Source organism: Cohnella phaseoli (assembly GCF_003386235.1).
Classification (GTDB): domain Bacteria; phylum Bacillota; class Bacilli; order Paenibacillales; family Paenibacillaceae; genus Cohnella; species Cohnella phaseoli.
Genome location: NZ_QRDZ01000027.1, coordinates 57,672 through 115,342 on the forward strand (window position 1 = coordinate 57,672; position 57,671 = coordinate 115,342).

A 57,671-nucleotide genomic window follows, 5' to 3' on the forward strand; every position below is an offset into this window, starting at 1 on the left:
CGAAATCGTATGGGATCGCCGTTCTTTAAAGGATTTCGGCGACTATCCGGTCGATGAGCTCGCCCGGCAATACGACATCATTATGATCGACCATCCGCATGTCGGCATCAGCTCCGGCCAGAACGTGCTCGTGCCTCTCGATGAAAGAATACCGGCAGCTTATTTGCAGGATCAAGAGATCAATTCTGCAGGACCCAGCCATCAAAGCTACAAGTGGGAGGGGCGGCAATGGGCGCTTGCCGTCGACGCCGCCGCCCAGGTCGCAGCCTACCGACCCGACTTGCTAAGCGAAAGGGAAGTTCCGCGCACCTGGCAGCAGGTACGCGAGTTGGGTCGTTCCCGGCCCGGAGCGGTCGGCTGGCCGCTCTGCCCTACCGACGCGATGTGCAGCTTTTTGAGCCTGTGCGCAGGTAGCGACCCCGCCTTTTTCGACGAAAGAGTCGGGATCGACCCGGCCGTCGGAGAAGCGGCAGTCGCCCTGATTTTCGAGCTGCTGCCGCATCTGCATCCGACCTCGCTCGACTTCAACCCGATCGGGATGTATGATCGGATGGCCGCCGGCAACGATATCGCTTACGTTCCGTGCGCATTCGGCTACACGAACTATGCCCGGAGGGGCTTTGCGCCGAAGCGGCTCCGCTTCGCCGACATTCCGGCGACCTCCCTGGAGCCGCGGGGCAGTCTGCTCGGCGGCGTCGGCATGGCCATATCGGCGTATTCGCCGCACATTCAGCTGGCGGTCGAGTTTGCGATGTTCGTCGCAAGCGGGGACGCGCAGCGAACGCTTTACGTCGAGAACGGCGGCCAGCCCGGACATGCCGGAGCCTGGCGCGACGCGGCGGCGAACGCGACGTGCGGCGGCTTTTTCGCGGATACGACGCGCACGATGGAGTTCAGCTACGTACGGCCGCGCAATCCGGCTTTTCCAAGCTTCCAGGAGCAAGCCGGGGCGCTTCTGCACGAGGCGCTTCGAAAGCGCTCGGGAGGCGAAGCCATCGCCGCCTCCGGCGTCGTGCGGGCGATGAACCTCTTATATCGGGAATGCCTGGCCGCTCAAAACGCCTTCCGTTAAAACTAGCTAAAGTTTCGTTATCGATGTTAAATCCCCGTTATATCTTGTCGGGGGCCGCGCCTTTATCATGAAATTGTAAACCACATCTCTTCTAGGGGGTTCACCTATGAAAAAGAAGTACATCGGAGCGGGCGCCGCACTAATTGTAACCGCTAGCATAATGGCGGGGTGCGGCGGCAACTCTTCGCCAGGGGCTTCGTCGCCCGCGGCCAGTCAAGCGCCGGCAGCCTCGTCCGCATCGAGCGGAACGGATAAACCGTTCGCGGGACAGACGGTTACGCTGGTTACGGCCAACCATCCTTGGTCGGATGCGATCACGCCCCTGCTGCCGGAATTCGAGGCGGCCACGGGCATTAAGGTCAAGGTGGAAAATTACTTCGAGGACCAGCTGACGCAGAAGCTGACCGTTCAATTCACGGCGGGCTCGGAAACCCCGGACGTCTTCATGTACCGTCCGCTCCAGGACGGCCAGCTGTTCTTCAAGAACGGCTGGGTGGCGCCGCTCGACGATTACGCGCATAAAGACGCCGAGTACGACTTCGCGGATATCTCCGCGTCGGCGGTCAATACGACGACGATCGACGGCAAGCTCGCCGGCATCCCGATCATTACGGAACGCGGCGTGCTCTACTACCGCAAGGACCTGCTGGAGCAGGCGAACATCCCGGTGCCGAAGACGATGGATGAACTCGTCGAAGCGGCCAAGAAGCTGCACAATCCAAGCGCGGAGATGTACGGTTTCGTAGCGCGGGGGCAGCGCTCTCCGCTCGTGACGCAGCTTGCTTCGTACATCTTCTCCGAGGGCGGGGACTACATTACGGACGGCAAAGCGTCCATCAATACGCCGGAAGCCGTGAAGGCCATGACGACTTACGGCAACTTGCTGAAGGATTCGGGGCCTCCGGGGGTTCTGAACATGTCCTGGCCGCAAGCGTTCGGCATCTTCGCTCAGGGCAAAGTCGCGTTCCTGACGGACGCGGATTCGCTGTACACGAACGCGACGGATCCGGAGAAATCGACGATCAGCGACAAAGTCGGCTTCGCCTTGTTCCCGGCGGGAGCCGCCGGCTCCAGGCCGGTTAACGTAACGGCTTGGGCGCTCTCGATCAACGAAAGATCGAAGAACAAGGACGCGGCTTGGGAGCTTATCCAATGGGCGACCAATAAGGAGAACGTGCTGAAGGCGCAGCAAAAAGGCAATCCGGGCGCCCGGACGTCCGTCTGGGACAATCCGGAGGGTTCGAAGTCGTTCCCGGAAGAGCTGGTGCCGATCATCAAGGAATCGATGCAGAACGGCGTCGGCCACGACCGTCCGGTCGTCGTCAGCGTAGGCGAAGCCCGAGACGCCGTAGGAGAAGTCGTTATGAAGGTCATTACCGGCGAGACGGACGTGCAAGGGGCGGCCGACAAGGCGAACGCCAATCTGCAGGCCATCATCGACAAAGACAGCAGGAGATAACCGCGATCGACCCGCATGAACCGCCGCCGATTCCGGGCCGCCCGCCGAGGGCGGACGGTCCGGGAAAGGCTTTTGGAAAGGATGATACGCAATGGGTTATAATTGGATTAATCGCAACTTGAAATGGCTGTACATCCTGCCCGCGCTTGTTTTCGTGCTCGTCATGATGCTGTTCCCGATCGGTTACACGGTATGGATCAGCTTTTACGAGTGGAGTATGTCCGCCATAACGCCGCCCGCTTTCGTGGGCCTCGATAACTACATTTCCATGTTCAAGGACGAGCGGTTCTTGGACTCCGTATTCAATACGTTTTATTTCACGGCAGTCGCCTTGGCCGCTGAGATGGTACTGGGCCTGGCGATCGCGGTTCTGTTCAATCGTTCCTTCAAGGGGAAAAATATCGCGAAGACGCTGTTTCTGCTCCCGATGGTCGCTACTCCTGTAGCGATGGGCCTCGTCTGGATGCTCATTTACGAGCCGACGATCGGCGCCGCGAACACGATTCTGAAATCGATCGGCCTAGAGCCGCAGCTATATCTCGCGTCCATGACGCAGGTCGTTCCTTCGCTTATCGTCGTCGACGTATGGCAGTGGACGCCGATGGTCGCGCTCATTCTGATGGCGGGATTGTCGACGCTGCCCACCGACCCGTACGAATCGGCGGACGTGGACGGAGCATCCGCTTGGCAGAAGTTCGTGCATATCACCTTGCCGCTGCTTAAGCCGACGATTATTATCGCGCTGATGCTGCGTCTGATCGACGTGCTCAAGACGTTCGACATCATTTACGCCACGACGCAGGGCGGACCGAATTTCAAATCGGAGACGCTAAACATCTACGGTTACGTGCTCGGCTTCCAATACTTCAAGCTCGGCTCCGCTTCCGCGCTGCTGGTCATCTTCTTCCTGATCGTCATGGCCCTTACGCTGCTGCTGATCTGGATGAAGAAACGATTGGAGGCGGAATGAGAATGCTGACCAAGAAAAAAGCGAAAAACGCGACGTTGACCGGTCTGACCGTACTCGTCCTGCTCGTGTTCGTCTTTCCGTTCGTCTGGATGCTGCTCGCCTCCTTCAAAACGCAGGCGCAGATTATGTCCAACTCCCAGACGTTCGTGTTTACTCCGACGGCGGATAATTATGTGAACGTTTTCCAGCAATACGACTTTCTGAAATACATCGTCAACAGCATGATCGTGGCCGTCGTCTCGACGCTGCTGTCACTGTTGCTCGGATTGCCTGCCGCCTATTCGATCGCCAAGTACAAGCTGCAGGGTCTCGGTCTCGTCATTCTCGTCGCGAGAATCGTGCCGGGCATCTCGTTCCTGATACCTTGGTATATTATTTTCTCGAAGCTGCGTTTGGTAGATTCCTATGCAGCGCTCGTGTTGAGCCACATGCTCGTAGGACTGCCGTTTATCGTCTGGATCATGATCTCGTTCTTCGAGAAGCTTCCGCACGAGGTGGAAGAGGCCGGCGCCATCGACGGCTGCTCGCCTCATCAGGTTTTTCGCCGCATTGTGCTGCCGATGTCGGGAGCGGGCATCATCACGTCGTCGCTGCTGAGCTTTATTTTCTCTTGGAACAACTTCATGTTCTCGATCATTCTGGCCGGCGACAAGACGAAAACATTACCAATTGCCGTATTCAACTTTATGTCCTACGCTGAGATTAACTGGGGCGGATTGATGGCGGCCGCGTGCATCATCACCCTCCCCGTGCTTGTAATCGCGTTGATCGCCCAGCGCTACGTCGTCAGCGGTCTCTCCGCGGGTGCCGTTAAAGGGTAACGGAGGAGGGCGGGAAAGGAGAGCGAATGTTCAAGCTTACCACTTTTCGCAAAATCGTTCTTCTGCTCTTCCTTCTTCTGCTGCCGATTCTGGTTTTGTACAGCGTTTCCACGAACACGAGCACGGAGGTCGTGCGCAAGCAAATCGAGACGACGAACCTGAACCAATTGACCTTTCTTATGAACCAACTGGATACGAATATCGAGCAGCTATCCATGTTTCCTGTGCTGCTCAGCTACGACCCGTATATTCGCGAATTTCTCGACCGTCGTCCGCCCTTGGAGTTCGACGCGCGAAACGCGGAATACCGAATCATCGAGAAGCTAAGCCTGCAAAGCGTGTCCAACGGGTGGAAAAACGACTTGACCGTCATTATCCCCCGCGAGAAGCGAGCGATTTCGTCCAATATTTTTCTGCTGGAAAGCGATCAGGATATGACGGGGCCGATCTATACCCGCTGGACATATAGTCTGGAAGAGGCGGGCGGCAAAACCGAGCGTTATTTCGTGCACGAGATCGGAGAGCCCGCGAAGGCGGAACGCAAGGAGGCGGCTCAAGCTGTGTTCCGCGTCCGCTTCACGACGGCCAATATGACTGCGATGCTGGACGCGTACAAGAACGGCAAAAACAACGATCCGTTCCTGTACGTGCCCGGCGAACAGCCCGTTCTGAACGGCACCTCGTCCGCGGAGAAAGCGGAGCAGCTGATCGGCTTGCTTGAGGGAGAGCTGGACAAGGAGCCGGAAACCGGACAGCGTCTGGTCGAGCTCGGCGGCGAACAGCATCTTGTCAGCTATGTGAAGTCGCGGCAGCTCGGCTGGTATCTCGTCGACTATACGCCGTATCAGAGCGTCATTACGCCGATAACGGAGCAGAGGAACTTTTTCTACGTGATTATCGGATTGCTGCTCGTGCTGGCCGTGGGCGCATCGTTCCTGCTCTATCGGAACGTCCAGCGTCCGCTCGGGAAGCTGATCGGGAGCGTTCAGCGGATCAAGCGGGGAGACTACTCGGCGCGCATCGATTATCTGGCCAAAAACGAATTCGACTATCTCATTTTCCAATTCAACGAAATGTCCGACCAAATTCAATTGCTGATCGAGGACGTCTACGCGGAGAAGCTGAGGTCCCGAGAGGCGACGCTGAAGCAGCTACAGTCGCAGATCAACCCGCATTTTCTATACAACTCGCTGTTCTTCATCATCAATTCGGCGGAGATGAACGATCGGCAGGCGGTCGTTGAAATGTCCCAGAACTTGGCGGAGTATTACCGTTACGCGACAAGGGTCGAAAATCAATCCGTGGCGCTTGAGGATGAGCTGGAGCTCGTTCGCAACTACTTGATGATTCAGAACCTGCGGATGGGCAGAGTGCAGTTCGAGATCGACGTACCCGAGAAAATGCTGGATTTGGAGCTGCCGAGACTGATTCTGCAGCCGATTGTGGAGAATGCGATCGTGCACGGGGTGGAGAAGTCGCCAGAAGGCGGCATGATTACGATTACGGGCAAGCAGGACGACAGGTACAACATGATTTTCGTGCAGGACGACGGACCGGGGATGGAGCCTCAACGGCTTCGCGACCTGCAAGCCGAGCTGGCGCAGCCGATGTCGGAGGAAGTCGGTTGCGGCACGTGGAACGTACATCGCCGGCTGCAGTACCGGTTCGGCGGACAATCGGGACTCGTATTCGAGCAACTGCCGATGGGCGGCTTGTGCGTTACCATCAAGTGGACGCGCAGCGATGTCTGAAGCCGGCAAAGCCATCCAGAAGAGGGGGCCGAACGATGCATCTGTTGATCGTGGACGACGAAGCGCATGTGGTCGATCGGTTGGCGACAACGATCGGCTGGGATAGGATCGGGATTACGCAAGTGTATCGCGCTTATTCGGGCTATGAAGCGCTTGAGCTTCTGCGGCGATTCGCCGTTGACATCGTCATTACCGACATTCAGATGCCGGGAATGACGGGACTCGACCTCATCGCTTGCATCCGGCGCGATTGGAGCAAAACGAAATGCGTGCTGCTTTCGGGGTACTCCGACTTCCAGTACGCGAAGGAAGCGATCCAGAATCAGGTCGAGGATTATTTGCTCAAGCCGGTGACGGAACAGGAGCTGCTGGATACGGTTTCCCGGCTGCAGCAGAAGCTGCACGGCGAGTGGGAGCACATCCTGTCCGTCCGGAATTTGACCCGCACGCTGAACGAAAATATGCCGCTGCTCAAGGGCAATTTACTTCTGGAGCTCCTTCAGGGAGCGCTCTGGAACGAAGAGGCGCTGCGGGAGAAAACGGCGGCCTTGACGCTGCCGGACCTCTACGGGCAAACGTGCTTCCTGATGCTCGTTCGGCTGGAGGACGCGTTCGTCGATTACGATTTTCGCGGCCGTTCGTTGATTGAGTACGCGATCGGCAACATGGCCGAAGAGCTGTTCGGCGGGAAGTTCGGTCTCTGGCATGCGAAGGATGCGCACGACTATTTGATTTTTCTTGCCTCAGTGGAGGAGCGGGTCGAGCCGGGACAGCGAGCGGCGCTGTTCGAGCAGACCGCCTCCCAGCTTCAGGCCGCCGTGAAGAGCTTTCTGAAAGGCAGCATTTCCGTCGTCGTCAGCGAGCCGGGCCTATTCCCGCGAGACGTGCCCGGACAATACGACGGCTGCGTATCCGCGGCTCGCAAACGGGTCGGCAACGAGCAGGGATTGTTCCTGAGGGCTTCCGGCGAGCCGGCGGAGGCGGAGGTCGAGTCGATTCGTTCCCTCTATGAGCCGCCGACGTTTATCCATCTGCTCGAAGCGGGCCGGTGGGACGCGATGGAGGAGAAGCTGGAACGCGTATTCGAGGAATTGCGCAGCAAGTCCTCTCACCCCCATTCGCAGGAGCATCTGCTCGAGGTATATTTCGCGGTATCCTCGGCGTTCTCGTACATCTCGCACAAGAATGGGCAGCCTCTGTCCGACCTGATCGGCGACGACTACGGGAAGCTGGCGGACGGCATTCCGTTTCGCTCCGTCGCGCATCTGCGCGAGTGGTCGCTGCGCGTGCTGCGCCGCTTGATGGAGGACATGGACCGCGAGATGAAAGACAATCGTTCGGAACTCATCCGCTCGATCCATCAATTCATCGACGACAATCTGGCGCAGGACGTGACGCTGCAGAGCATTGCCGATCACGTTCATATGCATCCGGTCTACATTTCGAAAATTTACAAGCTGGAGACCGGGGGCAACATTAGCGACTACATTCAGCAATTGCGAATGGAGAAGGCGGTCTATCTGCTCGCGAACAGCCACGAGAAAACGTACGAGATCGCCGCTATGCTCGGCTACCAGCGCCCGCATTCTTTTAACTACGCATTCAAGAGACATCATGGCGTGACCCCGCAGGTTTATCGGGATCAACAGAAGAAAGGGGCGATCTGCCAGTGAAGCTGACCTTTAGATGGTACGGCGATTCGGACCCTGTGTCTCTGTCGCATATTCGGCAAATTCCGGGGATGAAGGGGATCGTCTCGGCGGTGTACGACGTGCCCGTAGGGGAGGCATGGCCGCTCGAAACGATTCTGGATTTGAAGAGAAGCATTAATGAAGCGGGCTTGGAGTTATCCGTCATCGAGAGCGTTCCGGTGCATGAGGACATCAAGCTGGGGCTGCCGTCTCGGGATCGCTATATCGCGAACTACAAGACGACGCTGCACAATCTCGGGAAAGCAGGAGTGCCGGTCGTCTGCTATAACTTCATGCCCGTATTCGACTGGACCCGTTCGAAGCTCGACTACGAGCTGGAAGACGGTTCGACGGCGCTGATCTACGAGGAAGAGGTCGTCGAGCGAATGAATCCGTTGACGGGAGAGCTCAGCTTACCGGGATGGGACAGTAGCTACGAGGTCGCCGAGCTTCAAAGGCTGTTCTCGCAATACGAGAGCGTGGACGAGGAAAAGCTGTGGGACAATCTGGCGTATTTCGTGCGGGAGATTATGCCTGCAGCGGAGGAAGCCGGAATCAAGATGGCGATTCATCCGGACGACCCGCCCTGGCCGATCTTCGGCCTGCCGCGCATTATGACGGGACGGGCAAGCCTGGAGCGGATGATCGGCCTGTACGATAGTCCGGCCAACGGTCTATGCCTGTGCAGCGGATCGCTCGGAGCAAGCGCCGACAACGACGTGCCTGAGCTGATGCGCGAGTTCGGGCGCAGAGGGCGCGTCAACTTCGTCCATGCGCGCAACGTGAAGCTGACCGGTCCGAAGTCGTTCCAAGAGTCGGCGCATCTGTCCTCCTCGGGCTCGATCGATATGTATGAGGTAATTCGGGCGATGAGCGACTTCGATTACGAGGGGCCGATCCGCTCGGACCATGGCCGAATGATCTGGGGAGAGACGGGCAAGCCGGGCTACGGCTTGTATGACCGGGCGCTCGGAGCCGTCTATCTGAACGGGCTGTGGGAAGCGGTGCGCAAGGAGCGCTTGGGACGATTGAGGTTGAGCCATTCGTGAGCGGCTCGCCGAATCGTCAGGACTGCGAGTAGAGGGATTTGCCGGCAAACGAGTCGAATCCTAAGCCTGCTTGGACGAGTCGGACGTGAGAGGCTGTCCTTCGCCGAGGCTTTGTGCTATACTCCCACTACATCTAATCGATTAGACGGGAGTGCTGCGGATGAGTACGATTAAAGATATTGCCAAGCACGCAGGCGTGTCCGTAGCGACCGTATCCTATGTGCTGAACAATAACCGTTACGTAAGTCCGGAGAAAAAGGAGCGGGTGCTCGCCGCCATCCGCGAGCTGAATTACGCGCCCAATGCGGCGGCCCGCGGTTTGCGCGCCAGGGAGAGCCGGACGATCGGCCTGATCGTCTCGGACATCTCTAACCCGTTCTACCCCGATCTCGCCAAGGGCTGCGAGGACGAGGCGCAGAAACACGGCTATGCCGTTCACATGATCAACACGAACGACCAGCCGGAGCGGATGAGGCAGGCGGCAGCGCAAGCGCGGGAGGGGAAGATCGACGGATTGATCGTTACCTCCGCTCTGGAGGCCGACCGGGAGCTGCTGCAATCGCTGCGCGAGCGAGGCTTTCCTCTTGTGCTGGCGCATCGCCGTCTTGAAGGGCTGGATGCGGACCTGGTCGAGTCGGACAATTTCGAAGGCGGGCTGATGGCCGCCCGGCATATGCTTCGTATGGGTCATCGCCGCATCGCGTTTATGTCCGGCGTCGCAGGCTCGCCGACCAGCAAGCTCCGCGAGGAAGGTTATCGGCAGGCGATGAAGGAGGCCGGCATCGATGTGCCCCCTGAGTGGACGTTGTCCGGCGAAGCGAAGTATACGGCCAGCTACGAGAGAATGCTTGGTTATGCGGATATGCCGCCCGACGAGCGGCCGACTGCCGTGATCAACATGAGCGATGTCGGAGCGATGGGCGTGCTGGACGCGGCGGCGGACAGAGGGCTGCGAGTTCCCGAGGACGTCGCGGTGATGGGCTTCGACGATCTGTTTCTCGCGGCTTTCCGCTCCGTGCGGCTGACGACCGTCCGCATTCCGCGCTACGAGCTTGGACGGAGGGCGACCGAGCTATTGCTCGAGCGCCTCTCCGAAGCAAGTCGCGATGCCCGGCACGTCGTGCTTCCGGTAGAGCTGATCGTGCGCGGGACTTGCGGAGGAGAACAGGCTTAATCGGATTTGAAAGTATTGCTGCCCGCCCTCCGCTTCTTGCGGGCGTGCGCAGGCGGCCCTTTTTTTACACAGCTATCTAATCGATTAGCTAATCGTTTAGATGAATTAAGAAGGAGGAAACACCCATGAACGGAATTGTTTTTCGGGGCGATAAGGAGCTGGATTTGATCGGAGTAGGGCGGTTGTGCATCGATTTGAATGCCAACGAGATTAACCGACCGCTCGAGGAGACGCTGACGTTCACGAAATACGTGGGCGGATCGCCGGCGAATATTACGATCGCGGCTTCGCGGCTCGGTCTGCGGAGCGGATTTATCGGCAGGGTGGCCGACGATGCTTTCGGCCGGTTTATCGTGAACTATTTGCGCAAGGAGGGGATCGATACGGAGGGCGTCATAACCGACCGGCAGGGCAGCGTCACCGGACTGGCGATCACGGAAATCAAGTCGCCGACGGAATGCAGCATCCTGATGTACCGGGATAACGCGGCGGACCTCAATCTGGAGTCGAGGGATGTGGACGAGGCATACGTGCGAAAAGCGAAGGCGGTGATGATCAGCGGCACGGCACTGGCGAGAAGCCCGTCCCGCGAAGCGGTATTCCGCACGATCGAGTTGGCCCGTAAGCATGGGGCCGTTCTGTTGTTCGATATTGATTACCGTCCGTACACGTGGGCTTCGAGGGACGAAATCTATACGTACTGCCGGATGGCGGCGGCGCAATGCGACGTCATCCTCGGAGGGCGGGAGGAGTTCGACCTGCTGGAAGGGGCCGAGGGTACGGAAGACTTCGCGACGGCCAAATCATGGTTTGCGCACGAGGCGAAGCTGGTCGTCGTCAAGTATGGCGGAGACGGCTCGATCGCCTTTGCCAAGGACGGCGGAGTCTACCGCGCAGGCGTGTTTCCGGCGCAGGTCGTCAAGACGTTCGGAGCGGGAGACTCCTTCGCCGGGGCGTTCATCTACGGACTGATGCAAGGGTGGAGCATCGATCGCTGTCTGGAGTACGGCAGCGCGTCCGCATCCATCGTCGTATCGAGCCATAGCTGCTCCGACGCGATGCCGTCCAATGACAAGATCGAAGCGGTTATTGCCAAGCAGGCTTGATCCATACATTTCAGGAGGGAAATCATCTATGAACAATCCAACGGTGTTACGCAACTTTATCGGCGGGGAATGGGTGGAATCGGCATCTGACCGGACGGAGGAGGTGCCGAATCCGGCGACGGGCGAGACGCTGGCTTATGTGCCGCTGTCTACGGCGGAAGACGTGCGGGGTGCCGCCCGGGCGGCGGCCGAAGCCTCGAAGAGATGGCGCAAGGAGCCCGTGCCGAAGCGGGCGCGCATTCTGTTCAAATACCAGCAAATTCTGGTCGAGCATTGGGATGAGCTGGCCAGGCTGATCACGATGGAGAACGGCAAGAGCTACGGCGAAGCGTACGGTGAGGTGCTTAGGGGTATCGAATGCGTGGAGTTCGCGGCGGGAGCCCCTACGCTGATGATGGGCAGCACGCTGCCGGACATCGCCACGGGCATCGAATCCTCCATGTACCGGTACCCGCTTGGCGTCGTCGGGGGCATTACGCCGTTCAATTTTCCGATGATGGTTCCTTGCTGGATGTTCCCGCTGGCGATCGCTTGCGGCAATACTTTTGTGCTTAAACCGTCCGAGAGAACGCCGCTGCTGGCCAATCGGCTGGCGGAGCTGCTTACGGAAGCCGGGCTGCCGGCCGGTGTGTTCAACATCGTACACGGCGCCCATGACGTCGTAAACGAGATGCTGGCGAACGAGGGCATTAACGCGATCTCGTTCGTCGGCTCGCAGCCTGTCGCCGAGTACGTGTACAAGACTGGAGCGGCCTGCGGCAAACGCGTGCAGGCACTCGCCGGCGCCAAAAACCACTCGATTGTGATGCCGGACGCCAACCTGGAGCTGGCCGTCAAAGAGATTACGAACGCCGCGTTCGGGTCCGCCGGCGAACGCTGTATGGCCTGTTCCGTCGTCGTCGCCGTGGGGGACGTAGCGGATAAACTGGTCGAAGCGCTCCGGCGCTCGGCCTCGGGCTTGTCGATCGGCTACGGGCTGGAGCCGAACGTGTTTCTCGGGCCGGTTATCCGCGATTCGCATAAAGCCCGCACGCTGGGCTATATCGAGAGCGGCAAGACGGAAGGGGCCGAGCTTGTGCTGGACGGTCGCGAAGGGGAAGCGGCTAGGGGCGAAGGCTATTTTGTCGGGCCGACGATCTTCGATCGCGTGAATTCGGATATGAAGATTTGGCAGGACGAGATTTTCGCCCCGGTGCTGTCCGTCGTGCGTGTCGATACGCTGCAGGAGGCGGTCGCGCTCGCCAACCGTTCGGAATTCGCCAACGGAGCTTGCATCTATACCGACAGCTCGAGCGCGATCCGCGAGTTTCGCGATACGATCGACGCGGGGATGCTGGGCGTTAACGTGGGCGTGCCTGCTCCGATGGCGTTTTTCCCTTTCTCCGGCTACAAGAAATCGTTCTACGGCGATCTTCACGCGAACGGGCGCGACGGCGTAGAGTTTTATACTCGGAAAAAGATGATGGTGCTTCGATAATTGAGAAGAGAGGCGATGAACCGCTATGTCAAACTTGAACTTATTCGATCTCACCGGGAAAAAGGCGATCGTCACCGGGGCAAGCCGCGGGCTTGGCCGAGGTATCGCGACGGCGCTGGCGAAGGCGGGTGCGGAGGTGGCGATTCTCGACATCTCGGATGCGGCCGCCCATACCGCCGCCGGGCTGCAAGCGGAAGGGCTAGCCGTTCATGCGGTAAAGGGTAATCTGATGGATCGCGCCGATCTGGAGCGCAGCTTCGGGGAAGCCGTCGGCGTGTTGGGAGATACGGTGGATATTCTTGTTAACAATGCAGGTATGCACGACCGTAGAGCTTGCCTCGACTTGCCGGTCGAAAGCTGGGACAAAGTTCTGGAGCTGAACATCACAGCGGTGTACCAGCTTTGCAGGCTGGCTGGCGCGATCATGGTCGAGAAGGGCAGCGGCAAAATCATCAACATGGCGTCGATGCTCAGCTTTATCGGTGGCTTTAACGCTTCCGCGTATGCAGTCAGCAAGGCGGGCATCGCGCAGTTGACCAAGTCGCTATCCAACGAATGGGCGGGCCGGGGCGTTCAGGTCAATGCGATCGCTCCGGGTTATATGGCAACGGAGATGAACACGGATTTGCTGCAGGACGACACGCGTCTGCCGCATGTCAACGCCCGTATCCCGGCCGGACGATGGGGAGGGCCGGACGATTTGGCAGGGGCCGGCGTATTTCTGTCCTCCGCCGCATCCGACTACGTCACCGGAATTATTCTTCCCGTCGACGGGGGCTACTTGGCGAGGTAATTCTGTCGGATAGGACAAGACATCCGGGAAGAAGTATGCTAGAATATCGATACTAAATCTATTCGGTCGTGAAGAACACGCCGCTCGCATTCCCTTGTGGGAATGCCGGGCGGCTTTTTGTTTTTCTTGGCTGCAAAGGAGGGGTACCGTTGGAGATCGATCACGATCGATTGTTTAAGACGCTGCTGCGTACCTTTTTCAAGGAATTCATTGAATTGTTTTTCCCGGAGGTGGCGGAAGCGCTCGATTTCGAGCATGTCGTGTTTCTGTCTGAAGAGGTGGTGACAGATTTGACGGGCGGCAAAAAAGGGCGGGTCGACCTGCTCGTCGAGACAAGGCTGAGGGAAGAGGAGGCGTTCATTCTCGTGCATCTGGAGCCGCAGTCCTATCGGGAGGAGGAGTTCGCCGAGCGAATGTTTATTTACGCAGCGAGACTGTACGAGAAGCATCGCAAGCCGATCGTGCCGATCGCCGTGTTCAGCCACCGGTCGAGGGTAGTCGAGCCGGACTCGTTCCGCTGGAAGCTGCCGTTCAAGGAGGTGCTTAGGTTCGACTACTACGCGCTCCAGCTTTGCCGGCAGGATTGGCGGACGTTCGCCCGTTCGGACAATCCGGTTGCGGCCGCGCTGCTAAGCAGCATGGGTTATAGGCGCAAGGAGCGCAAAGAGGTGTATATGGCCTTTCTGCGCATGATATTCCAAACCGAGCAAAACCTTGCTAAACTATCCTTAATGACGTTGTTTTTCGAAACCTACATGAAATCGACCAAGACCGAACAGCAAGAGGTTCGGGCGGAGTTTATAAAAGAATATCCCGAAAAGGAGGAACCGTTGATGGGACTGATGAGCTCGTATGAGCGGAAAGGCTACATGCAGGGGCTGAACGAAGGCAAGATCGAAGGCAAGATTGAAGGGATGACCGAAGGAAAGATCGAAGTCGCGGCCCGAATGTTGGAAGAAGGCCTGTCTGTCGATTTGATCGCCAAAGTGACGGGGCTCCCCGGCCCGGACATTGAGAAGCTGAAGGTCTCGCATTAAGTAGACGAAAGGCCCTCACACTCCGCTCTTCCGCGGAATATGAGGGCCTTTTGCTTACCTCGCTAGCTTGGATGCGGAATGAGAAAAGACACGGTCGTCCCTTCGCCGGGAATGCTGTGGATGAGCAGGCCTTGCCCGTATAGCTGAGTCAATCGGCGATTCGTATTGGCCACTCCGATGCCTTTGCCTCTGTTCGCCCAATCCAGCAATCGAGCTATTTTCCCCTCATCCATCCCGATGCCGTCGTCGGAAACCTCAATCAACGCACAATCGTCCTGTCGCGCAATCCGAATTCGCACTGTGCCTCCTTGAGCTCGGCTTCGGACCCCATGTCGAACCGCATTTTCCACCAAGGGCTGGATCGTCAACGGAGGCAGCATCGGACTCACATCGGCTTCTACCTCCCAGACGATGTTCAGCTTGTCCTCAAACCGTTCCTTCTCGACGTATAGATAGGAGTTGACAAGCTCCAGCTCGTGGGATAGCTCAACAAGCTTGCCGGAATTCAGAAAATCGAAGCTGATCCGCAGATAAGAAGTAAAGGCGTTCCCCAGCTTGCGCATCCTATCCGTATCTTCGTCGCTCAGCGCCATGATCGAGTTCAGGGCGTTGAACAGAAAGTGGGGATGTATTTGAGCTTGCAAATAGGCGGCTTCCAAACGAAGCTGTTCGCTAACGGACTGCTTCAAGGCGGTCAGCGCCCGGATCCGGTATTTCAGCTCTGTCGCTTCGACCGGTTTAGTTAAGTAATCGTTGGCTCCGGCAACGAAGCCGGCCTGAATGTCCTCGGGCTTGCTGCGCGCGGTGAGCAGAAGAACCGGGAGCTCCGACATCGAGAAGCGTTCCCGTATTCTGACGGTTAGCTCGTAGCCGGACATCTGCGGCATCATTACGTCCGCGACAACCAAATCCCATGTGCCCAAGGCAAGCCGCTCAAGCGCTTCTCGGGCGGAGGTTGCGGTAAACACGTTGTACGGTTCGGATGAAAGAATGCCGGCAAGCACCTTCAAGTTGACCGGATCGTCATCTACGGCAAGGATATTCGCATTTCCGGCATTGATCTCCGCCGTCGTCGAAGCGTTGGAAGCCGGGGAGGTGGCAGGCGTTTCGAGCAAGAGTGCGGCGGCAGCTTCACGGGATCCGACGTTCGCTTCGTCTGATCGGGCCGCGCTAGGCAGCGGCTGATCGACTGCCGGCAAAGCAAACTTGAACACGGAACCGACGCCCGGCTCGGAGTCGACGCTCAGTTCGCCGCCGTGAAGCTCAACGAGCTGCTTGGAAATGCTCAAGCCAAGGCCGATGCCGCCGTCCTCGTTCATGCCCGGGGTCCCTTGCTCGTAAGGGAGGAATACCCGTCGCCGCGTCTCTTCGTCCATTCCGGAGCCGGTGTCGCTGACGCGAATAACGACCCTTCCGTTCTCTGGGGCCGCCGAGATCGTTACCGTCCCGACATCGGTGAATTTCAATGCGTTGTGCAGCAGATTAAGCAAAATTTGTACCAGTCTTTTCTCGTCGGCCAACACATGCGGGAGCGAGTCCGCGATATCGGTCACGAGTCGAACGGGCCTGCCGTCGGTCATAAACCTCAGCATAGCGGCGACGCCGGAAGCGATTGAAGCGACGGACAACGGCTCCTTCTGCAGAACGATCCTCTTTTCCTGCAATCTGACGACATCCAGCAGATCGTCGAGCAGATGCGACATGCGCCGGCCCACCGTAACGAGCAGTTCCATCTCCGCAACGCTTCTCTCGCCAAGCACCAGCTTCTCCCGCTCTAAAATGCTGCCGGCCATATTCATCATCCCGTGCAGCGGCGTTCGCAGCTCGTGCGAGGTGTTGGCCAGAAACTGGTCCTTTAGCTTGTCCGCTTCCTTGAGTTGAACGTTAAGCCGGGTATTTTCCTCCGCGTTGCGGAAGTAGCGCTTAAACCAATAGGCGGAGAATGCGATGATCGCTACGATAATATCGATCGGATAATAGACGCTCGTATTGTCATTCGATGAATTGACGATGCCCCAGATGACGCTGGACAGCACGCTGACGATAGCGAGAAACAGGTAGACAACGTCGTTTTTCCGCTCGAGTATCATCTTTACGATGATCCAGGAAAATGCCGCTAGCGGTACTATGTAATAGAAAGTCATGATCCTTAGCCAGTAGCTGTAGCTGACGAGCTTAACGTCCGCCAACAGGACGAATAGCGTGTAGGCGAGGAACGATCCGAAGAAGATCCGGTACGCCGCGGATCTCCCCGCTCTTCCCGCGAAAATTCTGCCCAACATCAGAATGAGAACGGAGAGCCACATATACGAAAGTAGCCGGATTTTGATCATCCACGTGTAATTGACCGGCAGCCAATTAAGGAGGATGATTTCGTTGGATGTGACGACTGATATGCCGGCAGCGAAGAGTAGCAGTGTGAAAATCAGAAATTCTTTCTGTCGTCGGCTGAACACGAAAAGGATGCAGGAGTACAGACCGTGTAAAAGTAGGATGGCGAAGGTGACGAGTTGAAAGCCGATCGAGTACCACCATTCGCGATCTATTGCATCCCGAGTGCCGATTCGGATAGATCGGGTAATTCCGCTTCTGGAGAAGTGATCGAAGTTGGAGGCTTGAATGAATAGGTCGATTTCCCCGATGCCTTTCGTTTCGTAGGACAACAAGTACGCCCGTGCGCTGGGAACGTAAGTGTCGCTGCTCGCTCCCACCTTGCCGAATTCGTGAGCTTTATCGTCGTTGATCTGCACGCGGGAAGAGGCGGCGATTTCCTGGATCCAGAAGCCCAGGTCGAGATCGGGATCGGGATCGATCAGAATGCGCAGCTTGTACGTACCGTAGCCATAGGCGCCATCGAAGCCATTCATGCCGAGTTTCATCCATCTTTCCGGAACAGGGATAAACCTGCTTGTACTTGCCGGTTGGAGCGCTTCGTTGTCGCGGTCTACGAAAGCCAAGGGATAGAACGTCCACTCCCCGTCGAGCGGGATGGAGGGATTGGCGTCGAAGTCCCAGCCTCGCAAGTCGAGCGTGCCTTGAACAACGCCTGGATGCTCCGGAGTAGAAAAGATTTCCGACCAGAACCATCTCAGACCGAGCAGGAAGCCGAGAAACAGGCTGGCGATGACGGCGGATTTCAATAATTTAGAATCGTGGATTCGCTTCATAGTATCGTATTCATTCGACGTTCTTTCCCGCTTTTCCTTGTTTACGCAGGACTGCATTCCTGGCGAAAAGAAGGTATAGTGTAAACATAAGCCTAATAAGGCTATTAAGTCTAAACAGATAAAGCAAGGGAGGCCAATATGTCGATATCGCTTGTGGTGCTTCAAGGGCCTAGCGCCTCCGGCAAAAGCACGATTCAGTCGCGGCTCGGCTTGCCCCGGATCGTGACGTGGACTTCTCGTCCACCGCGCGAAGGGGAAGTCGACGGGACGGACTATTTCTTCAAAAGCCGTTCCGAGATGGAGCTTCTGTACGAACGGGAACAGATGGTGGAGATGACCGAGTATCACGGCAACCTGTACGGTACGCCGCTGCAGCTGATCGAGGACATCGTTCGCGGGGGGCTGCCGCGTTCCGTCATTTTAGATAAAGCCGGCGCGGGAAGGCTGAGAGAGCTGTTTCGCGACCGTACGCTGCTGATCGGCGTGAAATCGGACCAAGAGGATTGCCGAAGGAGGCTTGCGTCGCGGGGTCACAGCCCTGAGGAAATTCGCACCCGGCTAAGCTCTTACGACGATGAGATTGCTGCGTTGGCCGTGTGCGACCTGATTCTCAACAATACGGACGGCAATCTGAACAAAATCGATCTGCTGGCAGACTTCATTCGGGAAGGATTGAGGAAAGGCGATGGCGCATCACTACGATCCGATAACGCTTGAATACGTGCGGGATCAGGCGGAGCTTGTCCGAGACCTGGATTTCCGTCTTCATCCCGGCGAATCCGCCGAACGGGGACGAGACGAATATTCGCGGGATTATGCGCGAATTTTGTATTCGGCCTCCTTTCGCAGGCTGCAAGGGAAAATGCAACTGCTCGGAGTCGATCAGCATCATTTTATCCGCAATCGTCTGACGCACAGCATGGAGGTGGCACAGATCGCCCGGGGCATCGCCTCGGACATGGGCATCGAAAACACGTTCGTTGCCGAAGCGTGCGCGCTGGCCCACGATCTTGGCAATCCTCCGATCGGCCATCACGGCGAGACGGTGCTGAACGAGCTGGTCGGCAAGATCGGGGGATTCGAGGGGAACGCCCAGACGCTGCGCATTTTGCGCAAGCTGGAGAAGAAGCACCATGCCTACCGCGGCCTGAATCTGACCTTTCGAACGCAGCTTGGCGTGGTCAAGTATTTCCAGAGGCATGAGGGCGGCCAAAACAAAAAATTTATCTACGACGAGGACTACGACGGGATTATCCAGGTACTTGAGGAGCGCGGCATCCGGATGGAGCAAGTGCGGACGATCGATATGCAGATCATGGATCTTGCCGACGAGATCGCTTATGCGGCGCATGACCTGGAGGATTGCCTCAGCCAGAATCTGTTTACGATCGACGATCTGCTGTACGAGTTTCATATTGACGACAAGTACAAGACGGCTTACGGCGAGTTGGACCGGATCGTCAAGGACTGCCGGGAATTTGCCTACAAAGGCCGTCATCTAGGCTCGTCGGAGGAATATTCCTTTCTTTTTCGCAAGGAGCTTACGTCGGTCATCGTGAATCGGCTCATTCGCGACATTCATTATTACGAAGCGAAGAAGCGGCTGGACTACAAGGAATACGGAGAGCTGGCCAGAGGGCTGAAAAAGCTCGTGTTTCTCCTGATAATGCGTCGCCCCTCGGTTCAGCTGTACGAAAAGAGGGGCGAGAAGGTTCTGCGCGGTTTGTTTCAAGTGTTTGCCGACGAGCGGACCAACGCCGATCTTAAGCTGCTTCCTCCGGAGTATCGGATGTTTGCCGACGAGGCCGAGCGGCTGCGAAACGTAGCGGACTTTATCTCCGGCATGATGGATCAATTCGCCATGCACGAGTACGAGAAGTATTACGGAGCGGGAGAGCTGAACCGGCTCGTGTAATTCGACCGACAAGGGACGTTATTCGCGATAAGGGGGAAGGTTCCATGGAGAGAGAGTTCGATGCGATCGTAGTCGGAGGGGGACTCGCCGGGCTGGTCGCCGCCGCCGAGCTTGCCGACAAGGGGAAGAGAACGCTGCTGCTGGATCAAGAGCCGGAAGCCTCGCTCGGAGGACAGGCGTGGTGGTCGTTCGGAGGGCTGTTTCTGGTCGACTCTCCGGAGCAGCGCCGGCTGGGCGTCAAGGACTCGAAGGAACTGGCTTTGCAGGATTGGATGGGCTCTGCGGGCTTTGACAGGGCCGAAGAGGATCATTGGGGGCGGAAATGGGCCGAGGCTTATATCGATTTCGCTGCCGGAGAGAAAAGAGCCTGGCTTCACGGGTTGGGCGTGCGCTTCTTTCCTATCGTCGGCTGGGCGGAGCGAGGCGGCTATTTGGCGGAAGGTCACGGCAACTCCGTGCCGAGATTCCATATCGTGTGGGGGACGGGGCCGGCGATCGTCGCGCCATTCGAACGGCGAGTCCGTGAGCATAGAGACGGCGGAAGGCTCGTCTACCTGCCGCGCCATCGCGTCGATCGTCTGATTCGCCAGCAAGGCGCGGTCGTCGGTGTAAGCGGTTCCGTACTTGCGGCCAGCGATGCGGCAAGAGGAGAAGCCAGCTCCCGCGACATCACTGGGGACTTCGAATACCGTGCGCGAGCGGTGCTTGTCACAAGCGGAGGGATTGGCGGCAACCCCGATCTTGTTCGAGCCAACTGGCCGAGCCGACTAGGCGAGCCCCCAAAGCACATGCTATCCGGCGTTCCCGCCCACGTGGACGGCAGAATGCTTGGCATTGCCGAAGAGGCCGGAGGGCGTATCGTGAACCGCGACCGGATGTGGCATTATACGGAGGGGATCCGCAACTGGAGCCCGATCTGGCCGAACCACGGTATTCGCATTCTTCCCGGACCGTCATCGCTGTGGCTCGATGCCCGAGGCAAGAGACTGCCTGCTCCCAATTTCCCCGGCTTCGATACGCTCGGCACGCTGGAGACGCTTCGCCACACGGGTTACGATTATTCATGGTTCATTCTGACGCAGAAAATCATCGAGAAGGAATTTGCGCTGTCCGGCTCGGAGCAGACTCCGGATTTAACGGGCAAGAGCGTACGGCAGGTGTTGTCTCGGGTGCTGCCGGGACCTACCGCTCCGGTTCAGGCTTTCCTCGACAAAGGCGAGGATTTCGTCGTGGCCGACAATCTGGCGGAGCTGGTGGCCGGAATGAACCGGCTGACCGGAGAAGGGCTGCTCCGCTTCGAAGAGATCGAGAGGCAGGTGCTGGCGCGGGACCGGGAGATGGACAACGCGTTTACGAAGGATTTGCAAATTACCGCGCTTCGCGGCGCGCGCCAGTACAAAGGCGACAAGTTCATACGCGTCGCGCGACCGCACAAGCTGCTCGACCCGAAGAGCGGACCGCTGATCGCCGTAAGATTGCATATCGTCAGCCGCAAGACGCTCGGCGGCCTGCAGACGGATCTGTCCGGGCGAGTACTAGGCACGGACGGTGCACCGGTCCCCGGTCTCTACGCTGCCGGCGAAGCTTCCGGATTCGGAGGAGGCGGCATGCACGGCTACCGCGCGCTGGAAGGCACCTTCCTCGGCGGCTGTCTGTTCTCGGGCCGGACGGCGGGGCGAGCGGCTGCGGAGGATATTGGGTGAGCTGGAGACATCGGATTTGCGAAGTTTCGTACTTGAAGGATGGAGATGCGGGGAACAGCGCGATAGGTACGGCACCTCTTAGCGTGCGCGATGGCGGTGCAGGAGCGTTTGCAGGAGGAGGTGCAGATCCCGTCGATTCCATATTTGCCAATAAAGCGGATCTTCCGCTTTATTTCCGGATGCGGGGCTGATTCGGCGCGACTAATGCGGGTTTCCCGCTTTATTTTTCAAAAAATCCGCTTTTCCTGAAATTATAACGGAGAATCCGCCCTATTTTCCTCAAAATGGCTGAGTCCCCGCATTTAAGGCGGATTTTCCGCTCTATTGCATTATCGTCCAACTGGCTCTTCTCGGCAGAAAGGGTTGATTTCGGATCGAAAAAAGATTGGAGGAGACCGCAATGAAATTCAAAACGACGATCGAGCTTGCCGGCAAGACCGCCACAGGTTTGCATGTGCCTGATGAGGTAGTGGCTTCTCTCGGCCAAGGCAAGAAGCCAGCGGTCCGTGTCACCGTTGGCAGCCATACGTACAGAACGACGGTAGCCGTTATGGGCGGAAGGTTTATGATCCCGTTAAGCGCGGAAAACCGGACGGCGGCCGGAGTCGCCGCCGGAGACGAGGTCGAAGTCGGCATCGAGCTCGATCTCGAGCCTCGCGAGGTGGAGGTTCCGCCGGACTTCGCGGACGCGCTGGCGGAAGAGCCCGACGCGCATAAGGCGTTCGAAGGGTTGTCCTACAGCAACAAGAGGCGAATCGTTCTTTCCATCGAAGAGGCCAAGACGGAGGAGACGAGGCGCAAACGGATCGTTAAAGCGATCGCTTCACTGAAGGAGAACGTCTGACTTCCGGAGCTGCCGGGAACAGTCGGATCTGCGTGAAGACGACGCCGGCGATAATGACGGCCGCTCCGATCAAGTCGTAGTAAAACAGCTTTTCGTCCAGGAACAGAACGCCCGCCACCATCGTAATGACAGTAGCCAGGTTGATGAAGACGCTGACCTGCGAAGCTTTCAGCACGGACAGGGCATAATTGGACAGAAGCGCACTTCCTAACGAAGCCGCGATTCCCAAGTAGAGTACGGACATCAGGAAGCTGCTGTCGCCCAAAGGCTCGAAATAGGTGGACAACGTACCGCTGGCTTGATGCTGAATCAGCGCCGAGACGTTAAATACGATAAATCCGAATGAAATCGTGACGAACGCCAGCTCGAATGGAGAGAACCTGCCTTTGGTCCTCCTCACGAGAACGCTGTAACCGGCGGAGGACAGAGAGGACAAGAGAATCAGGAACGAGCCGAGCAAAGACGCGCCGGCCGGATGAACGCCCTGCATGATGAAGATGAAGACGAAGCCGCCCGTAGAGAGCAGGATGGCCAGCTTTTGCTGCAGGGTGGAATGCTCCTTCAGGAAGGAAGCGGCCATCACCAGCGTAAACACGGGAATGCAGGCTTGGATGATGCCGGCCGCGGAAGACGTCGTATAGGCCAGTCCGAACGTCTGGAACAGAAAAAAGCCTGCCGGATAGAGCAGCGCGATCGGTAGAATGGCGAGTAGATCCTTCCGCCCGAGGGAGAGCTTGATCTTGCCGAGCGCCACCGGGATCAAGGCCGCGAGCAGCGAGATCGTGAATCGATGCGCTAGCGTGTCGAGCGGGCTGGCAGTCGTCAGGCTGATTTTCACGAACAGGAAAGAAAAGCCGATGATGGCGGTGTAAACGAGCGTTGCGATGTAAGCTTTGCCGGTCTGATTCATAGATGGATCCTCCAAACGAAAATAGCGATAACGACATCGTAACCTCGAAACAGTTCGGTTACAATGAAAGAAACCGGTAACTGTACCGGTACAGAGGAGCGGGAGCATGTATATCTACTATCGGATTGCGGACGAATTGGAGGAAGGCATCAAGCAGGGAACCTATCGAGAGGGAAAAAAGCTGCCCTCGGTTCGCGAGCTTTGCGCAGTCTATCGCTGCAACAAGAGTACTGCAATCCAGGCGCTAAAGGAGCTGGAAAATCGGAAGCTGGCCTATGTCGTTCCGCGTAGCGGACATTACGTGCTGAAGAGGTCGTTCCAGTCCGCGCGGGAGCCTCGGGGCGAATACGACTTCGCGACCGCTGCGCCGGATTGGAACGCGTTCCCTTATGCAGAATTCCAGCACTGCATCCGCAAGGCGATGGATTTCTATCAGCGGGATTTGTTCGGCTACGGAACGCAGAGAGGGCTGCCCGCGCTGCTGAAAGCTGCCAAACAGCAGCTGGAAAGCCATCAGGTGTTCGCCAAGGAGGAGCGGCTGATTGTGACGTCCGGCGTTCAGGAGGCGCTGTTTATCCTGATCTCGATGCCGTTTCCGAACGGAAAGGAGACGATTCTCGTCGAGCAGCCGGGTTATCATCTGGTCGTGGAGTACTTGAATCGGTTCGGCCGCAAAGCCCTCGGGATCGAAAGAACCGCCCATGGAATCGATCTGGCCCGGCTGGAGGAACTGTTTCGACAGGGCGACATCAAGTTTTTCTGCACGATGCCCCGCTTTCACAATCCGCTCGGAACGTCCTATTCAAAGCAAGAGAAGCTGGCGATATTGAAGCTTGCGCATAAGTATGACGTGTACATCGTCGAGGACGATTTTCTCGCAGACTTCGAACGGGATGCCAAGGCGGACCCGATCTACAGCTATGATGCGCACAATCGCGTCGTCTACTTGAAAAGCTATTCGAAGATTATGTTTCCGGGACTGCGGATCGGCGTGGCTGTGCTCCCTCCGACGCTGATGCCCGTTTTTCAGGAATATCGGACGTATATCCACATCGACAGCTCCATGATCTCGCAGGGTGCGTTGGAAATCTATATTCAGAGCGGCATGTTCGAGCATCACCGTGATAAAATCCAGACGCCCTATCTCCGTCGCGCCCAAGCGCTGAACGATGCGGTGGGCGTCATGGGCGCGACGCTTCCGGACCTCGTCCGGCTGGCCGGGCCGACCGGTTGCATGCATACGCATATCGAGCTGGATCGGCGCGTGAATGTAGATAGACTGATCGAAGGCGCGGAGCGCAGGGGCGTCGTTGTCGAGACGGCGAACATCAACTATCTCGCCGACTTCCCGAGGCGCAAAATCGTTAAGCTGAACGTGTCCATGGTCGAGGCGGAACGGATTGGGGAAGGGATCGGGCGGTTGGCGGAGGTTTTGTCGACGCTTCGGTAAAAAAAGGATTGCATCCCGTCGGTCTTTCTGTTATTTTTGATATTAACAAATTGTTATTATCAAAACATTACAAAGATGTTCGCTTCAGCATTCGATGGGCGGGCGGCAGTCGGAGGGATACGGATGAAGAAGCTGTGGGGCAGTTGGAACGTTTACGAGATCGCATGGCTGGCTTTGTTTTCGGGAGTCGCCATCGCGTTGACGGTTATTATGAAGGATACTGTATTTGGTTTTACCGTGTTTCTCACAGGCGTCCTCTGCGTCGTATTGGCGGCCAAAGGCAATCTGATGACTTACGTGTTCGGAATGTACAATACGTTCGGTTACGCTTATCTGGCTTACACGAACGGGCTGTTCGGCGAGGTGGGGCTGAACCTGCTATTCTTCGTGCCGATGAATGTGGTCGGTTTCGTTATGTGGAAGAAGCATCTTCGCGGCAATCAACAGGTTAGTATGAGGCAGCTGGATATTAGAGGTTTGGTGATTGTGGCGGCGATCTGCGTGGCGGGCAGCGGTGCTCTCGGGTATGGCCTGTCGTTGATCGAGGGGCAGAATTCGCCTTACATCGACGCGCTGACGACTGTTTTATCGATTGTGGCGACGATTTTGATGGTGAGAAGATACAAGGAGCAATGGCTTGTCTACATTGTGCTTAATGTTTTCACGGTGCTGCTGTGGGTGATCCGAACGGCGGACGGCAGCCCGGACGGCATGCTGATGATCGTGATGTGGAGCGCGTATCTGGTCAATGCGATATACGGCTACTACACGTGGAATAAAGGGGCAAGGGAGGCGCGGGCATGAAAACGTTGGGTTTAACGCTGGGCAAATTCGCCCCGCTGCATAAGGGACATCAATATATGTTCGAGACGGCTTTGCGCGAGGTCGACGAGCTGATCGTGGTCATTTACGAGACGGATGTGACTCCGGTTCCGCTGCAGGTTCGCGCCGCCTGGATTCGCAAGCTGTACCCGACCGTCAGAGTCATCGAGGCGTGGGCCGGGCCGGACGGCTATTCGAACGACCGGGAGCACGAGATTCGCGAGGAACAGTACATTCTCGGACTGTTGAACGGCGAGCAGGTGACGCATTTCTATTCCAGCGAGTTTTATGGCGAGCATATGAGCAAGGCGCTCGGCGCAATCGACCGGCGGGTGGACGAAGCGCGCGGCGTCGTGCCGATCTCGGCGACGATGGTTCGCTCCGATCCGTACAAATACCGGGAATTCGTCAGCGATATCGTCTATCGGGACTTGATCGTTAAAGTCGTCTTCGTAGGAGCGATGTCGACGGGGAAATCCACGATTACCGAGGCGCTGGCCAAACGGTACGGAACGACGTTTGCAAGCGAATACGGCCGGGATTACTGGACCGAGCATCAAGTGGACCGCAGAATCGATCTGCCGGCCTTCGACGAGATTGCGATCGGCCACCTTGAACGTGAAGAGCAGGCGCTGCTGGAGGCGAATCGCTACTTGTTTGTGGACACTAATGCGATTACGACCTATATGTTCGCGCTTGATTATCACGGAACGGCGCCGGAGCTGCTCACCCGGATTGCGCTCGAGAACGCGCAGCGGTACGACCTGTTCTTCCTGTGCGACGACGACATTCCGTACGACGATACATGGGACCGGAGCGGGGATCAGAAGCGCCATGTGTTCCACAAGCAGATCATTGCGGATTTGAAGCAGCGCCGGATTCCCTACATCACGCTGAGGGGCGACCTGGAGGAACGAATGAGCAAGGTCGCCGAGGTACTGGCCCGGTTTATGCCTTATAGCAACTTTTTCGGAGAGCTGACCGACAGAGGTTCAAGCAGATTGTCGTGAGCGAGCATGTTGAGCGTAAGGGCAGAACGAACGAGATTGGACGGGGATAAAAAAATGGACGTGCGGGATCGCGACGGTTTGACGGAGAGGGAGTTTTTAGAGCGGTATAGCGCAGGCGACTACGAGCGGCCTTCCGTGGCGGCGGATATGGTCATTTTCACCGTGACGGATGAGGAAGAAGACAACTACCGCAAGCTTCCGGAGAAGGAGCTGAGGGTTCTGCTCATCCAGCGCGGCGGCCACCCCTATCTGGGACGTTGGGCGCTGCCGGGCGGCTTTGTTCGGCCGACGGAGACGACGGAGCAGGCCGCACAGCGGGAGCTGAGCGAGGAAACGGGCGTGGACAACGTCTATCTGGAGCAGCTATACACGTTTAGCGATATTGGGCGCGATCCTCGGACATGGGTGATGAGCTGCTCGTATATGGCGCTGATCGATGCCGGCAAAGTGCAGGTGCGGGCGGGAGACGATGCGGCGAACGCCGCGTGGTTTAAGGTGGCTTACCGTCTCCTGGGGGAAGGGAAGGAGCTGCTTAAGGACGGCGGATACGTGAGAACGCAGCAGCACGAGCTTAGGCTGGTGTCGGAGCACGGCGAGTTGACCGCGATCGTGGAGCGGGCACAAACGGTGACCGAGACGGCTTCCTGCACGTCCTACAGGGTCGTGTCCAACGACGGGCTGGCGTTCGATCATGCCAAAATTATCGCGTACGCGATTGAACGTCTGCGAGGCAAAGTGAACTATACGGATATCGCGCTGCATTTGATGCCGAAGCTGTTTACGCTGACGGAGCTGCAGCAGGTGTACGAGGTCATTCTGGACAAGGAGCTGCTGAAAGCCGCCTTCCGGCGCAAAGTGGCCGATCTCGTCGCCGAGACGGACCATTACACGGAAAACGTCGGTCATCGTCCGTCCCGCTTATATCGCAGAAATTTGGAGGAATTGCGATGATTTACGATTTGGAACAGCTGCGGAGCGCCTGTCGGGCGGGCCGCAAGTTTAAATATTTGTTTTTCTGGGGCCATACGCCGCCTGTCGACGGTAGCGTGAACCAGAGCTGCTTAAGCCAATGGTGGATGAGCCCTTTTGAAATAGAAGGAACGGAGTACTCCTGCACCGAGCAGTACATGATGGCCGAGAAGGCGAGGCTGTTCGGAGACGGCGAGATGCTGGCGGCAATTATGCAGGCCAAGCATCCTAAGGAAATGAAGGCGTTCGGCCGCTCCGTAGGAAACTTCGACAAGGACGTGTGGGAAAGTCGCTGCTACGAGATCGTGAAGCGGGGCTGCTTGGCTAAATTTTCGCAAAACCCGCAGCTTTGGGACTTCTTGAAGTCAACCCGCAATCGCATTTTGGTCGAGGCCAGCCCTCCTGACCGCATCTGGGGCATCGGCATGGGGCAGTCCAATCCGAACGCGGACAATCCGCTGCAATGGCGGGGAAGAAATCTGCTCGGCTTTGCGCTGACCGAGGCGCGCGACGAGCTGCTACAGAAAGAAGGGAATACGAATGAACCGCAAAGAGATCGCACATGAGACCGTGCGCATAATGGAACAAGGTTGGTACGAATATGAGGGGCGACGGATCGACTTCTCGGTGCAGCAGAAGCGCTCAGAGGAAGCCAGCGTGCTGATCTCCCCGGAGCAGGGGCGAGAGATGGCAGCTCGGGTACAGATCCCGGAGACGCGGTCCGTGGCAGGGCGAGATCGCCGTTCCGTCGCCAACGAACCGACCGTCAAGGCGATTCTGGATTTCGCGAAAGCCGGAAAGCCTCGCGTCGGCGTACTGAATTTCGCCAGCGCCAAAAACCCCGGAGGAGGCTTCCTGAACGGAGCCATGGCGCAGGAGGAAAGCTTGGCCGCTTCCAGCGGACTGTACGGCACGCTGCTGCGCAACGATGAATATTACAAAGCCAACCGCGCTTACTCGTCCATGATGTACACCGACAATGCCATCTACTCCCCCGACGTCGTTTTTTTCCGGGATGAACGGTTTGAATTGCTGCATGCTCCGGTGACGGCCTCGGTGCTGACGCTGCCCGCAGTCAACTTCGGACAGGTGCTGTTGAAAGGGGAAGATCCGGCTAAGGCCGAGCAGGCGATGAAGGACCGGATGCGGCTCGCGCTTGCGATTTTTGCTTCGATGGGGGATGAGAATTTGATCCTCGGAGCCTACGGCTGCGGCGTGTTCCGCAACGATCCGGTCAAGGTGGCTGCCTGGTGGAGGGAGCTGCTGGACTCGGAAGGGTATGGCGCTCTGTTCGGTGAAATCCGTTTTTCCGTACTGGACGCCAAGGATGGAAAATGTATTAGCGCCTTTGAGCGGGAGTTTGGATGAGAACAGGAAGTTGGAACGATCATGCGATAAAGCGGAAAATCCGCCTTAAATGCGCGAAACGGCCCATTTTGAAGGAAATAGAGCGGATTATCGGCTTTAAATTCGAGAAAAGCTGATTTTTTGAAAAATAAAGCGGAAAATCGGCTTTAATCGGGCCGAATCAGCCTGGCAGCCGGAAATAAAGCGGGAGACTCGCCTTATTTAAAAATGCTGCGAAATTAGCCGTACACTTTACAAAAAGTTTATGAAGAGAGGAGGGTTGCAAGATGCGAAAGAACGACAGGGACGTCGCGCTTGGGCGGTTTCTGAGCCTGGTGCTTCGCCATAATCCAGCTGCGGCGGGAATTAAACTGGACGACAACGGTTGGGCCGATGTCGACAGCCTGCTGGCAGGCTGCAATCGCGCGGGCAAGAAGATCGACCCGGAAACGCTGGAGAGAATCGTTCGCGAGAACAACAAGCAGCGATACAAGTTTAACGAAGACCGAACCCGGATACGGGCCAATCAGGGGCATTCGGTGACGGTCGACGTGGAGATGGAGGAATGCGCTCCTCCCGAAAGGCTGTACCACGGAACGGCTTCCCGTTCATTAGAGAGTATTCGCGCTGAAGGCATCCAAAAGGGGTCCCGGCAGCATGTGCATTTGTCGCGTGATACGGAGACGGCGATGCAGGTAGGCAAACGGCACGGGAGGCCACTCCTGCTGCGGGTCTCGGCGGCGAACATGCATCGGGACGGCCACAAGTTCTGGTTATCCGAGAACGGAGTCTGGCTGTGCGAGCATGTGCCGTGGGCGTATGTGACGCAAGAAGAATAGGCTAAGAGGACTGAGGCATCTGGCGGAATCGAACCTTTTCCCTTTACCCGACCAATATGGGGCAAGAGAGATGAGGGGGAGAAGCCGATGAGAAAATTGATGCTTGTGTGGATTGCGGTAATGGCGCTTGCGCTGGCGGCGTGCGGAGACAAGAAGGAGGCGCTGCCGTCTCCATTGGACTATATGGATTCCGTGGCGAGCGTAGACCTGGCTGCCGAGACCGGAGGGCTGAGCGATCTCGGTATTTCAGAGCAAGAGGTGGTCGCTCAGCGCGGAGAACCGAAGCTGAAAGGAAAGCTGCAAGGCTCGACGAGCTGGCGGGGAGATGTGGTCCTCGATTACGGAGATTTCACTTACAATCTCAATGGCGGGCGGGTCGAAGGCTATTCTCTGAACGGGGAAGCGGCGACGGCTAGGCAGGTGAAAATCGGCGATGACGGGGCTCGGATAGAGACGCAATACGGCAAAGACCATTACGTGCGCGAGATCGATCAATTGCGAATTTGGGGTTACCTGGATAAGGAGAACGGCAGAGCGATCGAATTCATGATGGAAAACGATCGTGTGACGATGATCGCCGTAGCCGATTTTGCGATGTATGAGTCATGAAAAGGGTGTTAGGTCTACTGTTAGGTCTGCTGTTTGCAGCGCTGATCGCGACCGTATCGTTCTTCCCTCCGTATGGCGTGCATGCGTCCGCGGCGTCCGGTTTGGGGCTGGATACGGCGAAGATCGATGCTCTGGTTCAAGAGGCGATGGAGCAGTATCGGATTCCGGGGCTGGCCGTCGGTTTCGTGCATAGAGACCACACGGTGTACGTGCAAGGATACGGGATAGCCGACGAAGGCAAGCGGCCGGTATCCCCCGCAACGCCGTTCATGCTAGGCTCGATAAGCAAATCGTTCACCGCGCTTGCGATCATGCAGCTTGTCGAGCAAGGAAGGCTAAAGTTGGACGATCCCGTCCGGCAGCACTTGCCGGAGCTGCGCTGGGAGGAATTCGAAGCGGGCGGTCCGGTCACGGTACGTCATCTGCTGAACCAGACGAGCGGATTGTCTACCTATCACGGCAAAGCGTGGCTTGCCGACGGTAAACTCATGCCGGCGGATGCGCTCCGCCGGTTGGACGGGGTTAAGCTTAAAGAGGCGGCGGGAGCCGTCTTTTATTATTCCAACGTTAATTTCGTATTGCTTGGAGAGATCGTGGCCCGGGTCTCGGGAATGAGCTATGAGAAATATGTCGTCAAGAGCATCTTTCAACCGTTGGAGATGCGGAATAGCTTTGACGGGAATTCGGATGACGGAAGAATGGCCGTCGGCTATCAGTCCGTATTCGGCAAAATGCTGGAGACGAGGCACCCGATAGCGCCAGCGCTCGTTCCCGCCGGTTTTTTGGCTGCCTCGGCTGAGGATATGACGCATTACCTGACCGTTCAGCTCAACGGGGGGCAATATGGCGGCCGAGCAATTTTGACCCCGGAAGGAATCCGAACGATGCATACGCCGGAAGCCGGCCAATCCTACGGCTTTGGCTGGTTTGCTTTCGGAGACAGGATCTGGCACGGCGGGGACAATGAAAACTTTCACTCCGACGTGATCGTCGATCTCGATTCGGGATGGGGGCTCGTCGTGCTGATGAACACGAATGACGCGTTGAAAACGACGTTATACGGCCATGCCTACGGCGAGCTGTCGATGAGGCTGATGGAGGCGGTAGTGCGCGGTGGCGATCTGCCGCCGGGGTACCCGCCCTCAGTTCGATTTGGTCCCATTGAAGAGATCCTTAACGCCGCTTATGCAGTTGTGATGGTATGGATCGCAGCCGTTGTCGTTGGGATAGTTGTTCACCGCGGAAGGGGGGGCAGCCGGTTCCCGGTCTGGCTTCGAGCGTTGGCGATCGCACTTCTTTACATCATGCTGCCGCTAACGGTACTGATCGCAGTGCCGCGGCTGGCCGGAGCGCCTTGGGGAACGGTGTTAAGATTTTGCCCAGGCTCGGGGCATGCTCTGTTGGTTTTATCGTTCGCGTTAATTGTGCTCGGAACGGTCCAAATGTTCTCGCTTACAGCCCGGCGAGTATAATCCGCGGGACACGTTTATAAAAAGGGGAAATATGGTACGATAAGTCAGAGCATAAGCAAAGGCAGACAGTAGGAGACGAGACGATGCGTGCCATATTGAAAATTTATACGACGGATTGGAAAAATATCTTCAAGGTGCCTACGGGCATTTTCTTGATTTTGGCTATTATTTTGCTTCCGTGCTTGTACAGTTGGGTCAACATCAAGTCGGTGTGGGACCCGTATGCCAATACTTCCGGCGTGAAGGTTGCGGTAACGAACGAGGACCGGGGAGCGACTGTGCTGGATAAGAGCATCAATGTCGGAGAGGGCCTGATCGACAATTTGCGTAAAAACCCGAAGCTGGGCTGGACGTTCGTCGACCGCGAGGAAGCGGAGCATGGAGTAGACAACGGCACGTATTACGCGAGCATTCTCGTGCCCGCCGATTTCTCCGAACGCATTACGGGAATTGCCGAGGGGCGGCTTGACCGTCCCGAGGTCGTCTATACGGTGAACGAGAAGATCAACGCGATCGCGCCCAAGATTACGTCTTCGGGCGTATCCGCGATCGCGAAACAGATCAATGAAAGCTTCGCGGAGGCGGTCAGCGAAGCGCTGCTGACGAAGCTTCAAGAGGTCGGGGTGCAGGTCGAGGATCAGCTTCCTACGATTCGTAAAGTCGAGAGCGGCGTTTTTGAGCTGGAAAGCAAACTGCCGGACATCCGGGCCGCTGGACAGAAGGTGTTGGAGCTGGAGCAGAAGCTGCCCGAAATTCACGACAAAGCGCAGATTATTACGCAGGTCGAGGCGAAATTGCCGGAAATCGAGCAGGCGGCCAAGCATCTGCTGAAGCTTCAGCAGAATTGGCCGAAAGTCGAGGCCGCCGCCTCGGAGGTGCTGGTCATTCAGCAGAAGCTGCCGCTCATTCGACAGGCCGCGGACCGAGTCGCCGAGCTGGATCGCAACTTCGACCGCGTGGCGGAGGCGATTCAGCTCGCGTCAGACAAAGCGGCCAAAGCCACGGAGCTTGTTGCGGCGGCCCAAGAGGCGCTGCCGCGGGTGGCGGAGATCGCCGACAAAGGCATTGCCTTTGCGGAGGGTCTCAACGGTTTTCTAACGGCGAACGCGGGGGCTTTCGAGACGATCGCTCCAATCGTGAAGCAGAATCTGATTTTAGCACAACAGGCCGCAGATGCGGTCGCTCAGCTTACCGGACGGCTTATGGGCATCGACCCGGAGAAGCTGCCGACTCCGGAAGAGGTGCGCGCGGTTAGAGACCGTCTGGTTGGGGCGGCAGGCGTGCTAGAGAGGACGGCTGCGCTGCTGGAGCGGATCGACTCCTATTTGCCGGGAGAGGCTTTGGGCAATGCGGCTAAGAGGATTGGCGACGCAGCGGACCGGATGAACCGGCAGGCGGAAATATTGGGCGTTATCGCGTCCGGGCTGGAGAACGGCAAAGCTCCCGCGAAGGAGCTTGTCGAGCGGCTGAACGCGTTGTCCAAAGAAACGAGCGGGGCGCTGGGAGACGTCTTGGCTCGCTACGACAGCGAGATTGTCCCGGCGATTTCGCGCGGACTCGGCAAGCTGACGGAAGCTGCGGGAACTTCGGCTGAGAAGCTGCGGGAGGCTCAGGCGAGGCTGCCGGACGTCGCAGCGATATTGGAGGATGCGCAGGCCGGGCTGCTCTTCGGACAAGAGGAGCTGAAGAAGCTTCAGGGCGATCTGCCGCAAATCCGGGAGAAGGTGCACGAGCTGTCGCAAGCTTTCGGAGAGAAAGCGAAGGCGTTCGAGCAGGCAGTGAATCTCGCGGCCCCGTTCGTTCGCGACGAACTTCCGGCAATCGGGAAGAAGCTGGATCAGGCGGCGGCGTTCGTGAAGAACGACTTGCCCGAAGCGGAGCGGGAACTGTCCAAGCTGGCCGACTTCGTGCGGAACAAGCTTCCGGAGGTCGAATCCGGCGTGCACAAGGTGGCGGGACTGGTCAAGAACGATCTTCCGGAGCTGGAGCGCGCGGTGCGCACGGCGGCGGACAAGCTGCGCGAAGTCGAGGAAGACAATCATTTTGCGGAGCTGTCCAAGCTGCTGCGGGGCGATATTCGGAAAGAAAGCGAGTTTCTGGCCAACCCCGTTCTCGTTAAGGAAAATCGCAAATATCCGATACCGAACTACGGCTCGGCCATGTCGCCGTTCTACTGCGTGCTGTCGCTATGGGTCGGCGCGACGCTGCTCATCTCCTTGTTGAGAACGGAGCCCGACGATCGGGAAAACTACAAGGCCTATCAGCTGTTTCTGGGCCGTCTGGGAACCTTCGCGACGATTGGGCTGCTGCAGGCGCTGTTTATTACGCTGGGGGATCTTTTCATTTTGGATGCTTACGTCGCCGATCCGCTCGAATTTGTCCTGTTCGCCATGCTGGTCAGCCTCGTGTTCGTGACGATCACATATACGCTGCTGTCGGTTTTCGGCAATGTGGGCAAAGGGATAGCGATCATCTTTATGGTGTTTCAATTTTCCAGTTCGGGAGGCACGTTCCCGATCAGCACCACTTCTCCGTTCTTCCAGGCGCTGAACCCGTTTATGCCGTTCACTTATGCGATCAGCCTGCTGAGGGAGGCGGTCGGCGGCATTCTGTGGGAGACGGCGTTGAAAGACATGCTTGCGCTGATCTTATTTATCGCACTGAGTCTGGTTCTGGCGCTGGCGCTGAAGCGGCCTTTGAGCGGAATTATCCGCAAGTCTACGGAGAATGCCAAGAAGACGAAAATCATCGCGTAGGTGTCCGAATATTTCATGTCCAATGTCCGAATGCAACATGGCAAGCATGATGGGGAGTTTGTTATCATTGATAACGGTTCTCATCATGGAGTAAAGAAGGGAAAGCTCATGTTCATTCGGAAAAATGTTATGCTGCTAGCCGCGTTCTTCCTAGCCGCGGTTTTAATAACCGGTTGCGGGAAAGGGGAAGAGGGCTCGAATGCCGGTCAGTCGGCGCTTCCGTCCTCCTCTGCGGCGGAATCTCCATCTCCGAGCGAAAGCGCGCAAAGCGCTGATCCGTCCGGCACCAGAATCTATAAAGACGCTTTGGGCAGAGAGGTTGAAATTCCGACTCATCCCGAGCGGATCATTACTTCCCAATACCTGCCCCAAATGATTGCCCTGGGAATAAAGCCGATAGGGGCGGCCACCCATCTGTTAACGGGATTCGACGCGATCAAGGATCAGATCGGTGGGATCGAGGATGTCGGACCGGCCAATGAGCTGAATATCGAGAAAGCTTTAACGCTGCAGCCGGATCTTATTCTTGTAGCGGAATGGAACAAGGATAGTGTGGAGCAGCTCAGCAAGATCGCTCCTACAGTTGTCGTCCAATGGGCGGACAAGGATCCGTTCGGCCATCTGCGCGAAGTAGCCGACGTGTTGGGCAAGACCGACGAAGCGGAGCAGTGGATTCAAGCTTACGAGAAGAAGAGCGAAGAGGCTCGGAGCAAGCTGGCCGGTCACGTTGCGGACGGCGAGACGTTCGGCGTCGTCGTAATCGGAGGCTATGAAAACAGACAGCTTCGAGTATACGGCTCCGGCAACGTCGGATATACTTTATTCGAAACGCTTGGGCTTTCCATGACCGATCGCGTCAAAGCGGCATGGGAGAAGGGCGATAATGGCCAGGGCTTGGCGATTTCGCTTGAACAGCTGCCCGAGCTTGCCTCCGCGGACCGGCTGTTTCTAGTAACGTTCCATAACGATGAAGACTTCGTGAAGGAAGTCGAGCAGAGCAAGCTCTGGGCGAACCTCCCGGCCGTCAAGAACGACAAGGTTTACACGGTGGACGACGGGCTATGGTTTTCTTACGACGTCATGTCCTTCGCGGCCCAATTGGACGATGCCGTTCGATTGCTGACTCGTTAAGCTTCATAATGAATGAGATTGAGGAAGTTCTCCGATACGAACCGGGGGCTTCCCTTTTCCTATAGGAGGGAAGATTTGCGTGTCCGCCCCTAATGGCTTTTCGCCGCGATTGTCCGCCGTCTACCTCTGGGAGGATATTCGGATCGAATCATTCTCGCCTTCATCGGGAATTCACGATCGGAAATATGAGAAGCATGCACTGATCGTTGCCCGCGAAGGGGCGGGGCAGTTGTCGGCGGGAGGACGGGAATACGCGCTGGAGTTTGGAAAATGCTTCATTTTCCCTCCGGGCACATCGCTGCAATTTGATAATTTCTCCGATTATCCGCTTAGCGCATATGTGTTGGAGTTCTATCCGCTCACACTGGCTGGGGAGGGGCAGTCGACGATTCAGCAAGGAGAATGGGGCATTATTCCGTTCACTCGGATGATCGAACAGGTTCGAGTACTGTACGAGAGCAGGCATGCGGAGGAAGGGGCGGAGCCCTATCGGCAACATTTGCTCTTCCAGGAAATCATCTATCTTGTGCTGCAATCGGAGGCGAGGAAGCCGAACGACGACAGCAGTCAAGCGGTTCGCCAGACGATCGAGTTCATCAAAGCTTCTTATGCCCTCGAATTGACGCTTGCGCAATTGGCCGAAATGGCGGATATGTCCGAGAGGCACTATTCTCGGCTTTTCTTAAAGCTGACCGGAATGAGTCCGATCGAATACTTGATCAAGCGCCGTCTGAATCGCGCCAAGCAGCTTTTGTTGACGTCGGGAGATTCGATTCAGGAAATTGCGGCCATAACCGGCTTCCGCGATCCGTTTCATTTCAGCCGAAGCTTTAAAAGACATATGAACGTCTCTCCCCGCGTCTACGCCCGTCTCCGAAGGCAGGAAATCCGCATCGTCTGCATGCAGTATTTAGGAGATTTGCTAGCGTTGGGCGTGACTCCGGTAGGTGCTCCGGAACTGCTCCTTAAAGGAGGTTATTTACGTGCGAAGACTTCGGATATTGCCGCTGTCGGTTCTTCCGTCGTTCATCCGAATTTGGCTCGAATCGCCGAATTGCGTCCGGACGTCGTGCTGACCTTCGATGGACACCATTATGAGGACTACGCGCAAATTGCACCTACGTTAAGCATCCCGTGGTTTACGCCATTTTTTGAACGATTTCGCTTTATTGCGAACTGGATCGGCAAGGGGAAAGAAGCGGAGCGTTGGATCGAAGAGTATCAAGCGCAAGTTGCAGAGACGAGAAGATCGGCAATGAGCGGTCTGGAGGCAAATGCGACCTTCTCCTTCTTCTGGATGAGAGGACTTCCCGAGTCGTTTCAGGTGTATTACGACATGCCGGTATTGTACAGGGATTTGCGCTTGCCGGCCCCCGAGGCCGTTGCCCGCGTCCAAAGGCAGGAGGGACATGAGTTCAAGGAGGATATTCCGATTGAAGAGATAGCTCGGTATGCGGGAGATTATCTCTTTATCGTCGTTTCGGAGGATGCCGAATCCTTGCTTGGCTGGGAGCGGCTGAAGAAGCAGCCGCTCTGGCGCGAACTGGAAGCCGTTCGGCGCGACCGTGTCTATCGGCTGACCGAAGACTGGATTATGACCGACCCGCTCTCCTTGTCGGGACAGCTCAAGGATTTCGCTCGAATGCTGACCGAGAGACGCTGACTTTGGAATTTAAGGATGGAAGCCGGACGGGGTGGGATGCTATAATTGGAATAATCTTACGGACAAGGTGGGTATGGAATGATTGGACGCAGCGGTAATCCAACATTAAACGATAGTACGTTCGAGAACTCCGGACATTACGGCGGAACGGAGCGAATGACGATCGACGGCACGGTGAACAAATCGTTCATCACGCTGGCGATTTTGCTCGGAGCGGCGTTCGTGACGTGGTCGATGTTCTTCAACGGCCAGAATGTGACTCCTTTTATGATCGGCGGTGCGATCGGCGGACTGGTGGTCGCTCTGATCGTTAGTTTCAAAGCAACGACCGCTCCCTATCTTGTTCCGGTCTACGCTGCGCTGGAGGGCATGTTCCTCGGAGGGCTGTCCGCGACCTACGAATCTCTGTACAACGGCATTACGCTACAGGCTTCCTTGCTGACCATGTGCGTATTTGTTGCCTTGCTGCTTGCGTATAAGGCGCGGATCATCAAAGCGACCGAGAACTTCAAGCTTGGCGTGTTCGCGGCGACGGCGGGCATTATGCTTCTGTACTTGGCGAGCTTCGTGCTCGGTTTCTTCGGAATCACGATTCCGTATTTGCACGACAACAGCCTGATCGGTATCGGCATTTCTCTCGTGATCGTGGTTGTGGCGGCGCTTAATCTGGTGCTCGATTTCGATTTCATCGAAAGCGGCGCGCAGCAGGGCGCACCGAAATACATGGAATGGTACGGCGCGTTCGGCCTGATGGTTACGCTTGTCTGGCTGTATATTGAGATGCTTCGCCTGTTAGCCAAGATCGCCAGCCGCGATTAAAGCGGCTAGTTGGGATGACGAAGGGCTGTTTCGCTTTTGGCGGAGCGGCTCTTTTTTGTGGTTATAGCCCACGGTTTTTCAATGCTTACGCAAGGCGAAACGAAGGTAATCCTTTGTCACGGCCACAGGCTGACTGCCTGTCAGGAAGCGCTGATCGCTCACCCGCCATGTGTGCGTGGATTTATCTTTTCTGCGAATATAGACGTAGTTGTAGGGGGTAGTGGCGTATATGGAGTAGCCCTTTTTTGCGCAATCCCGTAGAAATTTGACGTCCTCGCCAAGCGAGAGATTTTGGAAGCGTACATTTTTGAGAATTTCTCTCCGAAACAAGAGGGTTCCTCCTTGAACGAAGCGGACGAATTTGTTCTTTTCTTGAGGAGAGCGAATGATAAGCTTGTTGCTCGCGACCAAATAGACCAAGCACGCGTGCTTGCCTGTCACCGGACTTTTCGTGCGCAGAAGCGCTTTGACTTGCTCGTTCAGATAGTAAGGGGAATAATAATCATCGTGGTCGAATTTAGCAATGAGCGGATATTTGGCCCTGCTGATGCCGCAGTTCAAACATTGGCCTAACGAGATTTGCTCCGGAACTTGATAAACGGATACATTCGGGAGGATGGACGCTTTTTTTCTCCATTCCTGCAAATTGAGGCTGTCCTTGTTAAGGATAATAATCAATTCTTTGCGCCTATAGCGCTGCATGCGGTAATTGTTCAAAATATTTAGGAGAAAATCAGGCTGATTCGTGCAAGTGATAATGGACACACCCGGTTTGGACAACGCTTTCCCCTCCGCTCGGTTACCTGGCTTTATCCTTTTATGAAATTCAAAATCAAGGGGCTTTGCTTGGGCAGAATTTGAGGGAGAGTAGCGATACGCAACGTTTCCGATCGTCAGGCGGCAAGGACGGAAGGCGGGCAACGACTATCACAAAAAGGTGCCTTCCATTGTCGTAGTACTAACGAATCAAGAAGCAAGGAGGATTGCCGATGACAGTCGCCCAAACCTATGAGCGATACCAGTCGATGCTCTTCGGATTGGCTTATCGGATGCTGGGGATGGCTGCGGACGCGGAGGATATCGTTCAGGACGTGTTCGCTCAATATATGCAGGTCGATTCGACGGGAATTTTGAATGAGAGAGCTTATCTGGCGAAAATGACGGCGAACCGCTGCATCAATCTGCTCAAGTCGTCTCGCCGCAAGCGGGAAACGTATGTCGGGGAGTGGCTGCCCGAACCGCTGCCCGGCGGAGAATCGGTCGCCGATCCGGCGGAGCGCCGCGACAGCATCGGTTATGCGTATGTTGTTTTGCTGCAGAAGCTTACTCCGTTGGAGAGAGCGATTTACATTCTGAAGGAGTCGCTAGGATTCGAATATGCGGATATCGCGGGCATTCTGGATCGCACCGAGACGAGCTGCCGGAAAACGTTCAGCAGGGCAAAGGCGAAGGTAGGGGACGATTCGGCCGCACCGTTGACGGGAGAGGTGGTGAAGGATGCCAAGGAGCGCTTTGTCGATGCATTTCTTCGCGCATCGGATACGGGCAATTTCCGGCCGCTGCTCTCGTTGCTGCTCGATGATGTCGTCCTGATTACGGACGGGGGAGGCAAAGCTCGGGCAGCGATCAATCCGATCTTCGGGATCCGGCGAGTACAGGCGTTCCTCGAAGGCTTGTCCTCCAAGGGTACTTTTCAGGAGGGCTGCGAACGCATCTTTATAAATGGAGAACCGGCCGTGCTGCAACGGAAGGAAGGGCGGATTGTGAAAGTGCTGTACGCAGAATGGGAGCCGGATGGCTCCCGTATCCGCCGTCTTTATATCATCGTAAATCCGGATAAGCTGACTCGATTCACTTGACGGCGCCTGGGTACAGGCCCGTGGATACGCCGATGCGATTCCATGCATTGATGACGTTAATCGCCATGATCAGGTCGATGAATTGTTTTTCGCTAAAGTGCTGACGTACGCGATCATAGACTTCCTTAGGGACTCCGGCTTCAGACAGCTTGGTCGCGTACTCCGTCAGCTCGATCACGGCGCGTTCCTCCGCAGTAAAATGCGGCACCTCATGCCAAGCGGTCAGCAGTAGAAGCTTCTCCGCGCTTTCGCCCATGCTCAGCAGATCCTTGGCATGCATATCGATACAGTACGAGCAGTTGTTGATCTGCGAAGCGCGCAGCTTGATCCACTCGTACAGCTTGCGATCCAGCCCGCTGTTCTGAATAAATTGCTCAAGCCCGAGCATAGCCTTGTAGGCAGCCGGGTTGGCCTCGTAATGATTCATTCTAAGCTCCATATTGAATCTCTCCTCACAGTCCTTTATTTGCTTACATGATTAAGACAACGAGGAAACCGGATTTGTGACACGGGGAAGCTCTCCATGAAAGTCGTCCACCACACGTGCTTTATCCCCGTCATCCAACCAAAATCCGCTCCAATAGTTCCGTCACGCGTGCTTATTCCCGCCATTCAACCAAAGTCTGCCCCAATAGAACCGCCACACGTGCTTATCCCGTCATCCCGCAAGCTACACCTCGTCAGTAAACGCCAAACTAGCTGCCACAAAACAGGTGGAATATAACCTACAACTTGTATTATCCTTTTTTATATTGTTTTTACTTTGATCTGTGTGTTAACATAGAGTTAACACTGCGTTAACAAAAGTATTATCAAAAGAATTATCAAAAGGATTGAAGGCGGGGTTTCAGTCATGATTGCAGTTTCTATCGTTCTCGTCTTATGCTCCGGGCTTGCGCATGCCGTTTGGAATATGTTTGCTAAGCAGAGTACGGATAAAGCGGTATTCCTATGGGCGATTTACGCTCCGTCGACCGTCGTGCTGCTGCCTGTGCTGATTAACGAGCTGGCCGGAAGCCAGTTTTCTTTGCGCGAATGGATGTTCATGGGAGCGTCGTTGGTCATGCAGAGCATTTATGCATTCCTGTTGGCGCAAACGTATAAAGCGGGGGATTTGTCGCAGGTATATCCGATTATGCGCGGAATGCCGACGCTTCTGACGCCGGCATTGGGTGTGCTGCTGCTGGGCGAATCGCTGCCGAGATGGGGATGGATCGGTATCGGCTGTATGCTGATCGGATTCGTGGTCATGGTTGGACGGCGGCAGGGGACGGGACCCTCATCGTCCGCTCGGCCGGTCCTGCTGGCACTTGGAGTCGGTTTGTGTATTACGACATATACGCTGGTCGACAAGGTGAATTTGGGGCACTTGTCTCCGCTCGCCTTGCTGGAAGTGACGAATATCGGATTTTTGCTGGGATTGACTTCATCTGTGCTGAAGCCAGGCCGGTTAAAAACGGTCATCCTGCGCCATCGCAATATTCTCTGGCTGGGGGCAATCCTGTCTCCGGGTTCATACCTGCTGTTTCTATTCGCCGCCAGAACAGCCGACGTCTCCACGGTCGCTCCCTTGCGGGAGGTCGGGATCGTATTTGGCACGCTGTTGGGACTGCTCGTCTTGAAGGAATCACAAGGTACGCGCCGACTTGTCGCATCCGCCGCGGTCGTTACGGGGATCATGATGATCGCGATTGGCGGACACTAAAGCTGGATAGCCGTTGCAACCGCCACAATGAGGCTGTCCTATAAGCCAATCAAGTTGCTGTGAAAGAAATACGGCGATCGCTGCAGGGGGGCTTCACCCAAGCGCGATCGCCGATTTTTTTTATTTCCGAAGCACTTGACTGGGCAAACGTCCCGTCGGCTCGTGGCGAGGTTGCTCGGCGACCGCCGAGCCGTCCGCAAGGCGAATCCAGGTGTCGAAGCTGCGTTCGCCTTCCCGCAGCGAGATGACTCTGGCTCCCGGCATAAAAGGGCGATCAAGATACGCATTTCGCGTCGTGCGTCCGTAGCAGAGACGAATGCCGCGCCATTCGCCCCAATAGTCGTTGCCGTGGTCGTGCCCGGCGAAGGTTCCCATCACGTCGCCCATCTCGATCATTGCGGCGAACACACCGGAGTTGATCCACGGGGCGCAAATGACTTCGTATCGCTCTCCGTAGCAAACCTCGAAATCCCAGACGTCGTTGTATTCGGGCAGCGGAATGTGGAAGAAGGCAAGCGCCGGCAGCGGCACGCCTCCGTTGTCATCGGTCAACCGATACGATTGCTGCGCGTACCATTCGATCTGATCCCGGCGTATCCAATCATAGAAGCCCATGCGGCTATACTCCAGCGGCGAATAGCTGCCGGAATCCAAAAAATACAGAGCCGCAGCAGCGCTCCCGTCGCTGCCTGCGACACTCAATACATAGTTGCCCGCCCCGTGGACGCCTGGAGGATTAGGCTTGGCATAATTCAACGGATAGGTAAGCTGAAGCGCGTGAAGCTGCTCCCGGGTAATTGTGCCCTCGGAGTCGTGGTTGCCGAATACGGCCGCCCACGGCGTCCCCGCCCGCTCGGGAATCTCGCAGGCGCGGCGGAATGCGCCCGCCGGGTCGGGGTGTCCGGCCGAAGCGATGACATCCCCGGTGTAGACGACCAGATCCGGGCGTTCCGCTTCCAGAATCGATAGCATCATCGCTTCCATTTCGCGCTCCGCCTCGCTGTCCTCATAGAACTCCGGGTCCGTAAACTGCACAATCTTGAAGGTTCCGTCCTCGCGAAACCGCAACGTTTTAGCCTTGGCATACCCCTGTTTCATCGGATACCTCGCTCCTCGCTTCAGTAGCATAGTCCACTCGAACAAGCCGACTTCTCCCGTTCGCACGAAGACACGCCCTAAGCATAAGAGCGGCAATTCCGCTCGTCAACCAGCGCTTCTGCATTTTCGCCAACAAGTCACATTCGTATCATTCGGAAGTCATCATCCTAGTAGTGGGCGACCTGCCGGCTTTGCAATAATAGGATCATGAGTTACGCAACGAGAGAGGATGAACCTGATGGAAGCGCTTGCGACCGCCAACCGATCGAAAGCCGCGGCAGCCAAAGCCGCACCGAGCCGTGCTCGCCTGTTCCTGAGAGAAGTGAAGAGATACAGGATGCTGCTGCTTATGACGGTGCCCGGACTGGTTTACTTATTTATCAACAATTACATTCCGATGTACGGAGTCATTCTGGCCTTCAAAAACCTGAACTATGTCCAAGGCATCTGGGGCAGCCCGTGGGTTGGAATGGACAACTTCAAGTTTTTGTTCAACTCTCCGGACGCGTATTTGATTACTCGCAACACGATTTTGTACAACGTCGCTTTTATCATCGTTAACCTCGTGCTCGCTTTGACCGTTGCCCTGCTGATCAACGAGATTAAGGACAAGGTGGTCGCCCGATTTTATCAGAGTACCTTCTTGCTGCCGCACATTATCTCGATGGTCGTTGTCGCGTACCTCGTCTACAGCTTTCTGAACGCGGACAGCGGACTGGTGAATCGGCAGCTTTCCAGCTTGTTCGGCTTCGACTCCATTTCGTGGTACAACGAGCCGCAATATTGGCCGTACATTCTCGTCATCGTGAACGCCTGGAAGGGCGTCGGATTTCTCGCAATTATCTACTTCGCCGCGATTATCGGCATCGACAAGGAGTACTACGAGGCCGCCATCATCGACGGAGCCGGCAAATGGAAACAGATGACGCGCATCACCCTGCCGTTGATCGCTCCCGTTATTATCGTCATGACGCTGCTTGCAATCAGCTCCATCATGCGCTCGGACTTTGGTCTGTTCTATCAGGTCACGATGAATTCCGGTCCGCTGATGCCAACGACCAATACGATCGACACGTTCGTCTATCGGGCGATGGTGAAGCTGGGAGACATCGGCATGTCGGCGGCCGCCGGTTTCTATCAATCCGTTGTCTGCTTCTTCTTGATCCTGAGCGCGAACTTCGCCGTCCGCAGAATCAGCAAGAACGACGCTCTATTCTAATCCAAGGAGGCGCACTGTAGATGAATCGTATGAGTTTTGCGCGCGTTTCCTTCATTCATCTGTTCTTCGGAGCATTCGCGATTGCATCGTTATTTCCGTTCTTGCTGGTGTTCATGGTTTCGATTACCGACGAGAGCTCGATCGTTCAGAATGGTTATTCCATTCTGCCGAGCAAAATCAATTTCGCCGCGTATTCCTTCCTGTTTAACGACTTTGCGCAGATTGCCCGTTCCTACGGCGTGACGATTGCGGTGACATTGATCGGAACGACCGTCAGCTTGCTGATTACGGCGTTGTTCGCCTATCCGCTGTCCCGAAGAGGGCTGCCGATGCGCCGTACGCTGTCTTTTATCCTGTTTTTTACGATGCTGTTCAGCGGCGGGATGGTCCCGTGGTATATGACCTACGTGATGACGTTCGGGCTGAAAAACACGCTGCTCGCAATGATCATCCCCGGTCTGATGCTGAGCGCCTTTAATGTCCTGCTTATGCGCAGCTTTTTCGCCAATACGATTCCGGAATCGATTGTCGAGTCGGGTACGATTGACGGGGCGGGGGAGTTTACGATCTTCCTTAAACTGATCGTACCGCTATCGGCGCCGATCATGGCGACCATCGGACTGTTTAATCTGCTGGCCTACTGGAACGACTGGTACAACTGTATGCTTTTCATCGACAAGCCGGAGCTCATGAACATTCAATACTTGATGACGAAGACGCTCAACAACGTGCAGTTTCTGATCATGAAGGCGGATACCTCAAGCCAGGTCGGCGATCTGATTTCCAAGATGCCTACGGAGACGGTGCGTATGGCGCTGGCCATTATCGGCGTCGCCCCGCTGCTGCTCGCTTACCCGTTCTTCCAGAGGTTCTACATTAGCGGCATTACCAGCGGCGCTGTGAAAGGCTGATAGCGCGGCTGCTCAGTTCCAATATACAGGATATACTTAATGAGACGAGAGGAATGATGGGGCATGAAAAAGAAACTAATCGCCGGGGGCTCATTAGTTCTGGCGACCGCGCTGACGCTTGGTGCCTGCGGACAAAGCAATAACGGGGGAAGCCAGCCGTCCAAGGAAGCCGGAGCGTCCGGCAGTCCGTCCGCATCGGCGCCTGCATCCGCAAGCGCTGCAGGTCTGGAGCCGTACAAGCTGACGCTGGTTTATCCAGGCTCGGCCCAACGCGATATGGCTGCGGTTCAGGAGGAAATGAGCAAATATTTGACGGAGAAAATCAACGCTACCGTTGAACTGAAGCCGATCGATTGGGGCTCCTGGACCGACAAAACGAATCTGATGAAAATCTCGGGCGAAACGTTCGACTTGATTTTCACTGCGGGATGGTACGCTTATGCGCAAGACGTGTCCAAGGGACAATTCCTGGAGCTGAACGATCTGGTCGCCAGCCACGGCAAGGATATTCCTCAGGTGCTGGGCGACGACTTTATCAAAGGGGCGCAAATTAACGGCAAGCTGTACGGCGTACCGACGAAAAAAGAGTTTGCTCAGGGCTTCGGTTTCCTGCTGAACAAGGATCTGGTCGACAAGTACAAGTTCGACATCTCCGGCGTCAAGACGCTGGAGGAGATGGAGGAAATGTTTAAGACAATCAAAGAGAACGAGCCAGACGTTGTGCCTATCGTAAGTAACCGTTTCTCCAACACTTGGCATGCGGCCAACTACGACGGCAAAATTTCCCGCGACAGCAAGGAGCTTAAAGTGGTCGACGATCTGGCGGATCCGAAATTCATCGATTTCCTCAAGCGGATGCGTCAGTGGAACTTGAACGGTTGGTTTGACAAGGACGTTGTAACTTCCGACGAGAGCGACCAAGCGATCAACATGATCAAAGCTCGCAAAGCTTTCGCCATCGGACAATCGCTGAAGCCGGGCAAGGACAAGGAAATGACCGTTACGACCGGAGTGCCGCTGGTGCAAGTGGAGACGGCGATGCCGTACACGACGACGGGCGAAGCGCAAGGCGCGATGCTGGCGATCTCCCGTACGTCCAAAGATCCCGAGCGCGCGATGATGTTCCTGAATCTGCTGTATACCGACGCCAAGCTGCTTAATATGCTCGACTGGGGCATCGAAGGCCAGCACTACGTCAAAGTATCCGATAACGTGATCGATTATCCGGAAGGCGTCACTGCAGAGACGCAAGGCTACCCGAGTCCGGGCGGCTGGATGTTCGGCAACCAGTTCAATTCCTACCTATGGGCGAACGAAGACCCGGACAAATGGGAGCAGTTCAGCAAGTTCAACGACAGCGCGGAGCGCTCCATTGCACTAGGCTTTACATTCGACGAGACGCCGGTTAAAGCGGAGATGGCGGCGATCGGCAACGTCGAGAAGGAATTTGGAGCGGTGCTGCGCGCCGGAGCGGTCGATGTTGAGGAGACGGTCGCCAAGTTCAAGGCGAAGCGCGATGCGGCAGGCTATCAGAAAGTGCTGCAGGAAACGCAGCGGCAGCTGGATGAGTGGGCGAAAGCCAACGGAAAATAAAATAGGTCGAGAGCGGGGCTGGAGCAAGTTGTCCAGCTCCTCCTTCCTTTTCCCGTCGACGCGGAGTATGACATAATAACGGCATAGGAAATCTATCTTCCACGATCCTTCGAGGAGGCCGAGCGATGAATCCCAAACGTTCGCTTCGTTACAAATTAATCGTCGGCTTCGTCACGATCGCGCTGCCGCTTGTTTGTCTGCTGCTCTACAGCAACTATATGGCGTCAAATTCAGTGCGGGAGCAAGCGGCGGAATCGAACCGCAGCATGATCGCCTTGTATTCGAACCAGATTCAGACGGCTCTCGCCATAGAGACCAACTACTTGTACGATCTGGCTTCCAACGACGTCGACATTTTGTCCTTGGGCAAACTAGAAGGCTCGTCCAGCGATTATACTTTGACAAAAGTTCGCATTCTACACAGCTTGGACCGGTATAATCGGTTCGACAGCAGCGTCGATACGCAGTTCGCCTACTCCGTCGCTCATCGCGATTTTATTCCAACGCAAATTCCCGGCGAGAACTACGACGAGATGCTGCAAATCAGGCAATGTCTGGAGCGCCGCCTGAAGGACGCCCAACCGGGCAGTCCGTATTTTACTCAGTGGAAGGCAACCTCCTGCGGCGATACGTACGGCTTGATGCGGATCGTCGATTCCGGCTCCGGGGTTTATCTTGGCGCCTGGGTCAGGCTCGACCATCTGATGGTTCCGCTGGAATTAATTCAGCTGGGAAGGGAAGGCTTTGCCGCTTTTGCGAACGCGGAAGGCAGGCTGCTCACGGGAACGGCTGCAAACAAAGGGTTGACCGGATCGCCCGTAATCGATTCCGCAGCGCCCTATCAACGGATGACAGGCAAAGAGGATACCTACATTGTCGTCAGCCATCCGGTCGCTTCGACCGATGTGGAGCTTGCCGCGTTCATCCCTGAGCAGGGAATGCTGCAAAACCTGTCGCGCTTCCGCGAGTTTATTTCGTGGATTCCGATTTTCGTTGTCGTGCTGCTGTCCCTCTATTTGCTCTATTTGAACCAAATCATAATTCGACCGGTGAACGAACTGCTTAAAGGGATGAGAACGCTCAAAAGGGGAGATTGGGAATTCCGCCTTACCGGCTCCCCGTCCAAGGAGTTTCATCTGGTGAACGAGAGCTTTAACGATATGGTTCAACAAATTCAAACTCTGCAGATTCACGTCTACGAGGAACAAATTCGCACGCACAAGGCGGAGTTGAAGCATTTGCAGCTGCAGATCAATCCGCACTTTCTGCTCAACAGCATCAACGTCGTCTACAACTTGGCCCAGATCAAAAATTACAGCGTCATTCAGGCGATGTGCCTGAATCTCGTGAAATATTTTCGCTTCGCGACCAAAACCGGTCAACCCTTCGTCGCTTTGGCGGAGGAGATGGAGCATATGGACAGCTATTTACGGATTCAGCAGCTGCGTTTTCCCGGAAGAATTACATTTGTGATCGAGATGGAGGGCAATGTCGGGGAGATTCCGATTCCGCCGCTTGTCGTTCAGCCGTTTATTGAGAATGCCGTGAAGCATGGCTTCGATTTTATGGATGAGCCTTTTCACATTGAGATTCGGGCACGGTTGGAGGAGGGGAGCTGTCGGATTCGGATTGCCGACAACGGCTCCGGTTTTCCGGAGGAGGTTCTGGCCGAACTGCAGAGCGGGAGCTATTTTATGAGGAACGACGATCTGCACTTAGGGATGCGCAACAGTTATCATCGTCTGCACCTGCTGTACGGCAGCGGGACCGGATTGTCGTTCGGCAACGGGCGCGATTCGGGGGCGTGGGTGGAGCTGGAAATTCCCGCGGAAAACAAGGAACAAGCGGAATGGCTGACGAGCCGCAGCGGATAAAGCCGGAGGTGAACGATTTGCGGGTGCTTATTGTCGATGATGAGATGTACGCAGTCATGGGGATCAAGGATGCGATCGATTGGCAGGGGCTGGGCGTGACCGACGTATGCGAGGCTTACAATATGCGGGAAGCGGTGAAAATACTGGAGCGCCAGCCGGTCGATGTCATGATCTGCGATATCGAGATGCCGAAGGGGACGGGAATCGAGCTGTTGGAGTGGGTGAACGAGCGGTCTCTTCGGATGGAGACGATCTTTCTGACTGCACATGGCGACTTCCGGTTTATGCAGCGGGCGATCCAGTTAAGCAGCTTTGATTATATTATGAAGCCGGTGGAGTTTGGCGTGCTGGAGCAGACGATCCGCAAAGCGCTGGATACGGTGCAGAAGAAGAAGGCTGAATTGGCGCTTACGGAGCAATATAAGCCCTATTACGAGCTGTGGAACAAGAAGAAGACGCTGCTCAGCGAGAAGTTCTGGTACGATTTGCTGGCGGAACGCATCGTGGTCGGTCCCGGCGACGAGGAACGGCTGCCGGCGGAGTATGGGATTGCGATGCAGGCGGATGCGAAGCTGCTTCCGGTAGTCGTCAGTGTGGAAAATTGGAAAAGGGAGCTCAGCACGCGGGACGAGGAGGTGATGGAGTATGCGATTCGTCAGTCGGTGTCGGAGATGGTCGTCGCCGATTCCAGCGGGGAGGTTGTGCAGACGAAGCATGGGGTAACGGTAGCGCTGCCGTACGTTTCTCCTGACGAGGAAGGGACGCTGCGGGAGGTCGTCGGCGAACGGTGCGGCAGATACATTGAAGCTTGCAGCACGTATTTGAACTGCTCGGTGTCCTGCTATATCGGAGAGCCTGTGCTGCTGCGCGAGCTTACGCCGATGTACAAAGCGCTGCTCGCGCTCGAATACAACAATCTCAGCGAATCGAACCAGCTCAATTGGCTAAGCAAACAGGAGGCCGAGCCAGCGGCCGACCCGCGGCTGCCGGACTTTGGCGCGTGGACGCTGCTGCTGGAGAACGGCAAGGCGGAGGAGCTGGGAGCGCGGCTGAACGCGAGTTTGCGGGAGCTGGCTGCGGATCGTCGCTTTGGGGCAAGTGTGCTTCAAGCCTATTATCTCGGCTTTCTGCAAATGGTGTATTATCTGCTGCAGAAGAAAGGGCTGTCGGCCTATCGGCTGCTGCAGGATGCAGGCGTTCCCGCCGAAGCGTCTCCGCGCACGTTGGAACAGATGGAGGACTGGGGGATCCGCATTATTCGCACGGTTCACAGATATCTGTTCCAGGAGGAATCGACGATAGAGCGTCTATGCGCCTACATTTCCGAGCATCTGGCGGAAAATATCACGCGCGAGATGCTGGCCGAGCACGTGTATTTGAATTCGGCGTACCTGTCCCGTCTGTTCAAGAAAGAGAAGGGGATGAGCATCACCGACTATCTTCTGCAGGAACGCATGCGGATCGCCCGGGATCTAATCGAGAGCTCGACGCTTCCGATCTCGGACATCGCGCAGTCGGTTGGCTTCAGCAACTTCTCCTACTTCGCCAAAATGTTCAAAAAGGTGCACAATGTAAACCCTCAGCAGCTTCGGAAGTTATCGGGCTGTCCGGGATGAGGGAGGAAGGCCAAAAAAGTGCCTCGGTGCTCGCCGAGCGGGGGAGCGTAGGCCAAAAAAGTGCCTCGGCGCTCGTCGAGCGGGGTAGCGTAGGCCAAAAAAGTGCCTCAGCGTTCGCCTGGCTGGGTAGCGTAGGCCCAAAAAGTGCCTCGATGCTCGCTTGGCTGGGGAGCGTAGGCCAAAAAAGTGCCTCGATGCTCGACGAGCGTGGGAGCGTAGGCCCAAAAAGTGCCTCAGCGTTCGCCAAGCGGGGTAGCGTAGGCCAAAAAAGTGCCTCGATGCTCGCCTGGCTGTGGAGCGTAGGCCAAAAAAGTGCCTCGGCGCTCGCCGAGCGGGGTAGCGTAGGCCAAAAAAGTGCCTCGATGCTTGCCTGGCTGGGTAGCATAGGCCAAAAAAGTGCCTCGGCGCTCGTCGAGCGGGGCATCGTAGGCCAAAAAAGTGCCTCGTCGCTCGCAGGGCAGGGTATCGAATAAACAATCGAAGGAGCACACCCTCGCAACAGCCTGCCAGACTGTTTCGACCTTCGTTTGCGGTTCGGCTATACGCAATTGCGATCTGCCGGACCGGGATCCACAATCCTCCATCCTCTAAATCTTGACACTCGCCCTGTGTTGTAACTATAATGATTACAACGAAAGGGTGTTGCGCATGAAAATCAGCAGCCGTTTTGCTATAGCGGTACACGTGTTGTCGCTGCTTGCAGTTACGCCAAGCGCTCATAATACTTCGGAGTGGATTGCCGGAAGCGTTGGGACTAATCCGGTTATTATCAGGCGAATTTTGGGGCAGCTTAAGAAGGCGGGGCTTGCGACGGTTAAGGCGGGGAGCGGCGGTGCTCGTCTGTCGAGAGGCTTGGACGAGATTTCTCTTCTGGATGTCTATCGCGCGGTGGATGTTGTCGAGGAGGGCAAGTTGTTCCATATCCATAATGAGCCTAACCCGCAATGCCAAGTCGGCGCTAACATTCAAGCGGTTCTCCAACTGCTGCTGGCGCGAGCGCAGGAAGCAATGGAAGGCGTTCTGGCCGACATCACCATGGAGGAACTCGTATCCGTCCTTTCCAAGCAGATTCAAGCACAAGCTTGAGGCGGGCGGACTGCAGTTTTTCATACGCAAGTTGTAACCATAATGGTTACAACTTAGCGGAAAAAGCTTCACCCTTTCCCTCATAAAAACCACTTTGCTTAGGAGGCAAACGACTATGAAAATCGGAATTATCGCGGCAAGCGGCAAAGCAGGCACAGCTATTCTGAAGGAAGCGGTAGCGAGAGGTCATGAGGTTACGGCGTTCGTGCGCGATGCAGCGAAAATCAAGGAAAGCGGAGTTAAGGTTGTGCAGAAGGACGCGTTCCAACTGACGGCGGAGGATGTAACGGGTTTGGATGTCGTCGTGAACGCCTTCGGAGCTCCGCTCGGTCAGGAGCATCTGCATGTGGAAGCGGGTCGGTCTCTGATTCAAGCGTTCCAAGGCGCACCGGATACCCGTTTGATTATCGTCGGAGGCGCCGGCAGCTTGTACGTGGACGAAGCCAAAACGCTGCGAGTAGTGGACACGCCCGACTTCCCGGATCTGTTCAAAGCGACGGCTTCCAATCAAGCTCAGAATCTCCAGGACCTGAAGGAGTCGACAGGCGTCAAGTGGACCTTCGTCAGCCCGTCCGCCTTCTTTAACCCGGAAGGCAAGCGAACAGGGACATATCGTACCGGTAAAGACCATCTGCTGGTTAACTCCTCAGGCGAAAGCCATGTCAGCTATGCCGACTACGCGATCGCTATCGTCGATGAGATCGAGAATCCGCAACACGTAAATGAGCGGTTTACAGTCGTTTCCGATTTTGAATAGAGCCCCTGTCGAACGAAAAAGGTGCAGGCTATTTCCCGTTGACGGAGTAGCTGCACCTTCTTTGCCGTTATTCTCTTTCGCTTTGGTGATCGGCAGTCGCGTTCGCCGCCCCGTTCTGCTCGAACGCCTCAGCCGCCTCCTCAGCGGAGAACTCTACGTCATCTTCTCCGGGGACAGGCATCTTGTTAAGCGGGATGGATTGAACCTCCGCCTTCGATAATTTGTCTCGGTGATTGGCCATGAGAACATCGCTCCTCTGCATCGTTAATTAGATCCACTGATTAGTGTGCAATGGAGACGGTTCGTTTATGCGCCGCACAAGAAGCAAGCGTCTTCGCTGCTCAGTGCTGCATGCATTACGGCGCGTTCGGCCGTAAGGCCGACATCTGAATCTGCATTAAACCGCAAGCTGCGAAATTCGCGATGACCCTGGCGCGGTTTCGTAGCTTTCTTCTTTAATTCGAAGTATACTGACGGAAACAAGAGCAAACGCCGGATGAAGAACGGATAACGGGATAAAACGGCGCATCTTCTCCGGACGCGGCCGGGGATTAGACGGGGGCGGAACGCATGAATGGAATGCGGGAGGTTTGGCTGGGACGGTACGAGGGGGAGCTAGCGCGGATATTTGCGGAAGCGACGGACGGTCTTTCGGCATTGCCGGCACCTCTCGCCGATTTGGCATCGTCGCTGCTGAAGAGCTTCAATCCAGTGGCCTCGAATTCGGGAGAAGCCGGCGGAGGAACGAACTACATTTGCTTTCTTCTGCCTTTCTGGTTCAAGGAGCTGACCGGGTGTGGGGACGATCTGTGCCGGGAACTCGCGGTTGGCAACGTGTACGCGATGCTGCACTTCTTCTTGCTCGACGATGTGATGGATGCGAAGGCCGTTGTAGACCTAAAGGAGACGAGACGCGCATTGGCACTTGGTCAGATGCTGCATGAGGCGTTTAAACGGCGGTATGGGTATTATTTTCCGGCGGAATCCCCGCTTTGGGAGCGGTACGAGACGTATCTCGCCGACTGGGCTTGTGCCGTTGCAGATGAAGGCGACCAGAAGGCAGATCCCGCTAATCCCGCTGCTCTGGCGCGCAAATCGGCGCCCGTGAAGCTGTGCGCGGCAGGCATGCTGCTAGTGTCCGGGCGGGCGGAGCGCCTTCCCCAGATGGAGGAGGCGCTCGATCTCGCTCTGGCGACGCTGCAGCTTTCCGACGATTGGGCCGACTGGCGGGAGGACTTGGCCGAGGACGGGGAAAGGCGCAACGCTTTTCTGACGCTCGTTCGGCGTGCGCTGGAACTCCCTTCGAACCAACCGTTGGAAGAACGGTTGGTCAAACGAGGGATCTATCGGATTGGCTGTTTGCGAGAGTTGGTTGGAATCGCCAAAGGGCATCACGAGAAACTCGTAAATATGCCCGAAGTTCCTGAAGCGTTGCTGGCCTTTCATGCGGATATTGTAATGGGGCTTGAGAAGGATGCTATTGAAACGGAAGAACGAGTTGATCAATTGGCAGCCGAAGGCGGATTATCCATGCTTTTGTCGAATCTATCAAATAAATGAGGACTTTTGACCGAGGTCCATGGTATGATGAAAATAGGCTTAACCACATTTTGGGAAGGGCGTGCTCTCATGTCACTGGAATCTCTTAAAGTGCAGATTATCAAGAAAGCTTGGGAAGATCCCGCTTTCAAGACAAGTCTTCTGAGCGAACCTAAGGAAGCGATCAAAGCTGCGTTCGGGATCGACATTCCCGCCGGCATCGACCTGAAGGTCGTAGAAGAAACCGCTTCGCAGTACTTCCTGGTACTTCCTCCAAACCCGGAGGATGTCGACGGCGGAGACCCAAGCGTCAATATCGTGTGGTAATGGAATACGGTCTGCGGAAGAATCGAAGGGTTTTCCTTCGGTTCTTTTTTTGGCGTTGAACGGTCAAGCGCCGGTACCGCTTAGCGAGTCGGGCTCCTCGGCGGCTGTGACTAACGGGAAGCGGATAATGGCTTCGGTTCCTTGCTGTTTGACGCTCCGGAATTCGATTGTGCCCTTCATGACTTCGATAATGCGGAAGGTAACCATGAGGCCGAGACCGGTTCCCTTCGCTTTGGTCGAGAAAAACGGGACTCCCAGCTTGGCGATTTGTTCCTCTTCCATCCCTTCTCCGTTGTCCTTGACCCGAATGACGACTTCGTCGTTCTCGGCGGTGGCGGATACCTCGATTTTCCCATTTGACCCCGTTGCTTCCAGACTGTTTTTGATCACGTTGATGAACGCCTGTTTGAGCTTGGAAGAATTTCCGTGGCAATAAAGGCCGGTTTGCGAACGGAACAGAAGAACTGTATCGTGCATCGCGGCTAGCGGAGTCATCATCGTCTCAATCTTGGACATTTCCTCCGATAAATTCAGCAAAGACACGGTCTCCATCTCCGGCTTCGCGAAGGTTAGAAAATCGGTGATGATCGTGGCCGCTCGGTCCAGCTCGTTTGTTGCCATATCGAAGAACGGCTTGTTTTTGTCATCGGATTTACCCGACAGCAGCTGCAGGAAGCCTCTTGTCACCTGGAGCGGATTGCGGACCTCGTGTGCCACGGAAGCGGCGAGGTCGCTGATGATTTTCAGTTTCTCCGTTCTCTCGAGCCTATGGTTGTACAGCTCCAGCTTCTTGGAGTAATTGACCAGTGTGCCGTAATCGGCGGAGATTCGTCTGGCGAGAATGATGACGAGCGTCACCATGAGCCCGACAACGCCGAATTTCCATAGGAAGAGCGTATAAGTTCTCTCGCTTAAATAGTAGATGATCATGTCGGCCGTTCCCAGTATCGCTAGCAGAAACATTCCTATCGATAACGTGATGGCGTTTTTGTTTCCTTTAAGCGCATGGATGATGGACAAGACAAGAACAAGAACGAGTTGGAACAGAATCAGAACTCCGAAAATACGATTCGAGAGCAAGTAATAAGGCTGGAAGAAGCGACCGTTCGTTACAGCGTAAATCAGCAACGCAAGCAGGCCAAGAGCGGAATAGCCCGTTTGGAAATAACGAAACTTCGTGAAAAAGCGGAACTGGCCCTCGAACATCTGATCGATATAGTAGATGAGAGACGGGAACAGCACGAACATCGACGCGTCGAACAGGTACGACAGCAGGCGCCCGTATTCTTCGAAATAGATGTAAGGAAGCGGCGAATAGAAGATCATCAGCAGACCCGTCGTGAGGGCGATCAGGGAAAGCGAGATCCACGTGCTGCGCTGTCTCCGATGTAAGTATCCGGTGCAAATGAGCATGATCAACCCCAGGAAAGCGATGCCCGTTCCGAGAAGGACATCGGCAATGTCCCGGGAGATGAACCGCCCGGAGAGATCGTTGAAATCGTCGAGCCGAATGCCGCCGACCAAGCCGGCCCGTTCTCCCGTGACCAGGATGCGAATATACAGATCGGAAGACTCCGAGAGCGCCCCGATCGGCAAAATCAGCTTGTTCAGATCGAAAGCGAAAGCCCGGGTCGATTCCAGAAGCAGCTGCTCCCCCCGATAGACGGCGATATCTTGCGCATACAAGCGATCCGCCAGCAAACCTGGATTGACCCAATCCGAAGTAGGAGGCAGAACAAGCCGGATCCATACGCCGCGACTTTCGCGCGGTAGCGTCGTTCCGGGATCGTAAATATCTGCCTCCAGCCAATCTCCTTCAACCGAGGAAGGAAGGTCAAGAGAACCCTTTTCCGGGATATATTGAATTTGCCAATGCTGGATCGTAACCGCGTGATGCTGGGCACTGGCAAGCTGAGGCGCAAGTATAAACAGGAATACAAACGCTCCCAAAGCCGATATTCTTAGCACCGACTTCATCGTACACCTCGCAAGTTACAAGTTATGCGTCTAACGTATCACAAAACCATCAATAATGTATAAAATTCGACAATATTTGTCATCATTCTGGGCAACTATTTATTCTTTCTTCAAAGATGCACTTAATCTTCGAATCCCTTCTTCTATTCTGCTTTCAGATAAATTCCCGTACCCGATAATGATCCGGTGCCTTTGGACGTCCCGCCGGAAGGCATGAACGGCAACCGGATAGACTCTGACGCCATTTTCTTCGATGACGGAAAGGAGCTCCGGCGTAAAAGAGATCCCGGCGAATTCAGCGATCAGATGGATGCCGGTGGAATGGCCGAGAATGCGCACAGCGTCTCCGAACGAATGGCGCAGCTGCCGAATGAGGAAGTCTCGGCGCTTGCGGTAAAGCTTTTTCATCTTCGCGATGTGTCGGTCCAGGTAGCCTTCTTCGATGAATTCGGCAAGGATAAGCTGCTCCAACGACGGCGTGTGGAGGTCGGTGAGCCATTTCAAACCCCGAGCACGTTCGATAAGAGAAGCAGGGAGGACGATGTAGCCCATACGAAGCGCCGGGGACAAAATTTTACTGAACGTGCCGATGTAGACGACGCGCTCCGGATCGAGCCCTTGCAGAGAGCTGACGGGTGCGCCCTCGTAACGAAATTCGCTGTCGTAATCGTCTTCGACGATGTAGCTTCCGGTTCTGGCCGCATACTGGATGAGCTGGACCCGCCGCTGGATCGGGAGTAGGCCCCCGATCGGAAATTGGTGGGACGGCGTGACGTAAACGAACTTGGGGCTGATGTCTGAAGGCAGGAGGTCGGTGATCATACCCGAATCGTCGACAGGAATCGGATGAAGCTTCGCCCCGGGAAGCGAGAACATCGTATGGATATCGGAGGTGATCGGATCTTCCACCAAGACATCCGACTTTCCGTTCAGCAGCAGCTTGGCGACTAATGAAATCGCCTGCGTGGCGCCGGTCGTCACCAGAAGCTGTTCCGGTTCGCAGACGACTCCCCTGGACCTGCGCAAGTATCGGGCGAGTACGCCGCGAAGCTCGTGCCGTCCTTCCGGTCGGCCGTAGCCGAACGCTTCGGGCGAAGCTTCCGTGCAAATCCGTTTGGCTAGATCTCCCCATAGCTTCTTCGGAAACAGATCGAGAGCGGGAATGCCGTGGCGAAAATCGACCAGATCCGGATTGACGAGACCATCTCTTATAAGCGGCTGCGAATCGTGCGGGACAGATCGGGCGGCCGGAACGGATGGCTCGATAAGCGGCAGAAGGGTGCCCTCGGCGACGAACGTTCCCGAACCGCGGCGGCCTTCGATGTAGCCTTCGGCGAGCAACTGCTCGTAAGCCTCCACGATAACCGTCCGGGACACCTGCAGGCTGGATGCCAAATCACGCGTACTGGGAAGCTGATCTCCTCCTTGAAGCTCCCCGTGCAAGATCCTCTGGCGGAAGGCCTCGTAAATTTGTCTGAACAGGGGCGTCCCGGAAGTTCGATCGATCGCCGTCCACATCATTTCTCTTCTCCTTCGTGCAAAGTGGTATGGTCAAAAATGCGTTCAAGTGATCCTGTTACAGTCCACTTTAACACGGTACATTAGGACTGGGAAGTTGGAAAAAGAGAAGAAGGGGAGAAGACGGGAATGAAGCATTTGCCGAGGGGAACCATTGTCGGGACGAAGCGGGAGGATGCCGTCTGCGAAGCGGTTCGGTTAACATACAGAGGCTACGGGGTATCGTTGGCTTATATCGGAGAAGAAGCCAAAGGCTTGCGGGAGTACGTCGAAACGAAGAAAGAGCTGAGAAGACTCATCGATATGCTGGGAATCGCCGGGAGGTCGGCGACGCTCCTGCTGGAGCTATCTCGAATCGGCATGGGCGTCGACGACGAGCTTGCCTTTCGGCAGCTTGTAGACTTGATCCGGGAGGCGGCTTTGTACGGTATAACGATCATGATTAACGCGGAGGGGGCTGAACTTGCGGACAGTCTTTTGGACGCTTACAAGAGAGCCGCCAGGCTTTATCCGAGCGTCGGCATTACGCTGCGGGCGGATTTCCGGCGTTCGGAGGCCGACTTGGCCGAGATTATACCGTTCTCCGGCCGAATCCGTCTCGTGGAAGGAGACCGGAAGGACTCGGCCGCTTACCATCGGCTGGCACGCAAGGCAATCGCCTCGGGCCGCCTCGTTTCACTGGTTGCTCATAACGAGGCCGTCTACCGCGATGACCGGATTCTAGGCTTGCAGTCGGCCTTGAACGCGGAAATCGAACTGCCGCGCG

50 protein-coding genes (2 of these 50 cut by a window edge) are annotated in these 57,671 nt (G+C 56.1%); 42 read left to right on the forward strand and 8 right to left on the reverse strand.

Translation table 11 applies throughout. The features are described from left to right. From DFP98_RS27555 to DFP98_RS27610, 12 genes are all read left to right on the forward strand, one after another. On the forward strand, positions 1 to 1,072 hold the 3' portion of the coding sequence (locus DFP98_RS27555; protein WP_116063854.1) for an ABC transporter substrate-binding protein. Its footprint begins 95 nt before the window's first position; the window shows 1,072 of its 1,167 coding nt (coding positions 96-1,167); the start codon falls outside the window, past its left edge; it ends in the stop codon at positions 1,070 to 1,072. Positions 1,073 to 1,178: 106 nt separating this feature from the next. Then, positions 1,179 to 2,531: an ABC transporter substrate-binding protein gene (locus tag DFP98_RS27560; protein ID WP_116063855.1), complete on the forward strand. Its 1,353-nt coding sequence runs from the start codon at positions 1,179 to 1,181 to the stop codon at positions 2,529 to 2,531. Positions 2,532 to 2,622: 91 nt separating this feature from the next. Then, positions 2,623 to 3,501 carry a carbohydrate ABC transporter permease gene (locus DFP98_RS27565; RefSeq protein WP_116063856.1) on the forward strand — a complete coding sequence of 293 codons (879 nt, stop codon included), beginning with the start codon at positions 2,623 to 2,625 and terminating at the stop codon, positions 3,499 to 3,501. A gap of 2 nt (positions 3,502 to 3,503) precedes the next feature. Then, complete coding sequence (locus DFP98_RS27570; protein ID WP_116063857.1) at positions 3,504 to 4,322, forward strand: carbohydrate ABC transporter permease; 819 nt, start codon at positions 3,504 to 3,506, stop codon at positions 4,320 to 4,322. 26 nt (positions 4,323 to 4,348) lie between these two features. Continuing rightward, positions 4,349 to 6,073 (forward strand): sensor histidine kinase, encoded by a 1,725-nt coding sequence (locus DFP98_RS27575; protein ID WP_116063858.1) that lies wholly within the window; start codon positions 4,349 to 4,351, stop codon positions 6,071 to 6,073. Positions 6,074 to 6,108: 35 nt separating this feature from the next. Then, complete coding sequence (locus DFP98_RS27580) at positions 6,109 to 7,746, forward strand: response regulator transcription factor (RefSeq protein WP_116063859.1); 1,638 nt, start codon at positions 6,109 to 6,111, stop codon at positions 7,744 to 7,746. Continuing rightward, positions 7,743 to 8,813, forward strand: a complete 1,071-nt coding sequence (gene uxuA, locus DFP98_RS27585) for a mannonate dehydratase (protein WP_116063860.1) — start codon at positions 7,743 to 7,745, stop codon at positions 8,811 to 8,813. The genes DFP98_RS27580 and uxuA overlap by 4 nt, the downstream gene beginning before the upstream one ends. A gap of 160 nt (positions 8,814 to 8,973) precedes the next feature. Beyond that, positions 8,974 to 9,987, forward strand: coding sequence for a LacI family DNA-binding transcriptional regulator (locus tag DFP98_RS27590; RefSeq protein WP_116063861.1), 1,014 nt, complete (start codon positions 8,974 to 8,976; stop codon positions 9,985 to 9,987). A 125-nt stretch (positions 9,988 to 10,112) separates the two neighbouring features. After that, positions 10,113 to 11,093 carry a 5-dehydro-2-deoxygluconokinase gene (gene iolC / locus DFP98_RS27595; RefSeq protein ID WP_116063862.1) on the forward strand — a complete coding sequence of 327 codons (981 nt, stop codon included), beginning with the start codon at positions 10,113 to 10,115 and terminating at the stop codon, positions 11,091 to 11,093. A gap of 28 nt (positions 11,094 to 11,121) precedes the next feature. Next, the gene (locus tag DFP98_RS27600) at positions 11,122 to 12,570 is read left to right on the forward strand and encodes a CoA-acylating methylmalonate-semialdehyde dehydrogenase (protein ID WP_116063863.1); all 1,449 of its coding nucleotides are present in this window, start codon (positions 11,122 to 11,124) and stop codon (positions 12,568 to 12,570) included. 25 nt (positions 12,571 to 12,595) lie between these two features. Next, positions 12,596 to 13,363, forward strand: a complete 768-nt coding sequence (locus DFP98_RS27605; RefSeq protein ID WP_116063864.1) for an SDR family oxidoreductase — start codon at positions 12,596 to 12,598, stop codon at positions 13,361 to 13,363. A 149-nt stretch (positions 13,364 to 13,512) separates the two neighbouring features. Continuing rightward, positions 13,513 to 14,400 carry an Rpn family recombination-promoting nuclease/putative transposase gene (locus DFP98_RS27610; RefSeq protein WP_116063865.1) on the forward strand — a complete coding sequence of 296 codons (888 nt, stop codon included), beginning with the start codon at positions 13,513 to 13,515 and terminating at the stop codon, positions 14,398 to 14,400. Positions 14,401 to 14,462: 62 nt separating this feature from the next. Here DFP98_RS27610 and DFP98_RS27615 read toward each other — a convergent pair whose 3' ends face one another. Beyond that, the gene (locus tag DFP98_RS27615; protein WP_342772514.1) at positions 14,463 to 17,540 is read right to left on the reverse strand and encodes a hybrid sensor histidine kinase/response regulator; all 3,078 of its coding nucleotides are present in this window, start codon (positions 17,538 to 17,540) and stop codon (positions 14,463 to 14,465) included. Positions 17,541 to 17,705: 165 nt separating this feature from the next. Between DFP98_RS27615 and DFP98_RS27620 the strand changes: the two genes are divergently transcribed. From DFP98_RS27620 to DFP98_RS27640, 5 genes are all read left to right on the forward strand, one after another. After that, the gene (locus DFP98_RS27620; RefSeq protein WP_116063921.1) at positions 17,706 to 18,284 is read left to right on the forward strand and encodes a guanylate kinase; all 579 of its coding nucleotides are present in this window, start codon (positions 17,706 to 17,708) and stop codon (positions 18,282 to 18,284) included. Then, positions 18,253 to 19,482 carry a deoxyguanosinetriphosphate triphosphohydrolase family protein gene (locus DFP98_RS27625; RefSeq protein ID WP_116063867.1) on the forward strand — a complete coding sequence of 410 codons (1,230 nt, stop codon included), beginning with the start codon at positions 18,253 to 18,255 and terminating at the stop codon, positions 19,480 to 19,482. The genes DFP98_RS27620 and DFP98_RS27625 overlap by 32 nt, the downstream gene beginning before the upstream one ends. A gap of 44 nt (positions 19,483 to 19,526) precedes the next feature. Continuing rightward, positions 19,527 to 21,185, forward strand: coding sequence for an FAD-binding dehydrogenase (locus DFP98_RS27630; RefSeq protein ID WP_116063868.1), 1,659 nt, complete (start codon positions 19,527 to 19,529; stop codon positions 21,183 to 21,185). Further along, the gene (locus DFP98_RS27635) at positions 21,182 to 21,376 is read left to right on the forward strand and encodes a hypothetical protein (protein WP_116063869.1); all 195 of its coding nucleotides are present in this window, start codon (positions 21,182 to 21,184) and stop codon (positions 21,374 to 21,376) included. The genes DFP98_RS27630 and DFP98_RS27635 overlap by 4 nt, the downstream gene beginning before the upstream one ends. A gap of 209 nt (positions 21,377 to 21,585) precedes the next feature. Further along, complete coding sequence (locus DFP98_RS27640) at positions 21,586 to 22,029, forward strand: YdeI/OmpD-associated family protein (protein ID WP_116063870.1); 444 nt, start codon at positions 21,586 to 21,588, stop codon at positions 22,027 to 22,029. On the opposite strand, the gene DFP98_RS27645 is transcribed toward DFP98_RS27640, so the two are convergent. Further along, positions 21,995 to 22,939 (reverse strand): DMT family transporter, encoded by a 945-nt coding sequence (locus DFP98_RS27645; RefSeq protein ID WP_116063871.1) that lies wholly within the window; start codon positions 22,937 to 22,939, stop codon positions 21,995 to 21,997. The genes DFP98_RS27640 and DFP98_RS27645 overlap by 35 nt on opposite strands. A gap of 106 nt (positions 22,940 to 23,045) precedes the next feature. On the opposite strand from DFP98_RS27645, the gene DFP98_RS27650 reads away from it, so the two are divergent. The 13 genes from DFP98_RS27650 (at position 23,046) to DFP98_RS27710 (ending at position 37,826) form a co-directional block, all read left to right on the forward strand. Beyond that, the gene (locus tag DFP98_RS27650; RefSeq protein WP_116063872.1) at positions 23,046 to 24,389 is read left to right on the forward strand and encodes an aminotransferase-like domain-containing protein; all 1,344 of its coding nucleotides are present in this window, start codon (positions 23,046 to 23,048) and stop codon (positions 24,387 to 24,389) included. A gap of 123 nt (positions 24,390 to 24,512) precedes the next feature. Continuing rightward, the gene (pnuC, locus tag DFP98_RS27655; RefSeq protein ID WP_116063873.1) at positions 24,513 to 25,193 is read left to right on the forward strand and encodes a nicotinamide riboside transporter PnuC; all 681 of its coding nucleotides are present in this window, start codon (positions 24,513 to 24,515) and stop codon (positions 25,191 to 25,193) included. After that, the gene (locus DFP98_RS27660; protein WP_116063874.1) at positions 25,190 to 26,221 is read left to right on the forward strand and encodes an AAA family ATPase; all 1,032 of its coding nucleotides are present in this window, start codon (positions 25,190 to 25,192) and stop codon (positions 26,219 to 26,221) included. The genes pnuC and DFP98_RS27660 overlap by 4 nt, the downstream gene beginning before the upstream one ends. 54 nt (positions 26,222 to 26,275) lie before the next feature. After that, positions 26,276 to 27,172 (forward strand): NUDIX hydrolase, encoded by an 897-nt coding sequence (locus DFP98_RS27665; protein ID WP_116063875.1) that lies wholly within the window; start codon positions 26,276 to 26,278, stop codon positions 27,170 to 27,172. Beyond that, the gene (locus DFP98_RS27670; protein WP_116063876.1) at positions 27,169 to 27,756 is read left to right on the forward strand and encodes a riboflavin biosynthesis intermediates N-glycosidase; all 588 of its coding nucleotides are present in this window, start codon (positions 27,169 to 27,171) and stop codon (positions 27,754 to 27,756) included. The genes DFP98_RS27665 and DFP98_RS27670 overlap by 4 nt, the downstream gene beginning before the upstream one ends. Beyond that, entirely contained in the window at positions 27,731 to 28,558 is an 828-nt protein-coding gene (locus DFP98_RS27675; protein WP_116063877.1) for a TIGR02452 family protein, read from the forward strand. Before DFP98_RS27670 ends, DFP98_RS27675 begins: the two co-directional genes overlap by 26 nt. Positions 28,559 to 28,824: 266 nt before the next feature. After that, entirely contained in the window at positions 28,825 to 29,376 is a 552-nt protein-coding gene (locus DFP98_RS27680) for an RNA 2'-phosphotransferase (protein WP_116063878.1), read from the forward strand. Between the two features lie 87 nt (positions 29,377 to 29,463). Further along, on the forward strand, positions 29,464 to 29,985 hold the full coding sequence (locus DFP98_RS27685; RefSeq protein WP_116063879.1) for a hypothetical protein: 522 nt from the start codon (positions 29,464 to 29,466) through the stop codon (positions 29,983 to 29,985). Continuing rightward, positions 29,982 to 31,457 (forward strand): serine hydrolase domain-containing protein, encoded by a 1,476-nt coding sequence (locus DFP98_RS27690; RefSeq protein WP_116063880.1) that lies wholly within the window; start codon positions 29,982 to 29,984, stop codon positions 31,455 to 31,457. Before DFP98_RS27685 ends, DFP98_RS27690 begins: the two co-directional genes overlap by 4 nt. Before the next feature lie 83 nt (positions 31,458 to 31,540). Continuing rightward, positions 31,541 to 34,213, forward strand: a complete 2,673-nt coding sequence (locus DFP98_RS27695) for a YhgE/Pip domain-containing protein (protein WP_116063881.1) — start codon at positions 31,541 to 31,543, stop codon at positions 34,211 to 34,213. A gap of 108 nt (positions 34,214 to 34,321) precedes the next feature. Further along, positions 34,322 to 35,344, forward strand: coding sequence for an ABC transporter substrate-binding protein (locus tag DFP98_RS27700; protein ID WP_181917980.1), 1,023 nt, complete (start codon positions 34,322 to 34,324; stop codon positions 35,342 to 35,344). A gap of 79 nt (positions 35,345 to 35,423) precedes the next feature. Continuing rightward, on the forward strand, positions 35,424 to 37,007 hold the full coding sequence (locus DFP98_RS27705; RefSeq protein ID WP_116063883.1) for a helix-turn-helix domain-containing protein: 1,584 nt from the start codon (positions 35,424 to 35,426) through the stop codon (positions 37,005 to 37,007). A gap of 78 nt (positions 37,008 to 37,085) precedes the next feature. Then, a complete protein-coding gene (locus DFP98_RS27710) occupies positions 37,086 to 37,826 on the forward strand; it encodes a Bax inhibitor-1/YccA family protein (RefSeq protein WP_116063884.1) in 741 nt (246 codons plus the stop codon). A gap of 78 nt (positions 37,827 to 37,904) precedes the next feature. Here DFP98_RS27710 and DFP98_RS27715 read toward each other — a convergent pair whose 3' ends face one another. Continuing rightward, positions 37,905 to 38,606 carry a glycosyltransferase family 2 protein gene (locus DFP98_RS27715; RefSeq protein ID WP_116063885.1) on the reverse strand — a complete coding sequence of 234 codons (702 nt, stop codon included), beginning with the start codon at positions 38,604 to 38,606 and terminating at the stop codon, positions 37,905 to 37,907. Positions 38,607 to 38,815: 209 nt separating this feature from the next. Between DFP98_RS27715 and DFP98_RS27720 the strand changes: the two genes are divergently transcribed. Then, positions 38,816 to 39,685 (forward strand): sigma-70 family RNA polymerase sigma factor, encoded by an 870-nt coding sequence (locus DFP98_RS27720; RefSeq protein WP_116063886.1) that lies wholly within the window; start codon positions 38,816 to 38,818, stop codon positions 39,683 to 39,685. Here the strand turns inward: DFP98_RS27720 and DFP98_RS27725 are convergent. Next, entirely contained in the window at positions 39,678 to 40,124 is a 447-nt protein-coding gene (locus DFP98_RS27725; protein WP_116063887.1) for a carboxymuconolactone decarboxylase family protein, read from the reverse strand. The genes DFP98_RS27720 and DFP98_RS27725 overlap by 8 nt on opposite strands. A gap of 414 nt (positions 40,125 to 40,538) precedes the next feature. On the opposite strand from DFP98_RS27725, the gene DFP98_RS27730 reads away from it, so the two are divergent. Next, positions 40,539 to 41,390 carry a DMT family transporter gene (locus tag DFP98_RS27730; RefSeq protein ID WP_116063888.1) on the forward strand — a complete coding sequence of 284 codons (852 nt, stop codon included), beginning with the start codon at positions 40,539 to 40,541 and terminating at the stop codon, positions 41,388 to 41,390. Between the two features lie 120 nt (positions 41,391 to 41,510). On the opposite strand, the gene DFP98_RS27735 is transcribed toward DFP98_RS27730, so the two are convergent. Continuing rightward, positions 41,511 to 42,488 carry a metallophosphoesterase family protein gene (locus DFP98_RS27735; RefSeq protein ID WP_116063889.1) on the reverse strand — a complete coding sequence of 326 codons (978 nt, stop codon included), beginning with the start codon at positions 42,486 to 42,488 and terminating at the stop codon, positions 41,511 to 41,513. Positions 42,489 to 42,825: 337 nt separating this feature from the next. Here DFP98_RS27735 and DFP98_RS27740 point away from each other — a divergent pair, with 337 nt between their 5' ends. The 7 genes from DFP98_RS27740 to DFP98_RS27775 all read left to right on the forward strand — a co-directional run bounded on the left by DFP98_RS27740 (position 42,826) and on the right by DFP98_RS27775 (position 51,544). After that, the gene (locus tag DFP98_RS27740) at positions 42,826 to 43,707 is read left to right on the forward strand and encodes an ABC transporter permease (RefSeq protein ID WP_425455556.1); all 882 of its coding nucleotides are present in this window, start codon (positions 42,826 to 42,828) and stop codon (positions 43,705 to 43,707) included. Between the two features lie 20 nt (positions 43,708 to 43,727). After that, complete coding sequence (locus DFP98_RS27745) at positions 43,728 to 44,618, forward strand: carbohydrate ABC transporter permease (protein ID WP_116063890.1); 891 nt, start codon at positions 43,728 to 43,730, stop codon at positions 44,616 to 44,618. A 63-nt stretch (positions 44,619 to 44,681) separates the two neighbouring features. Continuing rightward, positions 44,682 to 46,211: an ABC transporter substrate-binding protein gene (locus tag DFP98_RS27750; RefSeq protein ID WP_116063891.1), complete on the forward strand. Its 1,530-nt coding sequence runs from the start codon at positions 44,682 to 44,684 to the stop codon at positions 46,209 to 46,211. A gap of 125 nt (positions 46,212 to 46,336) precedes the next feature. Continuing rightward, on the forward strand, positions 46,337 to 48,085 hold the full coding sequence (locus DFP98_RS27755; RefSeq protein ID WP_116063892.1) for a sensor histidine kinase: 1,749 nt from the start codon (positions 46,337 to 46,339) through the stop codon (positions 48,083 to 48,085). Next, on the forward strand, positions 48,061 to 49,701 hold the full coding sequence (locus DFP98_RS27760) for a response regulator (protein ID WP_116063893.1): 1,641 nt from the start codon (positions 48,061 to 48,063) through the stop codon (positions 49,699 to 49,701). Before DFP98_RS27755 ends, DFP98_RS27760 begins: the two co-directional genes overlap by 25 nt. A 648-nt stretch (positions 49,702 to 50,349) precedes the next feature. Further along, a complete protein-coding gene (locus tag DFP98_RS27770; protein WP_116063895.1) occupies positions 50,350 to 50,787 on the forward strand; it encodes an Rrf2 family transcriptional regulator in 438 nt (145 codons plus the stop codon). Between the two features lie 115 nt (positions 50,788 to 50,902). Next, positions 50,903 to 51,544 carry an NAD(P)-dependent oxidoreductase gene (locus DFP98_RS27775; protein ID WP_116063896.1) on the forward strand — a complete coding sequence of 214 codons (642 nt, stop codon included), beginning with the start codon at positions 50,903 to 50,905 and terminating at the stop codon, positions 51,542 to 51,544. 67 nt (positions 51,545 to 51,611) lie between these two features. Here the strand turns inward: DFP98_RS27775 and DFP98_RS27780 are convergent, their stop codons facing one another. Continuing rightward, positions 51,612 to 51,785, reverse strand: a complete 174-nt coding sequence (locus tag DFP98_RS27780; RefSeq protein WP_181917981.1) for a hypothetical protein — start codon at positions 51,783 to 51,785, stop codon at positions 51,612 to 51,614. Between the two features lie 329 nt (positions 51,786 to 52,114). Here DFP98_RS27780 and DFP98_RS27785 point away from each other — a divergent pair, with 329 nt between their 5' ends. Both DFP98_RS27785 and DFP98_RS27790 read left to right on the forward strand, forming a co-directional pair. Further along, on the forward strand, positions 52,115 to 53,104 hold the full coding sequence (locus tag DFP98_RS27785) for a hypothetical protein (protein ID WP_116063898.1): 990 nt from the start codon (positions 52,115 to 52,117) through the stop codon (positions 53,102 to 53,104). Between the two features lie 69 nt (positions 53,105 to 53,173). Continuing rightward, on the forward strand, positions 53,174 to 53,410 hold the full coding sequence (locus DFP98_RS27790; protein WP_116063899.1) for an NHLP leader peptide family RiPP precursor: 237 nt from the start codon (positions 53,174 to 53,176) through the stop codon (positions 53,408 to 53,410). Between the two features lie 63 nt (positions 53,411 to 53,473). On the opposite strand, the gene DFP98_RS27795 is transcribed toward DFP98_RS27790, so the two are convergent. Then, positions 53,474 to 55,387 (reverse strand): sensor histidine kinase, encoded by a 1,914-nt coding sequence (locus DFP98_RS27795; RefSeq protein WP_116063900.1) that lies wholly within the window; start codon positions 55,385 to 55,387, stop codon positions 53,474 to 53,476. 99 nt (positions 55,388 to 55,486) lie between these two features. Next, positions 55,487 to 56,908, reverse strand: a complete 1,422-nt coding sequence (gene pdxR, locus DFP98_RS27800; RefSeq protein WP_116063901.1) for a MocR-like pyridoxine biosynthesis transcription factor PdxR — start codon at positions 56,906 to 56,908, stop codon at positions 55,487 to 55,489. 126 nt (positions 56,909 to 57,034) lie between these two features. Here pdxR and DFP98_RS27805 point away from each other — a divergent pair, with 126 nt between their 5' ends. Further along, positions 57,035 to 57,671 carry the 5' portion of a proline dehydrogenase family protein gene (locus tag DFP98_RS27805; RefSeq protein WP_116063902.1) on the forward strand. 92 nt of this gene lie beyond the right edge of the window, so the window shows 637 of its 729 coding nt (coding positions 1-637); it begins with the start codon at positions 57,035 to 57,037; the stop codon falls past the right edge of the window.

Excerpts from the sequence above, each read along its gene's own strand:
- DFP98_RS27645 (WP_116063871.1), bottom strand. The coding sequence starts at position 22,939 with ATGAATCAGACCGGCAAAGCTTACATCGCAACGCTCGTTTACACCGCC.
- DFP98_RS27770 (WP_116063895.1), top strand. The coding sequence starts at position 50,350 with ATGAAAATCAGCAGCCGTTTTGCTATAGCGGTACACGTGTTGTCGCTG.
- DFP98_RS27795 (WP_116063900.1), bottom strand. The coding sequence starts at position 55,387 with ATGAAGTCGGTGCTAAGAATATCGGCTTTGGGAGCGTTTGTATTCCTG.
- DFP98_RS27775 (WP_116063896.1), top strand. The coding sequence starts at position 50,903 with ATGAAAATCGGAATTATCGCGGCAAGCGGCAAAGCAGGCACAGCTATT.
- pdxR (WP_116063901.1), bottom strand. The coding sequence starts at position 56,908 with ATGATGTGGACGGCGATCGATCGAACTTCCGGGACGCCCCTGTTCAGA.
- DFP98_RS27600 (WP_116063863.1), top strand. The coding sequence starts at position 11,122 with ATGAACAATCCAACGGTGTTACGCAACTTTATCGGCGGGGAATGGGTG.
- DFP98_RS27620 (WP_116063921.1), top strand. The coding sequence starts at position 17,706 with ATGTCGATATCGCTTGTGGTGCTTCAAGGGCCTAGCGCCTCCGGCAAA.
- DFP98_RS27760 (WP_116063893.1), top strand. The coding sequence starts at position 48,061 with ATGGCTGACGAGCCGCAGCGGATAAAGCCGGAGGTGAACGATTTGCGG.
- DFP98_RS27590 (WP_116063861.1), top strand. The coding sequence starts at position 8,974 with ATGAGTACGATTAAAGATATTGCCAAGCACGCAGGCGTGTCCGTAGCG.
- DFP98_RS27580 (WP_116063859.1), top strand. The coding sequence starts at position 6,109 with ATGCATCTGTTGATCGTGGACGACGAAGCGCATGTGGTCGATCGGTTG.
- DFP98_RS27685 (WP_116063879.1), top strand. The coding sequence starts at position 29,464 with ATGAGAAAATTGATGCTTGTGTGGATTGCGGTAATGGCGCTTGCGCTG.
- DFP98_RS27735 (WP_116063889.1), bottom strand. The coding sequence starts at position 42,488 with ATGAAACAGGGGTATGCCAAGGCTAAAACGTTGCGGTTTCGCGAGGAC.
- DFP98_RS27605 (WP_116063864.1), top strand. The coding sequence starts at position 12,596 with ATGTCAAACTTGAACTTATTCGATCTCACCGGGAAAAAGGCGATCGTC.
- DFP98_RS27695 (WP_116063881.1), top strand. The coding sequence starts at position 31,541 with ATGCGTGCCATATTGAAAATTTATACGACGGATTGGAAAAATATCTTC.
- DFP98_RS27755 (WP_116063892.1), top strand. The coding sequence starts at position 46,337 with ATGAATCCCAAACGTTCGCTTCGTTACAAATTAATCGTCGGCTTCGTC.
- DFP98_RS27690 (WP_116063880.1), top strand. The coding sequence starts at position 29,982 with ATGAAAAGGGTGTTAGGTCTACTGTTAGGTCTGCTGTTTGCAGCGCTG.
- DFP98_RS27785 (WP_116063898.1), top strand. The coding sequence starts at position 52,115 with ATGAATGGAATGCGGGAGGTTTGGCTGGGACGGTACGAGGGGGAGCTA.
- DFP98_RS27625 (WP_116063867.1), top strand. The coding sequence starts at position 18,253 with ATGGCGCATCACTACGATCCGATAACGCTTGAATACGTGCGGGATCAG.
- DFP98_RS27790 (WP_116063899.1), top strand. The coding sequence starts at position 53,174 with ATGTCACTGGAATCTCTTAAAGTGCAGATTATCAAGAAAGCTTGGGAA.
- DFP98_RS27680 (WP_116063878.1), top strand. The coding sequence starts at position 28,825 with ATGCGAAAGAACGACAGGGACGTCGCGCTTGGGCGGTTTCTGAGCCTG.
- pnuC (WP_116063873.1), top strand. The coding sequence starts at position 24,513 with ATGAAGAAGCTGTGGGGCAGTTGGAACGTTTACGAGATCGCATGGCTG.
- DFP98_RS27730 (WP_116063888.1), top strand. The coding sequence starts at position 40,539 with ATGATTGCAGTTTCTATCGTTCTCGTCTTATGCTCCGGGCTTGCGCAT.
- DFP98_RS27675 (WP_116063877.1), top strand. The coding sequence starts at position 27,731 with ATGAACCGCAAAGAGATCGCACATGAGACCGTGCGCATAATGGAACAA.
- DFP98_RS27650 (WP_116063872.1), top strand. The coding sequence starts at position 23,046 with ATGTATATCTACTATCGGATTGCGGACGAATTGGAGGAAGGCATCAAG.
- DFP98_RS27665 (WP_116063875.1), top strand. The coding sequence starts at position 26,276 with ATGGACGTGCGGGATCGCGACGGTTTGACGGAGAGGGAGTTTTTAGAG.
- DFP98_RS27780 (WP_181917981.1), bottom strand. The coding sequence starts at position 51,785 with ATGGCCAATCACCGAGACAAATTATCGAAGGCGGAGGTTCAATCCATC.
- DFP98_RS27720 (WP_116063886.1), top strand. The coding sequence starts at position 38,816 with ATGACAGTCGCCCAAACCTATGAGCGATACCAGTCGATGCTCTTCGGA.
- DFP98_RS27630 (WP_116063868.1), top strand. The coding sequence starts at position 19,527 with ATGGAGAGAGAGTTCGATGCGATCGTAGTCGGAGGGGGACTCGCCGGG.
- DFP98_RS27750 (WP_116063891.1), top strand. The coding sequence starts at position 44,682 with ATGAAAAAGAAACTAATCGCCGGGGGCTCATTAGTTCTGGCGACCGCG.
- DFP98_RS27560 (WP_116063855.1), top strand. The coding sequence starts at position 1,179 with ATGAAAAAGAAGTACATCGGAGCGGGCGCCGCACTAATTGTAACCGCT.
- DFP98_RS27745 (WP_116063890.1), top strand. The coding sequence starts at position 43,728 with ATGAATCGTATGAGTTTTGCGCGCGTTTCCTTCATTCATCTGTTCTTC.
- DFP98_RS27570 (WP_116063857.1), top strand. The coding sequence starts at position 3,504 with ATGCTGACCAAGAAAAAAGCGAAAAACGCGACGTTGACCGGTCTGACC.
- DFP98_RS27660 (WP_116063874.1), top strand. The coding sequence starts at position 25,190 with ATGAAAACGTTGGGTTTAACGCTGGGCAAATTCGCCCCGCTGCATAAG.
- DFP98_RS27710 (WP_116063884.1), top strand. The coding sequence starts at position 37,086 with ATGATTGGACGCAGCGGTAATCCAACATTAAACGATAGTACGTTCGAG.
- DFP98_RS27575 (WP_116063858.1), top strand. The coding sequence starts at position 4,349 with ATGTTCAAGCTTACCACTTTTCGCAAAATCGTTCTTCTGCTCTTCCTT.
- DFP98_RS27670 (WP_116063876.1), top strand. The coding sequence starts at position 27,169 with ATGATTTACGATTTGGAACAGCTGCGGAGCGCCTGTCGGGCGGGCCGC.
- DFP98_RS27700 (WP_181917980.1), top strand. The coding sequence starts at position 34,322 with ATGTTCATTCGGAAAAATGTTATGCTGCTAGCCGCGTTCTTCCTAGCC.
- iolC (WP_116063862.1), top strand. The coding sequence starts at position 10,113 with ATGAACGGAATTGTTTTTCGGGGCGATAAGGAGCTGGATTTGATCGGA.
- DFP98_RS27640 (WP_116063870.1), top strand. The coding sequence starts at position 21,586 with ATGAAATTCAAAACGACGATCGAGCTTGCCGGCAAGACCGCCACAGGT.
- DFP98_RS27725 (WP_116063887.1), bottom strand. The coding sequence starts at position 40,124 with ATGGAGCTTAGAATGAATCATTACGAGGCCAACCCGGCTGCCTACAAG.
- DFP98_RS27565 (WP_116063856.1), top strand. The coding sequence starts at position 2,623 with ATGGGTTATAATTGGATTAATCGCAACTTGAAATGGCTGTACATCCTG.
- DFP98_RS27740 (WP_425455556.1), top strand. The coding sequence starts at position 42,826 with ATGCTGCTGCTTATGACGGTGCCCGGACTGGTTTACTTATTTATCAAC.